At 73.8% G+C, this 57,671-nt stretch carries 48 protein-coding genes (2 of these 48 running past the window's edge); 12 read left to right on the forward strand and 36 right to left on the reverse strand.

The window, feature by feature from the left end; genetic code table 11:
- Window positions 1-751: the 5' portion of a GuaB1 family IMP dehydrogenase-related protein gene (locus CTE05_RS02730; protein WP_146844583.1), read on the reverse strand. Its footprint begins 704 nt before the window's first position; 751 of the gene's 1,455 nt are visible here — the first part of the coding sequence; it begins with the start codon at window positions 749-751; its stop codon lies beyond the left edge, outside the window.
- A gap of 178 nt (window positions 752-929) precedes the next feature.
- Here CTE05_RS02730 and dxs point away from each other — a divergent pair, with 178 nt between their 5' ends.
- The 3 genes from dxs (at window position 930) to pflA (ending at window position 6,072) form a co-directional block, all read left to right on the forward strand.
- Window positions 930-2,813 carry a 1-deoxy-D-xylulose-5-phosphate synthase gene (gene dxs / locus CTE05_RS02735; RefSeq protein WP_146844584.1) on the forward strand — a complete coding sequence of 628 codons (1,884 nt, stop codon included), beginning with the start codon at window positions 930-932 and terminating at the stop codon, window positions 2,811-2,813.
- A 117-nt stretch (window positions 2,814-2,930) separates the two neighbouring features.
- A complete protein-coding gene (gene pflB, locus CTE05_RS02740; RefSeq protein WP_146844585.1) occupies window positions 2,931-5,204 on the forward strand; it encodes a formate C-acetyltransferase in 2,274 nt (757 codons plus the stop codon).
- Window positions 5,205-5,211: 7 nt separating this feature from the next.
- On the forward strand, window positions 5,212-6,072 hold the full coding sequence (pflA, locus tag CTE05_RS02745; protein ID WP_146844586.1) for a pyruvate formate-lyase-activating protein: 861 nt from the start codon (window positions 5,212-5,214) through the stop codon (window positions 6,070-6,072).
- A gap of 3 nt (window positions 6,073-6,075) precedes the next feature.
- Here pflA and CTE05_RS02750 read toward each other — a convergent pair whose 3' ends face one another.
- From CTE05_RS02750 to CTE05_RS02780, 7 genes are all read right to left on the reverse strand, one after another.
- On the reverse strand, window positions 6,076-8,178 hold the full coding sequence (locus tag CTE05_RS02750; protein WP_146844587.1) for a 3-hydroxyacyl-CoA dehydrogenase NAD-binding domain-containing protein: 2,103 nt from the start codon (window positions 8,176-8,178) through the stop codon (window positions 6,076-6,078).
- A 5-nt stretch (window positions 8,179-8,183) separates the two neighbouring features.
- Window positions 8,184-9,428, reverse strand: coding sequence for a thiolase family protein (locus CTE05_RS02755; protein WP_146844588.1), 1,245 nt, complete (start codon window positions 9,426-9,428; stop codon window positions 8,184-8,186).
- A gap of 121 nt (window positions 9,429-9,549) precedes the next feature.
- Window positions 9,550-10,842 (reverse strand): HRDC domain-containing protein, encoded by a 1,293-nt coding sequence (locus CTE05_RS02760; protein ID WP_146844589.1) that lies wholly within the window; start codon window positions 10,840-10,842, stop codon window positions 9,550-9,552.
- A gap of 91 nt (window positions 10,843-10,933) precedes the next feature.
- Window positions 10,934-11,449, reverse strand: a complete 516-nt coding sequence (locus tag CTE05_RS02765; protein WP_246123219.1) for a response regulator transcription factor — start codon at window positions 11,447-11,449, stop codon at window positions 10,934-10,936.
- Window positions 11,450-11,520: 71 nt separating this feature from the next.
- Window positions 11,521-12,105: a DUF3000 domain-containing protein gene (locus tag CTE05_RS02770; RefSeq protein WP_146844590.1), complete on the reverse strand. Its 585-nt coding sequence runs from the start codon at window positions 12,103-12,105 to the stop codon at window positions 11,521-11,523.
- Window positions 12,106-12,218: 113 nt separating this feature from the next.
- Window positions 12,219-12,428, reverse strand: a complete 210-nt coding sequence (locus tag CTE05_RS02775; RefSeq protein WP_246123220.1) for a YbdD/YjiX family protein — start codon at window positions 12,426-12,428, stop codon at window positions 12,219-12,221.
- Window positions 12,425-14,677 carry a carbon starvation CstA family protein gene (locus tag CTE05_RS02780; protein ID WP_146844591.1) on the reverse strand — a complete coding sequence of 751 codons (2,253 nt, stop codon included), beginning with the start codon at window positions 14,675-14,677 and terminating at the stop codon, window positions 12,425-12,427. Before CTE05_RS02780 ends, CTE05_RS02775 begins: the two co-directional genes overlap by 4 nt.
- 267 nt (window positions 14,678-14,944) lie before the next feature.
- Here CTE05_RS02780 and gnd point away from each other — a divergent pair, with 267 nt between their 5' ends.
- Window positions 14,945-16,399: an NADP-dependent phosphogluconate dehydrogenase gene (gene gnd, locus CTE05_RS02785; protein ID WP_146844592.1), complete on the forward strand. Its 1,455-nt coding sequence runs from the start codon at window positions 14,945-14,947 to the stop codon at window positions 16,397-16,399.
- Entirely contained in the window at window positions 16,396-17,655 is a 1,260-nt protein-coding gene (locus CTE05_RS02790) for a carboxylate--amine ligase (protein WP_146844593.1), read from the forward strand. The genes gnd and CTE05_RS02790 overlap by 4 nt, the downstream gene beginning before the upstream one ends.
- Window positions 17,656-17,692: 37 nt before the next feature.
- Here the strand turns inward: CTE05_RS02790 and CTE05_RS02795 are convergent, their stop codons facing one another.
- Entirely contained in the window at window positions 17,693-18,817 is a 1,125-nt protein-coding gene (locus CTE05_RS02795) for a sensor histidine kinase (protein ID WP_186814711.1), read from the reverse strand.
- Window positions 18,814-19,473 carry a response regulator transcription factor gene (locus tag CTE05_RS02800; RefSeq protein ID WP_146844595.1) on the reverse strand — a complete coding sequence of 220 codons (660 nt, stop codon included), beginning with the start codon at window positions 19,471-19,473 and terminating at the stop codon, window positions 18,814-18,816. The genes CTE05_RS02795 and CTE05_RS02800 overlap by 4 nt, the downstream gene beginning before the upstream one ends.
- Before the next feature lie 158 nt (window positions 19,474-19,631).
- Between CTE05_RS02800 and CTE05_RS02805 the strand changes: the two genes are divergently transcribed.
- From CTE05_RS02805 to CTE05_RS02820, 4 genes are read left to right on the forward strand one after another with little or no spacing between them, the layout of a single operon-like run.
- Entirely contained in the window at window positions 19,632-20,213 is a 582-nt protein-coding gene (locus CTE05_RS02805) for a hypothetical protein (RefSeq protein WP_146844596.1), read from the forward strand.
- Window positions 20,210-21,244: a peptidoglycan-binding protein gene (locus CTE05_RS02810; protein WP_146844597.1), complete on the forward strand. Its 1,035-nt coding sequence runs from the start codon at window positions 20,210-20,212 to the stop codon at window positions 21,242-21,244. Before CTE05_RS02805 ends, CTE05_RS02810 begins: the two co-directional genes overlap by 4 nt.
- On the forward strand, window positions 21,241-21,933 hold the full coding sequence (locus tag CTE05_RS02815) for an ABC transporter ATP-binding protein (protein ID WP_146844598.1): 693 nt from the start codon (window positions 21,241-21,243) through the stop codon (window positions 21,931-21,933). Before CTE05_RS02810 ends, CTE05_RS02815 begins: the two co-directional genes overlap by 4 nt.
- On the forward strand, window positions 21,930-23,165 hold the full coding sequence (locus tag CTE05_RS02820) for an ABC transporter permease (protein WP_146844599.1): 1,236 nt from the start codon (window positions 21,930-21,932) through the stop codon (window positions 23,163-23,165). Before CTE05_RS02815 ends, CTE05_RS02820 begins: the two co-directional genes overlap by 4 nt.
- Window positions 23,166-23,213: 48 nt before the next feature.
- On the opposite strand, the gene CTE05_RS02825 is transcribed toward CTE05_RS02820, so the two are convergent.
- From CTE05_RS02825 to CTE05_RS02855, 8 genes are read right to left on the reverse strand one after another with little or no spacing between them, the layout of a single operon-like run.
- Window positions 23,214-23,699, reverse strand: coding sequence for a hypothetical protein (locus CTE05_RS02825; protein WP_146844600.1), 486 nt, complete (start codon window positions 23,697-23,699; stop codon window positions 23,214-23,216).
- Window positions 23,696-24,490 carry a dihydrofolate reductase family protein gene (locus CTE05_RS02830; protein WP_146844601.1) on the reverse strand — a complete coding sequence of 265 codons (795 nt, stop codon included), beginning with the start codon at window positions 24,488-24,490 and terminating at the stop codon, window positions 23,696-23,698. Before CTE05_RS02830 ends, CTE05_RS02825 begins: the two co-directional genes overlap by 4 nt.
- Window positions 24,491-24,500: 10 nt before the next feature.
- Window positions 24,501-25,697 (reverse strand): uroporphyrinogen-III C-methyltransferase, encoded by a 1,197-nt coding sequence (gene cobA, locus CTE05_RS02835; protein WP_146844602.1) that lies wholly within the window; start codon window positions 25,695-25,697, stop codon window positions 24,501-24,503.
- A complete protein-coding gene (locus CTE05_RS02840; RefSeq protein WP_146844603.1) occupies window positions 25,694-27,133 on the reverse strand; it encodes a sulfate adenylyltransferase subunit 1 in 1,440 nt (479 codons plus the stop codon). Before CTE05_RS02840 ends, cobA begins: the two co-directional genes overlap by 4 nt.
- Window positions 27,133-28,041, reverse strand: coding sequence for a sulfate adenylyltransferase subunit CysD (gene cysD / locus CTE05_RS02845; protein ID WP_186814712.1), 909 nt, complete (start codon window positions 28,039-28,041; stop codon window positions 27,133-27,135). Before cysD ends, CTE05_RS02840 begins: the two co-directional genes overlap by 1 nt.
- Window positions 28,038-28,739, reverse strand: a complete 702-nt coding sequence (locus CTE05_RS02850; RefSeq protein WP_146844605.1) for a phosphoadenylyl-sulfate reductase — start codon at window positions 28,737-28,739, stop codon at window positions 28,038-28,040. Before CTE05_RS02850 ends, cysD begins: the two co-directional genes overlap by 4 nt.
- The gene (locus tag CTE05_RS20125; RefSeq protein ID WP_186814713.1) at window positions 28,736-28,894 is read right to left on the reverse strand and encodes a hypothetical protein; all 159 of its coding nucleotides are present in this window, start codon (window positions 28,892-28,894) and stop codon (window positions 28,736-28,738) included. The genes CTE05_RS02850 and CTE05_RS20125 overlap by 4 nt, the downstream gene beginning before the upstream one ends.
- Window positions 28,891-30,549 (reverse strand): nitrite/sulfite reductase, encoded by a 1,659-nt coding sequence (locus tag CTE05_RS02855; protein WP_146844606.1) that lies wholly within the window; start codon window positions 30,547-30,549, stop codon window positions 28,891-28,893. Before CTE05_RS02855 ends, CTE05_RS20125 begins: the two co-directional genes overlap by 4 nt.
- 351 nt (window positions 30,550-30,900) lie before the next feature.
- On the opposite strand from CTE05_RS02855, the gene zapE reads away from it, so the two are divergent.
- Window positions 30,901-31,914 carry a cell division protein ZapE gene (gene zapE, locus CTE05_RS02860; protein ID WP_246123221.1) on the forward strand — a complete coding sequence of 338 codons (1,014 nt, stop codon included), beginning with the start codon at window positions 30,901-30,903 and terminating at the stop codon, window positions 31,912-31,914.
- A 4-nt stretch (window positions 31,915-31,918) separates the two neighbouring features.
- Here the strand turns inward: zapE and treZ are convergent, their stop codons facing one another.
- The 3 genes from treZ to glgX are packed head-to-tail and all read right to left on the reverse strand — an operon-like array spanning window position 31,919 to window position 38,468.
- Window positions 31,919-33,706, reverse strand: coding sequence for a malto-oligosyltrehalose trehalohydrolase (treZ, locus tag CTE05_RS02865; RefSeq protein ID WP_146844608.1), 1,788 nt, complete (start codon window positions 33,704-33,706; stop codon window positions 31,919-31,921).
- A 2-nt stretch (window positions 33,707-33,708) separates the two neighbouring features.
- The gene (treY, locus tag CTE05_RS02870; RefSeq protein ID WP_146844609.1) at window positions 33,709-36,219 is read right to left on the reverse strand and encodes a malto-oligosyltrehalose synthase; all 2,511 of its coding nucleotides are present in this window, start codon (window positions 36,217-36,219) and stop codon (window positions 33,709-33,711) included.
- The gene (gene glgX / locus CTE05_RS02875; RefSeq protein ID WP_146844610.1) at window positions 36,216-38,468 is read right to left on the reverse strand and encodes a glycogen debranching protein GlgX; all 2,253 of its coding nucleotides are present in this window, start codon (window positions 38,466-38,468) and stop codon (window positions 36,216-36,218) included. The genes treY and glgX overlap by 4 nt, the downstream gene beginning before the upstream one ends.
- Window positions 38,469-38,614: 146 nt before the next feature.
- Here glgX and CTE05_RS02880 point away from each other — a divergent pair, with 146 nt between their 5' ends.
- Window positions 38,615-39,844, forward strand: a complete 1,230-nt coding sequence (locus tag CTE05_RS02880; RefSeq protein ID WP_146844611.1) for an NAD(P)/FAD-dependent oxidoreductase — start codon at window positions 38,615-38,617, stop codon at window positions 39,842-39,844.
- Here CTE05_RS02880 and CTE05_RS02885 read toward each other — a convergent pair.
- From CTE05_RS02885 to CTE05_RS20130, 3 genes are read right to left on the reverse strand one after another with little or no spacing between them, the layout of a single operon-like run.
- Window positions 39,841-40,929, reverse strand: a complete 1,089-nt coding sequence (locus tag CTE05_RS02885; RefSeq protein WP_246123222.1) for a carboxylate-amine ligase — start codon at window positions 40,927-40,929, stop codon at window positions 39,841-39,843. The genes CTE05_RS02880 and CTE05_RS02885 overlap by 4 nt on opposite strands.
- Before the next feature lie 41 nt (window positions 40,930-40,970).
- Window positions 40,971-42,812: a hypothetical protein gene (locus tag CTE05_RS02890; protein WP_146844612.1), complete on the reverse strand. Its 1,842-nt coding sequence runs from the start codon at window positions 42,810-42,812 to the stop codon at window positions 40,971-40,973.
- Entirely contained in the window at window positions 42,809-43,468 is a 660-nt protein-coding gene (locus CTE05_RS20130; protein ID WP_186814714.1) for a hypothetical protein, read from the reverse strand. Before CTE05_RS20130 ends, CTE05_RS02890 begins: the two co-directional genes overlap by 4 nt.
- Before the next feature lie 596 nt (window positions 43,469-44,064).
- On the opposite strand from CTE05_RS20130, the gene CTE05_RS02905 reads away from it, so the two are divergent.
- A complete protein-coding gene (locus CTE05_RS02905; RefSeq protein WP_146844615.1) occupies window positions 44,065-46,713 on the forward strand; it encodes an AfsR/SARP family transcriptional regulator in 2,649 nt (882 codons plus the stop codon).
- Here the strand turns inward: CTE05_RS02905 and CTE05_RS02910 are convergent.
- The 12 genes in view from CTE05_RS02910 to CTE05_RS02965 are tightly spaced (at most 18 nt apart) and all read right to left on the reverse strand, a layout consistent with a single transcriptional unit that may run on beyond the window.
- Window positions 46,667-47,218 (reverse strand): phage tail protein, encoded by a 552-nt coding sequence (locus CTE05_RS02910; protein ID WP_146844616.1) that lies wholly within the window; start codon window positions 47,216-47,218, stop codon window positions 46,667-46,669. The two genes, CTE05_RS02905 and CTE05_RS02910, sit on opposite strands and share 47 nt — an antisense overlap.
- Window positions 47,215-49,182 carry a putative baseplate assembly protein gene (locus CTE05_RS02915; protein WP_146844617.1) on the reverse strand — a complete coding sequence of 656 codons (1,968 nt, stop codon included), beginning with the start codon at window positions 49,180-49,182 and terminating at the stop codon, window positions 47,215-47,217. The genes CTE05_RS02910 and CTE05_RS02915 overlap by 4 nt, the downstream gene beginning before the upstream one ends.
- Window positions 49,179-49,598 (reverse strand): GPW/gp25 family protein, encoded by a 420-nt coding sequence (locus CTE05_RS02920; RefSeq protein WP_056584557.1) that lies wholly within the window; start codon window positions 49,596-49,598, stop codon window positions 49,179-49,181. The genes CTE05_RS02915 and CTE05_RS02920 overlap by 4 nt, the downstream gene beginning before the upstream one ends.
- A gap of 10 nt (window positions 49,599-49,608) precedes the next feature.
- Window positions 49,609-50,001, reverse strand: coding sequence for a PAAR domain-containing protein (locus tag CTE05_RS02925; RefSeq protein WP_146844618.1), 393 nt, complete (start codon window positions 49,999-50,001; stop codon window positions 49,609-49,611).
- A gap of 18 nt (window positions 50,002-50,019) precedes the next feature.
- A complete protein-coding gene (locus CTE05_RS02930) occupies window positions 50,020-51,738 on the reverse strand; it encodes a VgrG-related protein (protein WP_146844619.1) in 1,719 nt (572 codons plus the stop codon).
- Window positions 51,735-52,415: a CIS tube protein gene (locus CTE05_RS02935; RefSeq protein ID WP_146844620.1), complete on the reverse strand. Its 681-nt coding sequence runs from the start codon at window positions 52,413-52,415 to the stop codon at window positions 51,735-51,737. Before CTE05_RS02935 ends, CTE05_RS02930 begins: the two co-directional genes overlap by 4 nt.
- Window positions 52,412-52,846 (reverse strand): phage tail protein, encoded by a 435-nt coding sequence (locus tag CTE05_RS02940; protein ID WP_146844621.1) that lies wholly within the window; start codon window positions 52,844-52,846, stop codon window positions 52,412-52,414. The genes CTE05_RS02935 and CTE05_RS02940 overlap by 4 nt, the downstream gene beginning before the upstream one ends.
- 13 nt (window positions 52,847-52,859) lie before the next feature.
- Window positions 52,860-55,376, reverse strand: coding sequence for a hypothetical protein (locus CTE05_RS02945; protein WP_146844622.1), 2,517 nt, complete (start codon window positions 55,374-55,376; stop codon window positions 52,860-52,862).
- Window positions 55,373-55,591: a hypothetical protein gene (locus CTE05_RS02950; protein ID WP_146844623.1), complete on the reverse strand. Its 219-nt coding sequence runs from the start codon at window positions 55,589-55,591 to the stop codon at window positions 55,373-55,375. The genes CTE05_RS02945 and CTE05_RS02950 overlap by 4 nt, the downstream gene beginning before the upstream one ends.
- A complete protein-coding gene (locus CTE05_RS02955; RefSeq protein WP_146844624.1) occupies window positions 55,528-55,926 on the reverse strand; it encodes a hypothetical protein in 399 nt (132 codons plus the stop codon). The genes CTE05_RS02950 and CTE05_RS02955 overlap by 64 nt, the downstream gene beginning before the upstream one ends.
- A gap of 7 nt (window positions 55,927-55,933) precedes the next feature.
- On the reverse strand, window positions 55,934-56,374 hold the full coding sequence (locus tag CTE05_RS02960) for a phage tail protein (RefSeq protein ID WP_146844625.1): 441 nt from the start codon (window positions 56,372-56,374) through the stop codon (window positions 55,934-55,936).
- 16 nt (window positions 56,375-56,390) lie between these two features.
- Window positions 56,391-57,671, reverse strand: partial view of a phage tail sheath family protein gene (locus tag CTE05_RS02965; RefSeq protein WP_246123223.1) — the 3' portion only. Its footprint extends 285 nt past the window's final position; only the last 1,281 of its 1,566 coding nucleotides appear in the window; its start codon lies off the right edge, out of view; it ends in the stop codon at window positions 56,391-56,393.

Consider the following 57,671-nt stretch of genomic DNA (forward strand, 5'->3'; position numbering starts at 1 on the left):
CGACGACGAGCACGTCCACCCCGGCCTCCAGCAGCTCGAGCGCCTTCTGCTTGACGTCACCGTTGATCCCGACGGCCGCGGCGACGCGCAGGCGCCCCTGGGCGTCGACGGCGGGCTGGTAGATCGACGAGCGCAGCGCGCCCACCTGCGTGAGCACGCCCACCAGCTCCCCGTCGCGGACCACGGGGGAGAACTTGCGCCGGGAGCCGTGCAGCTTCTCGAATGCTGCCTCCAGCCCGCGCAGGCCACCCTGCTCGACGATCGCGAGGTCCACGGTCGTCGGGTGGGCGCTCATGACGGCCTCGACCTGCGTGAAGCGGTCGACGCCCTGGCAGTCCGCCTCGGTGACGACGCCGACGGGCCGGCCGCCGTCCACGACGACCGCGGCGCCGTGCGCGCGCTTGCCGATGAGGGTCAGCGCGGTGTGCACCGTGTCGTGCGGGCTGACGACCACCGCGGACTCGACGACGGTGTGCCGCGCCTTGACCGAGGAGACGACCTCGGCGACGACGTCCGTCGGGACGTCCTGCGGCAGGACGGTGATGCCGCCACGGCGGGCGACCGTCTCGGCCATGCGGCGGCCGGCGACGGCCGTCATGTTGGCGACGACGACGGGGACGGTGGTGCCGGTGCCGTCGACCGCGGTGAGGTCGACGTCGAAGCGGGAGGTGACCTCGGAACGCGACGGGACGAGGAAGACGTCGCCGTACGTGAGGTCGGAGGTGGCCGCGTGGCCGGGCAGGAAGCGCATGGGTTTCCCCCTTTCCTGTCCATGGTAGTCGGTCCGGGAGCCGTCTTCACGGGGCCTCCACACGGCGCTGACCTGCGTCAGCGCGTGGGCACGGTCGGCTCGGCCTACAGTGTGGGCAAGCTTTCGGCGTCCGCACGGTGCGGCATCGTCGCCGTACACCGGAGGAGGAGGCACCACCATGGGTCAGCTGACGCGCATCAACTCCCCGCAGGACGTGCGCCGGCTCACCTCGCAGCAGGCCGACGACCTCGCCGCCGAGATCCGCACGTTCCTGGTCGAGCAGGTCTCCCGGACGGGTGGGCACCTCGGGCCGAACCTCGGGGTCGTCGAGCTGACCATCGCGATGCACCGGGTCTTCGAGTCGCCGCTCGACACCATGGTGTTCGACACCGGCCACCAGGCCTACGTGCACAAGCTGCTCACCGGCCGTCGCGACTTCTCGCAGCTGCGCAGCAAGGGCGGGCTGTCCGGGTACCCCAGCCGGACGGAGTCCGAGCACGACGTCGTCGAGAACTCGCACGCCTCCACCGCGCTCAGCTGGGCAGACGGCATCGCCAAGGCCAACGAGCTGCAGGGCCGGGGCGACCGGCACGTGGTCGCGGTGATCGGCGACGGGGCGCTCACGGGCGGGATGGCCTGGGAGGCGCTCAACAACATCGCCGCCGGGCAGGACCGTCGTCTGGTGGTCGTGGTCAACGACAACGGCCGCTCCTACGCGCCGACGATCGGGGGCCTGGCGCACCATCTGGACACGCTGCGCACCACGCGCGGCTACGAGAACGTCCTGTCCTGGGGGAAGCGCACGCTGCGCCGGTCCGGGGCGCCCGGCCGTGCGACGTACGACGCCCTGCACGGCATGAAGCGCGGGCTCAAGGACGTCCTGGTGCCGCAGGGCATGTTCGAGGACCTGGGCATCAAGTACGTCGGTCCGGTCGACGGGCACGACGTCCGCGCGGTCGAGAAGGCCCTGCGCAACGCCAAGTCGTTCGGCGGGCCCGTCATCGTGCACGTCATCACCGAGAAGGGCCGCGGGTACGTCCCGGCCGAGCAGGACGTCGCGGACCGGTTCCACGCGGTCGGCAAGATCCACCCCGAGACCGGGCTGCCCGTCGCGCCGTCGCGGTTCGAGTGGACCAGCGTGTTCGCCGACGAGCTCGTGCGCATCGGCCGCCGGCGCCCGGACGTCGTCGCCATCACCGCGGCGATGCTCCAGCCCGTCGGGCTCGCGCCGTTCGCGGCGGAGTTCCCGACGCGGGTCTTCGACGTCGGCATCGCCGAGCAGCACGCGGCGACGTCGGCGGCCGGGATGGCCTTCGGCGGGCTGCACCCCGTCGTGGCGGTGTACGCCACGTTCCTCAACCGGGCCTTCGACCAGGTCCTCATGGACGTCGCGCTGCACAAGGCCGGCGTCACCTTCGTCCTCGACCGGGCGGGGCTCACGGGCTCCGACGGTGCGAGCCACAACGGCATGTGGGACATGGCGATGCTCGGGGTCGTCCCCGGTCTGCGGCTGGCGGCTCCGCGCGACGAGGAGACGCTGCGCGACGCGCTGCGCACCGCGGTCGACGTCGACGACGCTCCCACGGTCGTCCGCTACCCGAAGGGCGCGCTCGTCGACCCGGTCCCCGCCATCGACCACCTCGACGGGGTGGACGTCCTCGCCCGGCACGACGGCCCGGCCGACGCGCAGCACGTGCTCGTCGTCGGCTACGGCGCGATGGCGCCGACCGCGCTCGAGACCGCGGAGCTGCTCGCCGCGCACGGTCTGCGCGTCACGGTCGTCGACCCGCGGTGGGTCATGCCCGTGTCCGCGGCGCTCACCAAGCTGGTGGGGGACCACGACCACGTGGTCACCATCGAGGACGGCGTCGTCGACGGGGGCCTCGGGTCGCTCGTGGCGCAGCGGGCCCGCGAGGCGGGCATCGGGACGCCCGTGCAGGCCGTCGGCATCCCGCGGGCGTTCCTCGACCACGCCACGCGCGAGCAGCTCGTGGTCGAGCTCCGGCTCGCGCCCGGCGACATCGCCCGGGACACGCTCGCCGCCCTGGGCCGGCCCGCCTGAGGGGCGGCCGCCGGCCGTCGGTCGGCCCTCCCTGGACTTAGGGCCTTTCGTCCCGAGACATGGGATCACTTCCTCCGTAGCGTCGAGTGCATCGACCACAGTCGGAGGAGCGCGCAGATGTCCACCAGCACCCTGTCCCGGAACGTCCCCACCGAGCCCGCCCTGCAGCCCGCGTGGCGCGGCTTCGCCCGAGGTGCCTGGACGGACGAGATCGACGTGCATGGCTTCATCCAGTGCAACTACACGCCGTACACCGGCGACGCCTCGTTCCTCGCCGGTCCCACGGCGCGCACGACGGCGATGTGGGCGCGGCTGACGGCGATGTTCCCGGCCGAGCGCGCCCGCGGGGTCCACGACGTCGACCCGCACACGCCGTCGACGATCACGTCGCACGAGCCCGGGTACATCGACCGGCACAACGAGCTCATCGTCGGTCTGCAGACGGACGCGCCCCTCAAGCGCGCGATCATGCCGAACGGTGGCTACCGGATGGTCGAGAAGGCCCTGGAGACCTACGGGTTCGCGCCCGACCCGGTCGTCGGCGAGATCTTCACCAAGTACCGCAAGACCCACAACGACGGCGTGTTCGACGTCTACCCGCCCGACGTCCGCGCGGCCCGTTCGGCGCACCTCATCACGGGGCTCCCGGACGCCTACGGGCGTGGCCGGATCATCGGCGACTACCGCCGCGTCGCCCTGTACGGCGTCGACGCGCTGATCGCCGCCAAGCGCAAGGACCGCGCCGAGCTGGACCGCGAGCGCTCCTCGGAGCACGTCATCCGCGACCGGGAGGAGCACGCGGAGCAGATCCGCGCGCTGGGCGAGCTGAAGGCCATGGCCGCGTCCTACGGCTACGACATCTCCGGTCCCGCGACGACCGCGAAGGAAGCGGTCCAGTGGCTCTACTTCGCCTACCTGGGCGCCGTGAAGGAGCAGAACGGTGCAGCCATGTCGCTGGGCCGCACCTCCACGTTCCTCGACGTGTACCTCCAGCGCGACCTGGCCGCGGGCCGGCTGACCGAGCAGGACGCCCAGGAGCTCATCGACGACCTGGTCATCAAGCTGCGGATCGTGCGGTTCCTGCGCACCCCCGAGTACGACGAGCTGTTCTCCGGTGACCCGACGTGGGTGACGGAGTCGATCGGCGGGATGGGCCAGGACGGCCGGACGCTGGTCACGAAGACCTCCTTCCGGTACCTGCAGACGCTCTACAACCTGGGACCGGCACCGGAGCCGAACCTCACCGTGTTCTGGACGGACCGGCTGCCGGACGGGTTCAAGCGCTTCTGCACGCAGGTGTCGATCGACACCTCGGCGCTGCAGTACGAGTCGGACGACCTGATCCGTGAGTCCTGGGGTGACGACGCCGCGATCGCCTGCTGCGTCTCGCCGATGCGCGTCGGCAAGCAGATGCAGTTCTTCGGCGCGCGGGTCAACCTGGCCAAGGCGCTGCTGTACGCGATCAACGGCGGTCGCGACGAGCTGACGGGTAAGCAGGTGGCGCCCGCCGCGCCTGCCGCCGTCGGTGGCGTGCTCGACTACGACGACGTCGTCGCCAAGTTCGACGTGATGCTCGACTGGCTCGCACAGACCTACGTCGACGCGCTCAACTGCGTGCACTTCATGCACGACAAGTACGCGTACGAGCGGCTTGAGATGGCGCTGCACGACCGCGAGGTGCTGCGGACGATGGCGTGCGGGATCGCCGGCCTGTCCGTCGTCGCCGACTCCCTCTCGGCCATCAAGTACGCCGCCGTCCGCCCGGTGCGCAACGCCGACGGCCTCGTCACCGAGTACACGGTCCAGGGCGACTTCCCGACCTACGGGAACGACGACGACCGGGCCGACGACATCGCGGTCTGGCTGGTCGAGACCTTCATGGCGAAGATCCGCCGCACCCCGACGTACCGCGACTCCATCCACACCCAGTCGGTGCTGACCATCACCTCGAACGTGGTCTACGGGAAGTCGACGGGCTCCACCCCCGACGGTCGCGTGGCGGGCCAGCCCTTCGCGCCGGGCGCCAACCCGATGAACGGCCGCGACTCGCACGGGATGCTCGCCTCGGCGCTGTCCGTGGCGAAGCTCCCGTACGCCGAGGCGATGGACGGGATCTCGCTGACGTCGTCGGTCGTCCCGACCGGGCTGGGACGCACGCGCGACGAGCAGGTGACCAACCTGGTCGGGCTGCTCGACGCGTACATGATGTCGTCGGGCTACCACCTGAACATCAACGTGCTGAACCGCGAGACGCTCGAGGACGCCATGGAGCACCCCGAGGAGTACCCGCAGCTGACCATCCGGGTGTCGGGCTACGCCGTGAACTTCGTGCGGCTCACCCGCGAGCAGCAGCTCGACGTGCTGTCCCGCACGTTCCACGGATCGGTCTGACGAGGCCATGACCACCCAGGTGCACGAGGCGCCGTGGCCGACCGTGCACCTGGGTCTGCCGCGGGCGAAGGCCGGCACCGCCGGGCTCTCCTCGGTCGAGCTCGACCACGCCGCGAAGATGGCGTCCGTGCGTGCGGGCGACCTCGGCTCCGTCCACTCCTGGGAGCTGGTGACCGCGGTGGACGGACCGGGCACGCGGCTGACGGTGTTCCTGGCCGGCTGCCCGTTGCAGTGCCTGTACTGCCACAACCCCGACACCATGCAGATGCGCCGGGGGACGGACGTGACGGCCGACGAGATCCTCGCGCGGGTCGCCCGGTACCGGACCGTGTTCGCGGCGACCGGTGGTGGCCTGACGATCTCGGGTGGCGAGCCCCTGATGCAGCCGGCGTTCGTCGCGCGGCTGCTGCGCGGGGCGAAGGCCATGGGCGTGCACACCACGGTGGACACGTCCGGGTTCCTGGGCAGCCAGTGCACCGACGCGATGCTCGCGGACGTCGACCTGGTGCTCCTCGACATCAAGTCCGGGCTGCCGGAGACCTACCGTCGCGTCACGGGTCGGGCCCTGCAGCCGACGCTGGACTTCGGGCAGCGCCTGCGCGCGAGCGGTACCCGCACGTGGGTGCGGTTCGTGCTCGTCCCCGGTCTGACCGACGCGCCCGAGAACGTCGAGGCGGTCGCGGGTCACGTCGCGGCCCTCGGTGACGTCGTCGAGCGCGTCGAGGTCCTCCCGTTCCACCAGATGGGCCGCGACAAGTGGGACGCCCTGGGGATGCAGTACGAGCTCACCGACACCCAGCCCCCGACCCCGGAGCTCGTCGAGCGCGTGCGCGCGACGTTCCGGGACCGAGGGCTGAGCGTCTACTGAGCGCTAGGCGGGCACGTTCGCGACGCCGTCGGGCAGGATCCGGCGGCCGAGCACGCGCTCGGAGTAGCCGGTGCGGTCCAGGTACGGCGTGAGCCCACCGAGGTGGAAGCCCCAGCCCGCGCCCAGGATCATGCACAGGTCGATCTGCTGCGGGGTGGCGACGACGCCCTCGGCGAGCATGTGCCCGACCTCGACCGTCAGGGCCGTGAGCACGCTGTCGAGCACGCCCGCCTCGTCCAGCGGGGTTCCCGTCGTCTCGGTGAACGCGGCCTGGATCGCGGGGTCGACCGGCTTCGGCAGACCCTTCGCCTTCGCGGGCAGGACCACCGTGGTGCCTTCCGCCACCAGCTTCTCGAGCCCGGGGGAGCGCGGGAACCGGTCGCCGAGCTCCTCGCGCAGGGACGTCAGCACGTGCAGGCCGACGGCCGGCCCGACGAGGTCGAACAGCTCGAACGGAGGCATCGGCAGGCCGAGCGGGCGTAGCGCACGGTCCGCGACCTCGACCGGCGTGCCCTTCTCCACCGCGTCGACGATCACGCCGAGCAGCAGGACGAGCAGCCGGTTGACGACGAAGCCCGGACGGTCCGCGACGAGGACGGCCGTCTTGCGCAGCTTGGCCGCGACGGCGAACCCGGTGGCGAGCGCCTCGAGCGACGTCTTCTCGGCCTGCACGACCTCCACCAGCGGCATCGCGGCCACGGGGTTGAAGAAGTGCAGCCCGACGACGCGCTCGGGGTGCTGCAGGTCGGCCGCCATCGCGGTGACGGACAGCGCGGAGGTGTTGGTCGCGAGGATCGTCGTCGGGGAGATGACGGTCTCCAGCTCGGCGAACACCTTCTTCTTCAGGTCGAGGATCTCGGTGACCGCCTCGATGACGAGGTCGCAGGCCGCGAACTCGGCGAGGTCGGTGGTGCCGTGGATCGACCCGATCAGGCGTGAGGCGGCCGACTCGCTCATGCGGCCCGTCGACGTGAGGCGGTCGACGGAGGACCGCACCGCGGCGAGGCCCTTGTCGACGCGCTCCTGGTCGAGGTCCCGCATGACGACGGGCACACCGAGGCGCTGCGCGAAGAGCATCGCGATCTGCGCGGCCATGAGCCCGGCACCGACGATGCCGACCCGGGTGACGGGCTGCGCGAGCGACCGGTCGGGGGCGCCGACGGGCTTCTTCCCGCCGGACACGAGCCCGAACGCGTACACCGACGCGCGCATCTCGTCGCTCATGATCAGGTCGGCGAGCGCCTCGTCCTCGGCCGCGAAGGCCTCCGCGCGGGACGCGGTCCGCGCGGCGGCGACCAGGTCCAGCGCACGGTAGGGCGCGGGCCGCGACCGGTGGATGACCGCGTCGAGGCGCTGGCGGGCCGCCGCGACGACACCGTCCCAGACCTCGGCGCTGTCGAGCTCGCGACGCGGCACGACGACCTCGCCGGTCACCACGCGGGCGGCCCAGCGGATCGACTCCTCGAGGAAGTCCGCCGGGTCCAGCACGACGTCCATGAGGCCGATCGTCGTGGCCTCGACCGCCGCGAACGGCTTGTTGGCCGCGGGGCGCGTGAGGATGACGTCGAGAGCCTTCTCGACACCGACCAGGCGCGGCACGATGTAGGCGCCGCCCCAGCCCGGTACCAGGCCCAGGCCGGTCTCGGGCAGCGCCAGCGCGCGGACGTCGGACGCCACCGTGCGGTAGTCGCAGTTCAACGCCAGCTCCAGACCGCCGCCCAGGGCGACGCCGTTGACGAACGCGAACGTCGGGACGCCCATGGTGTGCAGGAGCTCGTAGGCCCGGTGCCCGTTCTGGCCGAGCTGCAGAGCACCCTCGCGGCCCGGCACCGACCCGATCTGGGTGAGGTCCGCGCCGGCGGCGAGGTAGTAGGGCTTGCCGGTGACCGCGACCGCGACGATCTCGCCCGCCGCGGCCCGCGCCTGGAGCGCGGTGAGCGTCTCGGTCAGCTCGGCCATGCCGAGCGGACCGAGCGTGGTGGGCTTGGTGTGGTCGAGGCCGTTGTCGATCGTGACCAGCACCAGGGTGCCGGCGCCGCCGGGCAGGGTGACGTCGCGGGCGATGGCGTGGCTGACGCGCTCGGCGCGAGGAGTCTCGGTGCTCATGTCGCTCACTTGGTCTTCCCCTCGAAGGGCTCGTAGTCGGCGTGGTGCGGGTTCTCCCAGATGACGGTGCCGCCCTGGCCCAGGCCGACGCACATGGTGGTCAGGCCGAAGCGGACGTCCGGGTTCTCCTCGAACTGGCGGGCGAGCTGCGTCATCAGGCGCACGCCCGACGAGGCCAGCGGGTGACCCACCGCGATCGCACCGCCGTACTGGTTGACGCGGGGGTCGTCGTCGGCGATGCCGAACGCGTCGAGGAACGAGAGCACCTGGACCGCGAACGCCTCGTTGATCTCGAACAGGCCGATGTCCTCGATGGACAGGCCGGCCCGGTCGAGCGCCTTGACGGTGGCCGGGACCGGACCGATGCCCATGATCTCGGGCTCGACACCCGCATAGGCGAACGACACCAGGCGCATGCGCGTCGGCAGGCCCAGCTCGGCCGCGGTCTCCTCGGCGGCGAGCAGGCAGGACGCGGCGCCGTCGGTCAGGGGTGCGGCGGTGCCGGCGGTGACGCGGCCACCGGCGCGGAACGGCGTCGGCAGCTTCTGGATCGCCTCGACGGTGGTGCCGGGACGCGGGGGCTCGTCGGCGGTGGCCAGGCCCCAGCCGTTCTCCGGGTCACGCAGCGCCACGGGGACCAGGTCGGGGTCGATCTTGCCCGCGGCGAGCGCCGCGGCGTACTTGTCCTGGCTCGCGACGCCGTACGCGTCGGCGCGCTCGCGCGTCAGGGCCGGGAACTTGTCGTGCAGGTTCTCCGCCGTGACACCCATGTTCAGGGCGTCGTTGGCGACGAGCCGCTCGGACAGGAACCGCGGGTTCGGGTCCGCGTCGAAGCCCATCGGGTGGTGCCCCATGTGCTCGACGCCTCCGGCCAGGGCCACGTCCTGCGCTCCGAAGCCGATCGCGGCCGCCGTGCTCGTCACCGCGGTCATCGCACCGGCGCACATGCGGTCGATCGCGTACCCGGGGACGGACCGGGGGAGCCCGGCCAGCACGCCGACCGTGCGGCCGAGGGTCAGGCCCTGGTCGCCCTGCTGCGTGGTCGCCGCGATGGCGACCTCGTCGATGCGCTCGGGCGGCAGCTCCGGGTGCCGCCGCAGCAGCTCGCGGACGGTCTTGACCGACAGGTCGTCGGCGCGGGTGTGGGCGTACAGCCCGTCCTTGCGCGCGCGTCCGAACGGGGTGCGGACCCCGTCGACGAACACGACACGGCGGACCAGTGCTGCGGGGCGGGGGGATGCGGTGGGCATCGAGCCTCCAGGGCGGGACGGCGGTGTCCGACGAGCACGCGAGAGCGGGCCCGCGACGGCCGACGCTACCCGGGTCTCCCGGGCGGGGCCAGCCGCAAGTTACTCCAGAGTAACACCGGCGTCAGTCGCGCGGGAGGGCCTCGAACGCGTCCGCGAGGGGCTGTGCGACCAGACCGATCTGCCACGGCCGGGCGCCGCCGGCCCGGAGGAACCCGGAGATCCCCTCGACGTCCAGGGTCGCGGGTGGCGTCCAGCACAGGCGGCGGAGCAGGTCGGGCTGCAGGAGGTTCTCCGCCGGGACCTCGTGGGTGGCCGACAGGGCGACGACCACCTCGCGCGCAGCGACCAGGCGCGCAGCCGCTGCCGGGTCCTTCTCCGCCCACGCCCGGGGCGGCGGCGGTGCGTCGCTCTTGGGGCCGCGCACCGACGGCAGGTCGGCGTCCGGCGTGGCGAGGCCACGGTCGACCGCCGCCTGCCAGAGGGCTGCCCGACGGCGCGTGCCCTTCCCGGCGAACGCCGGGAGCGCCGTCAGCTCCGGGACGGAGCGTGGGAGGGCCTGCGCCGCGGCGACGATCGCGTGGTCGGGCAGCACGCGGCCGGGGGAGATGTCGCGGGTGCGCGCGTTCTGGTCGCGCGTGAGCCAGAGCTCGCGGACCACGGCCAGGCGCCGCGCGTCGCGGATGGCGTGCAGCCCCGAGACCCGGCGCCAGGGCTCGACCCGAGGAGGTGGCACCGGTGCGGTGCGGACGGCCTCGAACTCCTGCGCGGCCCACTCCGCCTTGCCCGCGACCGCCAGACGCTCGGCCAGCACCTCACGGAGCTCCACCAGCACCTCGACGTCGAGCGCGGCGTACCGCAGCCACTCGGACGGCAGCGGGCGCGTGGACCAGTCGACCGCGGAGTGCTCCTTGGCCAGCCCCAGCCCGAGAGCGTCCGCGACGACCGCGGCGAGCCCGACCCGGTCCAGGCCCAGCAGCCGGGCGCCGAGCTCGGTGTCGAACACCCGGCTCGGCCGCAGCCCTTGCTCCGCCAGCCCCGGCAGGTCCTGCGAGGCGGCGTGCAGGACCCACTCGACACCGACCAGCGCCTCGGACAGCGACGACAGGTCGGGCACCGCGATCGGGTCGATGAGGGCCGTCCCGGCGCCCTCGCGTCGCAGCTGCACCAGATAGGTCCGCTGGCCGTAGCGGTACCCGGAGGCGCGCTCGGCGTCCACGGCGACCGGACCGGTCCCGGCGCCGAACGCGGCGACGACGGCGGCCAGCGCCTCGGGGGTCTCGACGACCGCAGGGATGCCGTCGGCGGGCTCGGTGAGCATGGTGATCTGCGGGAGGTCGGCCTCGACGTCCGGATCAGGGGTCGGAGGCGGCACGGGCCCCTCGGCAGGGGCGCCGGTGGTCACCTCGGGTCGCATGAGGTCCACGGTAAGCGACGACGCGGACGCTTCCGTGCAGGCCGCGCTGGCGCTGAGGTACTTCCACCCCGAGGGCACCTGTACATGCAGGTCAGGCGAGCACGCCGCCCCGGATCGAGATGGCGACGAGCTCCGCGCGGTCACCCGTGCCGAGCTTGCGGGAGATCCGGGCGAGGTGGCTCTTCACCGTCAGGGCGGACAGGCCGAGGTCCTCGCCGATGAGGCGGTTGGTCCGTCCGTCGGCGACGAGCTTCAGGACGCTGATCTCCCGTGCGGTCAGGTCCGGCAGGGGCGGCGGCGGTGCCGCAGCCACGGCGGCGCGCTGCAGGCTCGGCGCGGTCGAGCCGGCGACGACGCCGCGCAGCCCGCCCTGGAGCAGGACGCCGAGCTCGGGGCGGCTGGCGCGGCGCGTGAGCACGACGACGCGCGGGGCGCCGCGACGGCGCAGGTTGCGCACCAGGGGAGCACCGTCACCGTCGGCGACCTCGGTCACGACGACGCACATCTGCTGGGCGGACGGCGGCGGCGTGCGCGAGCCGGGCACGGCGGGCCTGAGCTCGGGCCGTCGGGCCGGGGCCAGGTCGCGTCGCAGAGGCTCGATGGTCACGTGCCAGTCATCGGCATCGTGACCCGTTGACTTGAGCCGGTTCCTGTGAGCGGGCCCCCCCGAGCCTGTGATCAGCGCCGTGGCCCGAAGGCGATGACGCCGTCGGGCAGTGGTTCGAGGCCTGCGGCGGTGCACAACAGCGTGCCCCAGGCTTGGAGGTGACGACCCAGGTCCTCGTCCGACGCGGTCCACGAGGCGCGGATCTCCAGCTCGGTCTGCTCGGAGCGCCGCTCCAGAGCACCGAAGCTCTGCGACAGCACCCGGGTGACGGTGCCACCCGCGGCGTGCGTGTCGAGCCCCGACTCCTCGAGCGCGTCGGTGAACCACGTCCACGCCACCTCCGCGAGCAGAGGATCGGCGCCGACCTCGGCCTCGAGGGTCGCCCGCACCAGCGTGACCAGCCGGAACCGACCGTCCCACGCCTCCTGGCCCGCGGGGTCGTACAGGACGACGAACCGACCGGACGCGAGCTCGGCGGCGGCGACCGACCGACGGGCCGTCCACACCTCGGCGGTGAGCGCAGCGGAGAAGGGGGCGATGCGGGACGGGCCGGGCACCTCGTCGAGGACCACCTCGGGGCGGACGGTCACCCGGCGCAGCGAGCGCAGCGCATTGACGAACTCGACGGGGACGTCCTCCGGACCAGCGGGTGTCACGCTGTGGAGCGTACGGCGGAGGGACTCTGTACGCGTGTCCGGCACGCCGCCCGCGCGGCCTGATCCCGCGGCCGGGCGCACCGCGGGACGTCGTCGGGTGGACCGGAGCGCGCTCAGCAGCATCGCGCACCGGGGTGAGCGTCCTGCTCGGCGTGGCGCGCGCGCCAGTACGCCGCCTCCGAACCGGGGTCGGTGCCGGGGTGCACCCGCGCGACGTGCGCGGCGTAGCGGGCGTAGTCGTGGTCGCCGAGGAGCGTCGTCGTGTACCAGTGCACGGCACGGCCCGCCCGGACCAGCGCGCGCAGGGCTCGACGCGTCCTCACGATCCCGCTCCCGTCGTGGCGTGCTCTCGCTCGCGTGCGTCCCAGAGGGCCTGGACCTCGCGCTCGGCGGCCGTCGGGACCATGCCGCGCGGCGCGAACATGCGGGACGGCTCGTCCGGCTCCTCGGTGGTCGGCAGGCCGCCGGCACGCACGGACAGCACCATCACGACGACGCCGACCGCCACGACCACCAGCACCAGGACGGCGAAGATGATCGACAGCGTCCCCTGGATCGCGGTGTTGCGGATCACCGCGTCGATCGCCTCGGGGCTCGTCGCGACGCCGAACGTCTCCTCGCCCGCGGCCCTGGCGTCCTGGAACGCCCGGTGCTGCGCCCAGTACCCGATGCGCGGCTCGCTGGAGAAGATCTTCTGGTACGACGCGGTCATCGTCACGGCCAGGTCCCAGACGAGGGGCACGGCGGGGATCCACACCCAGCGGTAGAGCCTCTTCTTCACGACGACGACGGTCACGACCGTCAGCGCGATCGCGGCGAGCAGCTGGTTCGCGATCCCGAACAGCGGGAAGAGGGTGTTGATGCCGCCCAGCGGGTCGGTGACGCCCATGAGGAGGATCGCGCCCCACAGGGCGACGACCACCACCGAGCAGAACCGCGCCCCGACGCGCCACGACGGGTCGCGGAACTTGCGCAGGGGACCGCCGACGTTGCCGAGGCTGTCGGAGAGCATGAAGCGCGCGACGCGCGTGCCCGCATCGACGGTCGTGAGGATGAACAGCGCCTCGAACATGATCGCGAAGTGGTACCAGAAGGCCGCGAGCCCGGAGCCGCCGATGACCGAGCTGAGCACCTGCGACATGCCGAACGCCAGCGTCGGTGCCCCGCCGGTCCGGGACACGACCGACTCCTCGCCGACCGAGTCGGCGGCGCCCTGGATCTCCTCCGCAGTGATCGGTGGCCCGCTCAGGCCGAGCCCGTTGACGTACTCGGCCGCCGTCTCGGGGGTGCCCCCCGTCACGCCTGCCGGGGCGTTCATCGCGAAGTAGAGGTGCTGGTCGATGACCACGGCCGTGATGAGAGCCATCACGGCGACGAACGACTCGGTGAGCATCGCGCCGTACCCGATCGGCTTCGCCTGGCTCTCCTTCTCCAGCAGCTTCGGGGTGGTGCCCGACGCGATGAGCGAGTGGAACCCGGACAGGGCACCGCACGCGATCGTGATGAACAGGAACGGGAACAACGAGCCCGCGAACACGGGGCCGTCGCCGCGGAGCGCGAAGTCCGAGACGGCGGGCGCCTCCACCTGCGGCCGCGCGAGCACGATGCCGACGGCGAGCAGGATGATCGTCCCGACCTTCATGAAGGTCGACAGGTAGTCCCGCGGGGCCAGCAGCAGCCACACGGGCAGCACGGAGGCCGCGAAGCCGTACGCGGCCAGCCACCACGCGAGCGCGACGGGGCTCAGGGTGAACCAGTCCTGCCCCCACTTCGTCTCGGCGACCCAGCCGCCGGCGACGATCGCGAGCAGCAGGAGGGCGACGCCGATGACGGTGACCTCGGAGACGCGGCCGGGGCGCAGGAAACGCAGGTAGACGCCCATGAACAGTGCGATCGGGATCGTCATCGCGATCGAGAACACACCCCACGGGCTCTCCGCCAGCGCGTTGACCACGACGAGGGCGAGGACCGCGATGAGGATGATCATGATGACGAACACCGCGACGAGCGCCGCGACGCCGCCGAACCGGCCCAGCTCGTCGCGGGCCATCTGGCCGAGGCTGCGTCCGCGGCGTCGCGCGGAGAGCGTCAGCACCAGGTAGTCCTGGACGGCGCCCCCGAGGACGCAGCCGACGATGATCCAGATCGTGCCCGGCAGGTAGCCCATCTGCGCCGCCAGGACAGGGCCGACGAGCGGTCCGGCGCCGGCGATCGCGGCGAAGTGGTGCCCGAACAGGACCCGCCGGTCCGTCGGCATGAAGTCCTTGGCGTTGTCGTACCGCTCGGCCGGGGTGGCGCGGTCGTTGCGCGGGCGCACGATCTTCGCCTCGACGAGCCGTGCGTAGAACCGGTACCCGATGACGTAGGAGCACACGGCGGCGAACACGATCCACACGGCGTTGATCTGCTCGCCGCGGGCCAGCGCGACCACGGACCACGCCACCGCGCCGACGAGGGCCACGACCGTGAACCAGATGCGACGCGACGCGGGCATCGGTCCCCGCTCGACGACGGCGACGGGAGGGAGGTCCGGGTCCGTCCGGATCTGCTCGGTCTGCGTGCGTGCATCCATACCGGTCACGTTCGGCTCCCCTGCGACGTCGGCGTCGACCAGCACCGACGCTACGCGGGGCCGACGCCGTCGCAACCGCACAGCGGGACCGCCGTCTCGCCGTCCGGCACGCCGCCGCCCGCCTGTGCGCGCCGGACTAGGCTGGTCCGCGCACCCAGAACCCCCGGACGTCGCCACCCCCGACCTGCGCCTGCACGTGCCCCCACGATGCTCGCCGCCGTCGCGGGCGCGCACGAGCCGGGCCGTCGATCGAAGGAGCTCTCCCGCATGGTCGCCTCAGGAACCGCCACCGGAACCGCGCAGATCGGTGTCACCGGGCTGGCGGTGATGGGCCGCAACCTCGCCCGGAACTTTGCCCGCAACGGCTTCACGGTGGCGATCCACAACCGCTCCTACGCCAAGACCGAGTCGCTCGTGGCGGACCACGGCGACGAGGGCGTGTTCGTCCCGTCCGAGTCGGTCGAGGACTTCGTCGCGTCGCTGGCGCGGCCGCGCAAGGTCGTCGTGATGGTGAAGGCGGGCGGCCCCACGGACGCGGTCATCGACGAGCTGGTGCCCTTCCTGGAGGAGGGTGACATCGTCGTGGACGCGGGCAACGCGCACTTCCCGGACACGATCCGGCGCGAGGCGGCGCTGCGCGAGAAGGGCCTGCACTTCGTGGGCTCGGGCGTCTCCGGCGGCGAGGAGGGGGCGCTGCTCGGCCCGTCGATCATGCCCGGCGGGACCAAGGAGTCGTACGAGTCGCTCGGCCCGATCCTCGAGAAGATCTCGGCCAAGGTCGACGGTGTGCCGTGCTGCACCTACGTCGGCCCCGACGGCGCCGGCCACTTCGTGAAGATGGTGCACAACGGCATCGAGTACGCCGACATGCAGCTCATCGCCGAGGCGTACGACCTGCTGCGCCAGGGGCTGGGTGCCTCGGCGGCGGAGATCGGGCAGATCTTCGCGGACTGGAACACGGGCGACCTGGAGTCGTTCCTCATCGAGATCACCGCCGACGTCCTGCAGCACGTCGACGCCGAGACGGGGTCGGCGTTCGTCGACGTCGTGCTCGACCAGGCGGAGCAGAAGGGCACCGGGCGCTGGACCGTGCAGAACGGTCTCGACCTCGGCGTGCCGATCACCGGCATCGCGGAGGCCACGTTCGCCCGCGCGCTGTCCGGCTCCGTCCCGCAGCGCTCCGCCGCCGCGGGCGTGCTGCAGGCACGCACGACCGCGTGGGACGTCACGGACCGCGACGCGTTCATCGAGGACGTCCGGCTCGCGCTGTACGCGTCCAAGGTCGTCGCGTACTCGCAGGGCTTCGACCAGATCGCCGCGGCGTCCGCCGAGTTCGGCTGGGACATCGACCGTGGCGCCATGGCCCGGATCTGGCGGGGCGGCTGCATCATCCGCGCGCGCTTCCTCAACCGCATCACCGAGGCGTACGAGCGCGACGCGCACCTGCCGTTGCTCCTGGCCGACGAGTACTTCACCGGTGCGGTCGGCAACGGCGTCGAGGCGTGGCGCCGGATCGTCGCGGGTGCGGCGCTGCACGGCGTCCCCACACCGGCGTTCTCGTCGTCGCTCGCGTACTACGACGGTGTCCGTGCCGAGCGGCTGCCCGCCGCGCTGATCCAGGCGCAGCGCGACTTCTTCGGGGCGCACACCTACCGCCGCACCGACAAGGACGGCACCTTCCACACCACCTGGTCGGGCGACCGCTCCGAGCAGACCGCGTGAGCGAGGCGTCCTCGGCTGCAGCGGCGTCCGGACCGCTGCAGCCGGTCATCCTGGGCGCCGACATCGGCGTGTACGCCCTGGCCCGGTCGTTCCACGAGGCCTACGGCGTCACGTCCGTCGTCGTCGCCGGTGCCGCCCTCGGGCCGGTCGCCCACTCGCGCATCGTCCGGCACGAGATCGTCGACGACGGCCACGACCCCCGCCAGCTGGTGGACCGGCTGGTGGCGGTCGCGCAGTCGATGCCCGACCGGCGCCTGCTGCTCATGGCCAACTCCGACTGGCTGGTCCGGGTCGTCGTGCAGCACCGCGCCCTGCTGGAGCAGTACTACGTGGTCCCGTTCCTGTCCGAGCACCTGCTCGACCAGATCTCCGACAAGGCCACGTTCGCGCAGATCTGCGACGACCTCGGCATCTCGGTCCCGCGCACGCTCGTGCAGGAGTTCGGCTCCGCCGAGCCCTGGGAGGCCGTGGCGGTCGACCTGGAGTACCCGCTGATCGCGAAGGCGGCCAGCAGCGCCGACTACCAGGACGTCGAGTTCGAGGGCAAGAAGAAGGTCTTCGAGATCGCGACCCCCGAGGAGCTCGCGTGGCTCTGGGACGCGCTGCGGACCGCGGGGTACCGCGGCCGGTTCGTCGTCCAGGAGCTCGTGCCGGGCGACGACACGCAGATGCGGTCCATCACCGCCTACGTGGACACCCGCGGCGAGATCACGCTGCTGTGCTCGGCGCACGTGCTGCTCGAGGAGCACACGCCGTCCGGGCTCGGGAACCCGGCGGCGATGATCACCTACCGCGACGACCCCATGCTCGAGCAGGCACGGACGTTCCTCGCGTCGACCGGCTACCGCGGGTTCGCGAACTTCGACGTCAAGGTCGACCCGCGCTCGGGTGCGTTCCGGTTCTTCGAGGTCAACCCGCGCATCGGCCGGAACAACTACTACGTGACCGCCGCGGGGGCCAACCCGATGCGGTTCGTGGTCGAGGACGCCGTCGAGGGCCGCGCGGTCCCGCCCGTGGTCGTCGACAAGGAGATCCTCTACTCGGTGGTGCCCAACCGGCTCCTGCTGCGCTACGTGCGCGACCCGCAGCTCGCCGCGCGGGTCCGGCGGCTCATCACGGCGAACGCGGTGGCACGCCCGCTGGCCTATCGGACCGACCTGTCACCGCGTCGTCGCCTGTACGTGTGGATGGCGCTGGTCAACCAGGTGCGCAAGTTCCGGCGGTACTACCCGGAGGTCACCTCCACCGGGTTCTGACGGTCGGTGGTCGACCCGCGCGGCGCGTGCGGGTCGATCACTGCCTCGGGAGGCGGAGCTCCGCGACGAGACCGCCGCCGGCTCGCGGGGTCAGGACGAGCACGCCACCGTGGTGGTCCGCGACCGCCTGCACGACGGTCAGTCCCAGCCCGACGCCGCCGCCGGTCGCCGTCCGGTCGGCCGTGCCCCGCCGGAACGGGAGGACGAGCTCCGCGGCGGTCTCCGGTGGGACCGGCCGACCGGTGTTCTCGACGACCACCCGACCGACGTCCGGCTTGGCGGTCAGCCGGACCGTGACGTGGCCGTGCTCCACGTTGTGGTGCGCGGCGTTGTCCACGAGGTTCGCGACGGCGCGCGCCAGCAGGGCAGGTTCGCCGGGCACCGTCAGGTCGACGAGGTGCACGTCCCAGGCCAGCCCGTCGTCGGGGGTGCGGACCTGCTCCACGGCGTCGGCGACGACCGCCCGCAGGTCCACCTCGCTGGGCGGTCCCACCGCCTCGCCCGACTGGGCGCGAGCGAGGACGAGCAGGCCGTCGATGACCCGAGCCGCCCGCCGGCTCTGGTCGAGCGCGGTGGTCGCGGCCGTGCGCAGGTCGTCGGCCTCGCCGTCGGGGTCGGCGAGGGCGACCTCCAGGGCCGCGCGCTGGTTGGCCAGGGGAGTCCGCAGCTCGTGCGACATCGTGGCGACGAGCCGCCGTTCGGAGGTCACCGTGCTCTGCACCCGGCCGAGCAGCGCGTCGAACGTGTCGGCCAGCGCGCGCAGCTCGTCGCGCGGACCACCGAGCGCGATGCGCTCGTCGAGGGAGTCCGCCGAGATGCGCCGTGCGCGCTCCGTGATCGTGTGCACGGGGCGCAGGAGACGTCCCGCGACGACCCAGCCGATCCCCACGGACACCACCGTCACGAACGCCAGGGCGAGCCACGAGCTCTGGAGGAGCTCGCCCGACCCGTCCGTGCGCTCGTCCTCGCGGAGCTCGGGTGGCGCGGGCGGTGGACCGTCGTCGTCCGCGCCCGGCGTCACCTCGGTCGTCACGCTGCCGGAGCGCACCTCGCCGCCGGTGACCAGTCCGTAGACGAGCGTGAGCAGCACCGCACCGGACACGGCGATGATCACGGTGTAGGCGATGGTGAGCCGCCACCGGACGCTCAGCGACCGCCTCACACGACCACCCGGTAGCCGGCGCCACGGAGCGTCTCGACGAGCGGCGGGTCGCCGAGCTTGCGCCGGAGCCCGACCATCGTGACGCGGACCGCGTTGGTGAACGGGTCGGCGTTCTCGTCCCACACGCGTGCCAGGAGCTCCTCGGCGGACACGACGGCCCCCGCCGCCCGCACCAGCTCGACGAGGACGCCGTACTCCTTGAGCGTCAGGTCGACCGGGCGGTGGTCCCGCGTCACGGCCCGTCGCGCGACGTCGACCCGCAGCCCGGCGGCCTCGAGGACGGGGGGCTGGGCCGGGGCGGTGCGACGGGCCAGCGCCTGCACGCGGGCGAGGAGCTCGGCGAACGCGAACGGCTTGGCCAGGTAGTCGTCCGCGCCGAGCCCGAACCCGTCGACCTTCTCCTGCAGCCCACCGGCAGCGGTGAGCATGAGGATCCTCGCCGGCGACCCCGTCGCGAGCAGCGCGCGGCACACGTCGTCCCCGTGCACCACGGGCAGGTCACGGTCGAGCAGCACCACGTCGTACGGGTTGAGCGCCGCGAGCTCGAGGGCGACGCCGCCGTCGACGGCGACGTCGGCGGCGTAGCCGGCCCGGCGCAGGCCGCGGGCCAGGGCGTCGGCCATGACCTCTTCGTCCTCGACCACCAGAACCCGCACCGCACACCCCCGACCTGGACCGTCCGCGCAGCATCCGGCTCCTCGTGTTCAGCCAGCGTAAGGGCGCGGGCCGGCTGTCGGTCGGGACCGAACGCTGCCCGAACCGGCGGCGCGGTGGGCTGGACCGGTCAGCCCGACCCACGACGAGGAGAACCACCATGAACAGCCATCCCTCCACCCGTCGGCGCGCCGTGTCGGCACTCGCAGCCGCGTGCCTGCTCGGCGCCGTCGCCGCGTGCACGCCGGCCCGGGGCCCCGTGCTGCCCGGGACCGGAGGAACGACCTCCGGGGCCCCGTCGCCGTCCTCCTCCGTCCTCGCACCCGAGGACGCGATGCTCGCGTGGGCGCAGTGCATGCGCGAGCACGGCGTGGACGTCCCCGACCCGACGGACGGCCACTACCGCCTCGGCGACGCGGACGGTCTTGCGCCCGGGCAGGCCGAGGCCGCGGACGACGCGTGCGAACCGTGGCAACGGATGGCCGAGTCCGGGGCGGGCAGCACCCCGCTGAGCGCGGAGCAGAAGCAGTCGTTCCTCGACCACGCCCAGTGCATGCGGGACCGCGGCTGGGACATGCCCGACCCGACGTTCGACGGGGGACGGGTGGAGTCGGAGTTCCGACGCGGGTCGCAGGGCGCGCCCGCGCCGGACGACCCCCAGTTCGAGCAGGACATGCAGGAGTGCCTCGTCGAGGCGGGCGTCGAGGCGCCGGAGGGCTCGTCCGACGGGCAGGAGAAGTGACGACGCTGCGGCGCACCTGCGGCATGACCGTCGCGCTCGCCCTGTCTGCGGCCGCGTGCAGTGCCCCCTCGGGCGCCGCGGAGCCCTCCGCCTCGCCCGCGTGGACCACCCGGACGGTCGCCCGGACGGACCTGGTGTCGACGACGACCGCGAGCGGTGAGATCGGCCACGGGGCGACGGCGGACGTCGCGGCGCGGGTGGCCGGCACGGTGACGTGGCTCGCGCCGGTCGGCACGACGGTCGCGACGGGACAGCCCGTGCTCGCCATCGACGCCCGACCGGTCGTCCGGCTGCCGGGGACCGTCCCGGCGTGGCGGGACCTCGGTCCCTCCTCGCCCGACGGCGTCGACGTCCGCCAGCTCGAGCAGGCGCTCGCGGACCTGGGGCACACCGCCGGTCTGGACCTGACGGTCGACGCCGACTGGACGTCGGTCACGACCGCCGCCGTCCGACGGTGGCAGACGTCCCTGGGCGTCGCGGCGACGGGCACCGTGCGACTCGGCGACGTCCTGTTCACGGCGGAGGACGTGCGGGTCGGCGAGCACCTGGCCGACCTCGGAGCGCTCGTCGAGCCCGGCGCGCCGGTGCTCTCCGTCGGTGCGCCGCGCAGGCTCGTCACCGTCGCGCTGAGGACCAGCCAGGCCGCCCTCGCACCGGTCGGTGCGGCAGCGTCGCTCACGGTGCCCGACGGCACCTCGACGGACGGCACGGTCACCGCGACGACGGTCGTCACGGTCGACGAGCAGCCGCGGCTCCAGGTCACGATCGCACCGACGGGCTCCCTCCTCGACGGGCTGGCGGAGGGCACGCCCGTCGAGGTGGGCCTCGACCAGACCGTCGCGACGGACGTGCTGGTCGTGCCCGTCACCGCCCTGGTCGCCCTCGCCGACGGCGGGTACGGCCTGCAGAAGGTGCTGCCTGACGGCACCTCCCGGTACGTCACCGTGACGACCGGCGCGTTCGCCGGCACGTCCGTCGAGGTCTCCGGCGACGACGTCGCCGCGGGCGACGAGGTGGTGGTGAGCCCGTGAGCGTCCTCGACCTGGTCGACGTGACGAAGACGTACGGGAGCGGCGCGTCGGCACTGACGGTGCTGCACGGGATCGACCTCGCGGTGGAGTCGGGTGACTACCTGGCGGTCGTCGGGCCCTCGGGCTCGGGCAAGTCGACGTTGCTGCACCTCATGGGCGCGCTCGACCGGCCGACGACGGGCCGGGTGCGGCTGGCCGGTGACGACGTGACGGCGCTGCCCGACGCCACGCTCTCCCGCGTCCGCGCGGTCCGCCTGGGCTTCGTGTTCCAGCAGTTCTTCCTGCTCGACGGCCGGTCGGCCCTGGAGAACGTGGCCGACGGGCTGCTCTACCAGGGGGTGCGGCGGCCGGAACGGCTGCGGCGGGCGCGTGCCGCGCTCGACCGCGTGGGCCTCGCCGACCGGGTGCGGCACACCCCGACCGAGCTGTCCGGCGGCGAGTGCCAGCGCGTCGCGGTGGCCCGGGCGCTCGTGCACGGTCCGCAGATCCTGCTGGCCGACGAGCCGACCGGCAACCTCGACCAGGCGTCGGGGGCCGCGGTGCTCGACCTGTTCGACTCGTTGCACGCGGACGGCGCGACCATCGTCGTCGTCACGCACGACGAGCGGATCGCGGGCCGGCTCCCGCGGGTCGTCTCGATGCGCGACGGCCGCGTCGAGCACGACACGTGCCCGGGGGTGGCGGCATGACCCGGACGGAGGTCGGGCTCCCACCGGTCGTGCGGGCCGAGGAGCCCGTCGTCCGCCGCATGCCGGTCGCCGACCTGCTCCGGCTCAGCGCGCGGGGGCTCACGGTCCGTCCGGGGCGGACAGCCCTGTCCGCCCTCGGCATCGCCCTCGGGATCACGGCTCTCGTCGGGGTGCTCGGGCTGTCGGAGTCGTCCCGGGCCGACCTGCGCGCCCAGCTCGACGCGCTCGGCACCAACCTGCTCACGGTGGCTCCCGGGCAGGGGCTCCTGGGCGACGAGGGCACGCTGCCGGACACGTCGGTCGCGATGATCGCCCGGATCCCCACCGTCACCGCCGCGTCGGCGGTCCGCGCCGTCGAGGCGACCGTGCGCCGGTCGGACAAGGTCCCGGAGAGCAGGACCAGCGGCATCTCCGTCGTCGCGGCCGACCTCGACCTGCTCGACGCGGTGGCGGCGACCGTGCGGGAGGGGCGATGGCTCGACGCGGCGACGCAGCGCTACCCCGCGGTCGTGCTCGGGTCGACGGCCGCGCGACGGCTCGGCATCGGTCCGCTCTCCGCGGGCGTCGACGTGTCCGTCGGGGGCCGTCCGTTCACGGTCGTGGGGATCCTCGAGCCGGTGGCCCTCGCGCCCGAGCTGGACGAGGACGCGCTCGTGGGCACGACCGTCGCGCACACGCTCGTCGACGGCGACCTCCCGCCGTCCGCCGTGTACGTGCGCGTCGAGGCGGACCAGGTCGTCGCCACGCGGGCGGTGCTGGGCCGGACGGCGCACCCGGCCGCACCCGACGAGGTGCGCGTGTCCCGACCGTCCGACGCCCTGGCTGCCGGGGCCGCCGCCGATCGGGCGTTCACGCTGCTCGCGGTCGGGCTCGGAGCTGTCGCGCTGCTCGTCGGCGGGGTGGGCATCGCGAACGTCATGGTCGTCGCGGTGCTGGAACGACGTCGCGAGATCGGCGTGCGCCGGGCGCTCGGTGCGCCGCGGAGCTCGATCGGCGTGCAGTTCCTCCTGGAGGCGGTGCTGCTGTCCCTCGTCGGGGGAGCCGCGGGTGTCGTGCTTGGCGTCGCCGTGACCTGGGTGTTCGCCGCCGGCCAGGGGTGGGCCGTGATCGTCCCGTGGGTGCCCGTGGCGGTCGGGCTCGGGTGCGCGCTCGTCGTCGGGTCGGTCGTCGGTCTGTACCCGGCGCTGCGTGCCGCGCGCGTGCCACCGACGGAGGCGTTGCGGGCGGTGTGAGCGGGGACGCGACGGGCGGCACCGGAGGGTGCCGCCCGTCGTCGTCGGTCAGCCGAGCTCGCTCGTGCCCGCGTACAGGTGCAGCACGGGGACCTGGAGCTCCTCGCGTGCCCGGGAGGCCCAGTCGCGGTGGAACGTGTCCTCGACCGCGTGCGGGTAGGTGACCACGGCGACCTCGACCACGTCCCCGTCCGTGACGGCGGCCTTGAGGGCGGGCAGCGGGTCGTCCTCGACCACCGTCCCGGTGGCCTCGCGCCCCGCGGCGACGAACGCGGCGATGCTGCCGGCCAGCTGCTCGGCGGCGGTGGCCTTCGCCTCGTGCGCCGAGGGCTCCTTGCCGAGCGCGCGGTGCCACGCCTCCTTGAGCTCGCCCATGCTGAGGCTGTCGATGATCGTCGAGACGAGCGGGCGGTCCGTGTCCGCCGGGACGAGCACGCGGTACGCGTACGTCTCGCCCTCGTGCAGGGCGAGCAGCTTCTCGACGTCGGCGCTGGCGAGGGTGTCCTCCGTGAGGACGATGATCGTGTCGGTCACGCGCCGAGCCTAGCCACCTGCCAGCGGCCCAGCAGCACGCCGTCCGCGTGGAGCAGGTGCGAGAGGGTCAGGGCACGGGCGGGCGCGAACCACGTGGGCAGGTGCGCGATGCGCCCCGCGGGCCCGCCGACGAGCTGCGGGCTCCACGTCAGGCAGAGCTCGTCGACGAGGTCCGCGTCGACGAGCTGGGCGAGCAGGGTCGGGCCACCTTCGGCCAGGACGTGCACCAGCCCGCGGTCGGCGAGCGCGGCGACGACGGCACGGGGGTCGACCGCACCCGGTGTCCCGCCGTCGGCGACGATCACGCGGTCGTCCCCGAGGCGTGCGCGCAACGTGCCGAGCGACGCGGCGGACGCGGTGGTGAGGACGAGCGGGGGACGGTCGGTGTCGAGCAGGGAGCCGGGGAGCTCACCGCTGGCGGTGACCACGGCGAGCTCGAGCGCGTCGCGACGACCGAGCGCCGCGCGTGCCGCCCGGAGCTCGGCGGGGACGTCGAGCGGCGTGTAGCGCTCCGCGCGCACCGTGCCTGCGCCGACCAGGACCACGTCCGCCAGGGCGCGCAGCACGCGGAAGACGCGGAGGTCGGCGGGCCCGTTGATGGAGCCGCTGACCCGGGTGGCTCCCGTGGCGGCGCCGTCGACGGTGCTGACCATGTTGGCGCGCACGTGGACCCCGGTCGCTGGGTCGGTCGCGAACAGGCCGATCAGCTCGGCCTCGTCGGCACGTGGCGCGAGCAGGCGCGTGGGCGCGTCGGCGGGGAGCAGGACGTCGAGCGCGGGCAGGTCGGGCACGTCGGCCAACCTAGGCCAGGACGTCCGCCAGGGCGGCGACGTCGCCGATCACGACGACCGCCGGGTTGCCGACGCCACGCTCCCGGGCGAGGTGCGCGATGTCCGCGAGGGTCCCGACGGTGGTGCGCTGCCCGGGGAGGGTGCCGTTCTCGATGATCGCGACCGGCGTGCCCGGGTCCTTCCCGTGCGCCAGGAGCGCCCGGGTGTGCGACGGCAGCTGCGCGACGCCCATGAGCAGCACCAGCGTGCCGTCGAGCCGCGCGAGCGTCTCCCAGTCGGGTGCCTGGTCGTGCGCGGACAGGATGGTGAGCTGGCGGGCGAGCCCGCGGTGCGTGACGGGGATGCCCGCGGCCGCGGGCACCGCCAGCGCGCTGGTCACGCCCGGCACGACCTCGACCGGGACACCCGCGGACACGCACGCGAGAACCTCCTCGCCGCCGCGGCCGAGCACGTACGGGTCGCCGCCCTTGAGCCGCACCACGCGGTGGCCGGCCCGGGCGCGCTCGACGAGCACGGCGTTGATCTCGGTCTGGGTCAGCGTGTGCGCGTGGGGGGACTTGCCCGCCTCGATGATCTCGACCGCAGGGTCCAGCTCCGCGAGGAGCGTGCGGGGGGCGAGCCGGTCGACGACGACCACGTCGGCCTCGGCCAGCGCCCGGCGACCGCGCGTGGTGATGAGCCCGGGGTCGCCCGGACCGCCGCCGACGAGCGTGACCCGCCCGGTGCTCGGCCGGTGGTGGCGCAGCGGGAGCTCGCCCGTGTCGAGCAGGAGCGCGACCGCGTTGCGCAGGGCGACGGCCCGGCGGGGGTCGCCGCCGGTGCCGACGGCGACCGTGACGTCGCCGGAGCGCGCGACGGCCGGGGTCCAGGCGGTCGAGGCGCTCGCGTCGTCGGCCCGCACGCACCACAGCCGCACCGACTCGGCGTCGGCGGCGACCGCGTCGTCGACCGTCCGGTCACCCGTCGCGGTGTGCACGAGCCAGGCGCCGTCGAGGTCGGTGGTCAGGTAGTCGCGCGACCGCCAGGTCACGCGGCCGGCGGCGACGTGGTCCGCGAGGTCCTCGCACAGTGCCGGGGCGACGACGAGGACGTCCGCACCGTCCTCGACCAGCCGGGCGACCCGCCGGGCCGCGACGGGGCCGCCCCCGACGACGACGACGCGCCGGCCGGTGAGGTCGAGGAACAGCGCGTGCTGCGGGGAGGTCATATGCCCGCCCCGGCGAACCAGTCGTCGTCGTCCTGGGCGCTCGGCGTCGGTGCGAGCCGGTCGAGCAGGGTCGCGCCGATCATCCCGGCGGCCAGCGTGGTGCCGTCCGCGGGGTCGACCAGCAGGAACCCGCCGGTCCGGCGGTGGGTGGCGTACTCGTCGAGCACGATCGGCTCGGCCAACCGGATCTTGACCCGGCCGATCGCGTTGAGCGTGAGCGCGCGCGGTGGGATGTCCGAGGACGTGTCGGTGGCGTCGACCGCGTGCAGGGTGTCCACGCCGTCCCACGCCTCGACCGTGAGGGTGTCGACGTCGAGCCGGGCGTTGACCTCGCGCAGCAGCGCACGGACGGTGCGGGTGCCGACGCGGACCAGGAGGCGGGCACCCAGGACGCTGCGCTTCTCGGCCAGCCAGCAGACCGTGCCCTCCAGGTCGGAGCCGACCTCGACGGTCGACGCGGTGGGAACCAGGACGTCGCCGCGCGCCACGTCGACGTCGTCCGCGAGCCGCAGCGTGACCGACTGCGGGGCGTGCGCCTCGGTCAGCGGACCGTCGAACGTGTCGATGCCGACGACGGTGCTGCGCTTGCCCGACGGGAGCACGGTGACCTCGTCCCCGACGGACACGACGCCGGACGCGACCCGGCCCGCGTAGCCGCGGTAGTCGGGGTGCTCCGCCGTGCGGGGGCGGATGACGACCTGCACGGGGAAGCGGAACGGCTCGGACAGGGCGTCGCGGCCCACCGGGACCGACTCGAGGTGCTCGAGCAGCGTCGGGCCGTCGTACCAGGACGTCCGGGTGGAGCGGTCGACCACGTTGTCGCCGGTCAGGGCGGACAGCGGGACGGCCGTGACGTCGGGGATGCCGAGGCTCAGCGCGTAGGCGGTGAACTCGTCGGCGATGGCCCGGAACGTGGCCTCGTCGAAGTCGACCAGGTCCATCTTGTTCACGGCGAGCACGACGTGCGGGACGCGCAGGAGGGCGGTGATCGTGGCGTGCCGACGGGTCTGCTCCAGCACGCCCTTGCGGGCGTCGACGAGCACGATCGCGAGCTCGGCCGTGGATGCGCCGGTGACCATGTTGCGCGTGTACTGCACGTGCCCCGGGGTGTCGGCCAGCACGAACGCGCGCGTCGCGGTCGAGAAGTAGCGGTACGCCACGTCGATCGTGATGCCCTGCTCGCGCTCGGCGCGCAGACCGTCGGTGAGCAGCGCCAGGTCGACCTCGCCGCCGCCGCGGGCGAGCGTGGCGGCCTCGACCGCGCTGAGCTGGTCGGCCAGCACCGACTTCGTGTCGTAGAGCAGCCGACCGATGAGGGTGCTCTTCCCGTCGTCGACGGATCCGGCCGTGGCCAGGCGCAGGAGGTCCCGCGTCGCGTGCTCGGTCACGTGCTGCGTCTCCTCGGTCGGTTCCAGGATGGTCGGGGCGGCGCCCATCAGAAGTACCCCTCGCGCTTGCGGTCCTCCATGGCGGCCTCGGACGCGCGGTCGTCGGCGCGGGTGGCGCCCCGCTCGGTGAGCCGGCTGGCGCCGACCTCGGCGATGACCTCGGGGATCGTGGCGGCCGTCGACTCCACGGCGCCCGTGCAGCTCATGTCGCCGACGGTGCGGTACCGGACCGTGCGGACCTCGAGCGTCTCGTTCGCCCGCGGGCCGCCCCAGCCTCCCGGCGCCAGCCACATGCCGTCGCGCAGGAAGACCTCGCGCTGGTGGGAGTAGTAGATCGCCGGGAGCTCGATCTGCTCGCGCTCGATGTAGCGCCACACGTCCAGCTCGGTCCAGTTGGACAGCGGGAAGACGCGCACGTGCTCACCCGGCTTGTGGCGACCGTTGTAGAGGTCCCACAGCTCGGGGCGCTGCCGGCGCGGGTCCCACTGGCCGAACTCGTCGCGCAGCGAGAACACCCGCTCCTTGGCGCGGGCCTTCTCCTCGTCGCGACGACCGCCGCCGAACACCGCGTCGAACCTGTTCGCCGTGATGCCGTCGAGCAGCGGGACGGTCTGCAGCGGGTTGCGTGACCCGTCGGCGCGCTCGGCGACGCGGCCGTCGTCGATGGCGTCCTGCACGCTGGCCACGACGAGCCGCAGGTTGTGCTCGGCCACCACCCGGTCGCGGTACTCGATGACCTCCGGGAAGTTGTGCCCGGTGTCGACGTGCATGAGGGCGAACGGCACCGGAGCCGGCCAGAACGCCTTGCGCGCCAGGTGCAGCATGACGATCGAGTCCTTGCCGCCGCTGAACAGCAGCACCGGACGCTCGAACTCGCCGGCCACCTCGCGCATGACGTGGATGCCCTCGGACTCCAGGGCGTCCAGCTGCGTGAGCGTCGTCGTCGAGCCCGTCATGTGTGCAACCCGCATTCGATCTTGGAGGTACCGGACCAGCGACCCGCGCGCGGGTCCTCACCGGGGGCGACGGCCCGCGTGCAGGGGGCGCACCCGATGGACGCGTAGCCCGCCTGGCGCAGCGGGTTGAGCACCACGTGGTGCTCGGCGACGTAGGCGTCCACGTCGTCCTGCGTCCACGCCGCCAGGGGGTTGAGCTTGACCTTGCCGCGCTTGGCGTCCCAGCCGACCACCGTGATGTCGGTGCGGGTCGGGGCGTCCTCGCGGCGCATGCCGGTGACCCATGCCGTGTACGGGGCCAGGCCGCGCTCGAGCGGCTCGACCTTGCGCAGCGCGCAGCACAGGTTCGGGTCCCGGTCGTGGAGCTTCTCGCCGTGCTCGGCGTCCTGCTCGGCGACCGTGCGCAGCGGCAGGATCGTGCGCAGCGAGATGTTCGTGAAGTCGGCGTAGTAGTCGCGCGTGCCCAGCGTCTCGGCGAAGTGGTAGCCGGTGTCGAGGAAGATCACGTCGATCCCGGGCACGGCCTCGGCCGCGATGTGCACCAGCACCTCGTCGCCCATCGAGGACGCGAGCACCAGGTCGGTGCCGAACGTCTGCGCCGCCCAGCGCAGGATCTCCGCGGGGTGGGCACCCTCGAGGTCGCGGCCGGCCTGCTCCGCGAGCTCCTGCAGGTCCGTCGTGCTGAGGGCGCCGCTCATGATCGCGCCACCAGCCCGACGAACCTCAGGCCGAACGCGCGCGTGCACGAGCGGCACTCCCACTGGCCGTGGGTCTCCCCGTTCGGCCACAGGTCCTCGCTCGCGCAGAACGGGCAGTAGTAGGGGACCGCTCGCTCGGAGCCGCTGGTGCTCATCGCAGGTCCTCCTCGTCCGCCCGCTGGGCCCACTGCGCGAACAGCTCGCCGTCGAGGCGCTGCTCGTCGAACCTGCGCGTGACGCGCTCGATGTAGTCGGGCAGCTCCTCAGCCGGGACGCGCAGACCGCGCAGCGTCTTGCCGAGCCCGCTGGTCAGGCCGAGCCCGCCGCCGAGGTGCACCTGGTAGCCGTCCTCGCCGCCGGCCAGCGCGCCCTTGAGGCCGATGTCGGCGGTCTGGATGCGGGCGCACGAGTTGGGGCAGCCGTTGAGGTTGATGGTGATCGGCTGGTCGAACGTGGGCAGCCGCTTCTCCAGCTCGCCGATCACGTGCGTGGCGCGGGCCTTGGTCTCGACGATCGCGAGCTTGCAGAACTCGATCCCGGTGCACGCCATGGTGCCGCGACGGAACGTGCTCGCCGCCCGGACCGGCAGGCCCAGCGCCTCCAGGCCCTCGACCAGCGGGTCCACCTTCTCGGGGGCGACGTCGAGCACGACGATCTTCTGCTCGACCGTCAGCCGGACCTTGTCGGACCCGGCGGCCTCGACCAGGTCGGCGAGCTGCTGCAGGAGCTCGCCCGAGATGCGACCGACCGTGGGCGCCATGCCGACGTAGAAGTTGCCGTCGTTCTGCGGGTGCACGCCGACGTGGTCACGACGGCCACCGGGCGGCGGCGGAGGCTCGGGGCCGTCCTCCAGCGCGAACCCGAGGTACTCGCCCTCGAGCACCTGCCGGAACAGCTCGGGTCCCCAGTCGGCGACCAGGAACTTCAGGCGCGCACGCGTCCGGAGTCGGCGGTAGCCGTAGTCGCGGAAGATGCTCACGACGCCGACCCAGACGTCCGGGACCTGCTCCAGCGTGACGAACGCACCGAGGCGGACGCCGAGCTTCGGGTTGGTGGACAGGCCACCGCCGACCCACAGGTCGAAGCCAGGGCCGAGCGTGGGGTGCACCACGCCGACGAACGCGACGTCGTTGATCTCGTGCGCGACGTCGTGGTGCGGCGAGCCGCTGATCGCGGTCTTGAACTTGCGGGGCAGGTTCGAGAACCGCGGGTCGCCGATGTAGTTGTCGACGATCGCGCGCACGGCAGGGGTGCCGTCGATGATCTCGTCGGCCGCGACGCCGGCGACGGGGGAGCCGAGGACGACGCGCGGGCAGTCGCCGCACGCCTCCTGGGTGCTCAGCCCGACGGCCTCGAGCCGGCGCCAGATCTCCGGGACGTCCTCGACGCGGATCCAGTGCAGCTGGATGTTCTGCCGGTCCGTGACGTCGGCGGTGCCGCGGCCGAACTCGACCGAGATGTCCGCGACGGTGCGCAGCTGCTGCAGGCTCAGGGCGCCCCCGTCGCAGCGCACGCGGAGCATGAAGAACTCGTCGTCCAGCTCGTGCGGCTCCAGCGTCGCGGTCTTGCCGCCGTCGATGCCGGGCTTGCGCTGCGTGTAGAGCCCCCACCAGCGCATCCGTCCGCGCAGGTCCTCGGGCGCGATGCTCGCGAAGCCCTCACGGGAGTAGACGTCCTCGATCCGCTGCCGGACGTTGAGCGCGTCGTCCTGCTGCTTGAACAGCTCGTTGCCGTTCAGCGGTTCCTTCTGGTCGAACGCCCACTGGCCCTCTGCGCGAGCAGCGGGCGGGGCGATCCTGGTCTGCGCCATAGGGCGTTATCTCCGGGAGAACGTGGACGTGCGCCTGCACCCACCGCTCAGGGGGAAGCGGTTCTCGGGACGCAGACCGCGCGCCCGAGGGACGAGGGGGCGGTCAGTTGCTCCGCGGACAGCAGCACACGCACAGGTCCGCGGCGGCGGTGCACATGCACCGACACGAGAGGCGGAACCCGGGGGCGATCACCTGAAGAGGTTGTCACGCGTACGCCGAACGCGGGAGAGGGCGTCCGGATCATGAGATGTCCAGGTCGACATGTGGGACGAGTGTCCATGACGCGGTAAGAGCGACCATCTCTGTAGGGATTCCGGGGTCGTCGTGCGCGCGACGTAGGCTGCTCGATCGTGACACCTGCCAGCCTCACGCAGCGGCGTCCCGTCGTGCCACCGGACCGCCTGCTCGCCGAGCTGGTCCCGCCCCGCCACTTCGCCGACGAGTCCTTCGCCACCTACCGGCCCGACCCTGCGCACCCGTCCCAGGCCGCCGCGGTGGCCCGGCTGTCGGCCGCGGCCGAGCAGATCCGGCGCGGCGGGCAGAGGTCGTTCTGGAAGCGCGGCAAGGCCGCCCCCGTCGCGGTGTACCTCGACGGCGGGTTCGGCGTCGGCAAGACCCACCTGCTCACCTCGCTCGCCCACGCCGTCGGCGTCGAGGACACGGCCTACGGGACGTTCGTGGAGTACACCAACCTCGTCGGGGCCCTCGGCTTCCTGCCGACCGTCGAGGCCCTCGCCACCCGCCGCCTCGTCTGCATCGACGAGTTCGAGCTCGACGACCCGGGCGACACCGTCCTCATGTCCCGCCTCCTGCGCGAGCTCGCCGACCGCGGCGTCGCCCTCGCCGCCACGTCGAACACCCTGCCCGGGTCGCTGGGTGAGGGGCGGTTCGCGGCCGAGGACTTCCTGCGCGAGATCCAGGCGCTCGCCGCCCGGTTCGAGGTCCTGCGGGTCGACGGTGACGACTACCGGCACCGGTCGGTCGTCACCGACGCCGACGGGCTCGACGACGACGAGGTCCGCGCCGCGGCCGGTCGGCGGTCGGACGCGACCCTGGACGACTTCGCCGACCTGCTGGCCCACCTCGCGACCGTCCACCCCAGCCGCTACGGCGCGCTGCTCGACGGCGTCGGCCTCGTGGCCCTGACCGGCGTGCACGCCGTCCCGACGCAGGACGTGGCGCTGCGGCTCGTCGTGCTGGTCGACCGGCTCTACGACCGCGACGTGCCCGTGCTGCTCGGCGGTGCCGGGGAGCGGGAGCTGTTCTCCGCCGAGATGCTCGCGGGCGGCTACCGCAAGAAGTACTACCGCGCGCTGTCCCGCCTGGGCTCGCTTGCCGCGGACGGCGCCGCGCTCGTCGGCTGACCCGTCAGGCGAGGACGACGACCGAGCGCGGGGCGGTGGTGACGAGGGCACCGCCGGGGGTCGGCTCGACGCTCGCGGGGTCCCACGCCGCCAGCACGTCGACCGCGCCGTCGGTGTGCACCGGCACGGCGGCCGGCTCGCCGGACAGGTTGACCACCACGCGCGCCGAGCCGCGGTGCAGCACCAGCCAGCCGTCCCACGGCACGTCCTCCTGCTCGCGCTCGGACGCGCCGCCCCACACCAGGTCCGTCGCGGACAGGTCGCCGGACGCGAGGTCGGGGACCCCGCGGCGCAGGGCGATCAGGGACCGGTACCAGTCGCGCAGGCGGGCGTGCTCGGGGTGCGCCGGGTCGTCGAGCTCGGTGCGGTCGAGGATGCTCGCGCGGAACGTCGCGGGATCCTGCGGGTCGGGCACCTCGATGTCGCCGCCGTACAGGGCGTCCCACCCGTGGCCGCCGAACTCACGCCGCCGGCCGTCGCGGACGGCGGCCGCCAGGTCCGGCTCGGGGTGGTCGGTGAAGAACTGCCACGGCGTCCGCGCGCCCCACTCCTCGCCCATGAACAGCATCGGGCTGAAGGGGGAGAGCAGGACGACGGCCGCCTCGACGGCCACCCGGCCGGGATCGAGCCGCGTCGACGGGCGGTCACCGAGCGCACGGTTGCCGACCTGGTCGTGCGTCGATGCCGCAGCGACGAAGCGGTGGCCGTCGGTGCCGGGTGGCACGGGTCGCCCCCAGTCGCGCCCACGGAACGACGAGAAGCCGCCGTCGTGCACGAACACGCTGGTCAGGGCCTTGCGCAGTACCTCGGGCGAGCCGAAGTCGCCGTAGTAGCCGTGCCGTTCGCCGGTGACCAGGGCGTGGATCGCGTGGTGGACGTCGTCGTCCCACTGCGCGGTCATGCCCCAGCCGCCCTCGGCCGTCGGCGTCACCGAGACGGGGTCGTTGAGGTCGGACTCCGCGACGAGGGACAGCGGGCGCCCGAGCTCGTCGGCCAGGGCGGCCACCTCGTCGGAGAGCTGGGCCAGGACGTGCCGGTCGGAGAAGTCGATGAGGGCGTGCACGGCGTCGAGCCGCAGAGCGTCGACGTGGAAGTCGCGGAACCAGCGCAGCGCGCTGTCGCACAGCCACCTGCGGACCTCGGCGGACTCGGGCCCGTCGAGGTTGATCGCGGAGCCCCACGGTGTCTGGTGCGCGTCGGTGAAGTACGGGCCGAACTCGCCCAGGTAGTTGCCGGACGGGCCCATGTGGTTGTGCACGACGTCCAGGCAGACGCCCAGGCCGCGCGCGTGGGCGGCGTCGACGAACGCCTGGAGGCCCGCCGGTCCGCCGTAGGGCTCGTGCACCGCGAAGGTGCCGACGCCGTCGTAGCCCCAGCCGTGCACCCCGCTGAACGGTGCCACGGGCAGGAGCTCGACCAGGTCGACGCCGAGCGAGACGAGCTCGTCGAGGTGCTCGATCGCGGACGTCAGCGTGCCCTCGTCGCTGAACGTCCCGACGTGCAGCTCGTACGTCACGTGCCCGCGCACGTCGACGCCGGACCAGCCCTCGTCCGACCACGGGAACGTCGTGGGGTCGTAGACGCGGCTGGCGCCGTGCACGCCGTGCGGCTGCCACGCGCTGCGCGGGTCGGGCCGCGGCGGGCCGCCGTCGACCGAGAACGCGTAGTCGGTGCCGTGCGCCAGGTCGACGTCGCCGACCCACCACTCGTCCTCGACGGTCAGCGGCCGGTGCTCGTCGCCGATCACCACGTCGACGCGTCCGGCGGTCGGCGCCCAGACGCGGGGGAGCACCCTCAGCCCTCCGCTCGGACGAGCAGGGCGACGGGCAGCCGGTCCAGCAGCGGTCCGACGTCGACGACCCCTCCCGTCACCGGCCGGTCGGTGAGCACGTCGTGCCAGTCACCGTCCGGGAGCGCGACCGTGTGGTCCGCCCAGCCGCCGAGGCGGTCCACCGCGGCCGCGAGCCGGGTCGCGACGACCGCCACGCGTGCGTGGCCCTCCACCGTCCGGGCGTAGGTGAGCGAGTGCCCCGAGGAGTGCGCGAGCGGCAGGAACCCGCTGTCCGGACCGACGAACGCCTCCGGCGCCGAGCGGCGCAGACGCAGCGCGCGCGAGGTGACCAGCAGCTTCTCGTCGGCCAGGTCACGCGGTCCGGCGCCGTCGTCGAGGCGCGCCAGGCGGGCGACGAGCGGTTCCAGCGGGACCGGTCGGCGGTTGTCGGGGTCGACGAGCACGGGGTTCGGCACCTCGCTGCCCTGGTAGACGTCCGGGATGCCGGGCAGGGTCAGCTGGACGAGCTTCGTGCCCAGGGTCGCGGCACGGACCGCCGCGCGGGTGCGCAGCTCCCAGCCGGAGAAGAGCTCGGACACCGTGGGGTCGACCAGGGCCTGCCGCGCGGCGTCGAGCACCGCGCTCTCGTACGGCTCGTCGGGTGCCGTCCAGGTGGTCCGGTTCTTCGCCTCGCGGATCGCCTTCGTCAGGTACTCCACGAGGCGGTCCTCGGCGATCGGGCCCTCGTCGGTCCACGTGCCGGCCAGGGTCTGCCACAGCAGGTACTCGGTGCGTCCGTCGAGCAGCGCGCTGCGGTACGGCGCCGAGGCCGCGCGCAGGTCGTCGACGAGGGCGGACCACTCGCGCGGCAGCTCGCTGAGCACCCCGAGCCGGGCCCGGGTGTCCTCGCCGCGCTTGGTGTCGTGCGTGGACAGCGTCGTCATGCCCAGGGGTGCCGAGACCTGCACCTGCGCCGCCCACGCCGACAGGTCCGTGGGCGTGAGCGCGAACTGCTCGGGCGCGCCGCCGACCTCGCACAGTCCCGTCAGGTGGGTCCAGCGGTAGAACGCGGTGTCCTCGACGCCCTTGGCCATCACGGCACCGCACGTCTGCTGGAACCGCACGATGAGCTCGTCACGACGTGCACCGCGCGTGCGCCCGGCGCTGCCGACCTCCCGGCCGAGCAGGAGGTCCACGACGACGTCCATGGTCGCGCCGCGCTCCGCGGAGAGACGCGCCCGGGCGTGGGTCGCGGCCGTCTGCATGACCTCGAGCGACTCGGGGTGCACGGGCTCGCCGGGCACCACGTACGCGCGGTAGCGGTCGAACGCCACGAGCAGCTCGATCAGGCAGTCCTCGAGCGCGCGCCACGTGTGGTCGCGCAGGCGCAGGTCGTCGCGGCAGATGTCCGCCGCCAGCGACGTCAGCCGGTGCACCTCCGCGTACAGCGGGCCGTCGACGATCTCCCGCTTGGCCTGCTCCGCCATCGCCGGGAACGCGTCGGAGGTGTCGCCCGTGAGCCGGTGCATGACGGCCCCGAGGACCGCGGCGCCGCCCGGGTCGACGAACGTCTCCTGGATCCGCCACAGCGCCTCGTAGCCGGTGCTCCCGGCCGTCTCCCAGTCGGGCGGGAGCGTCTCGGTGCCCTCGAGGATCTTCTCGACGACCACCCAGGCGCCACCGCTCGCCTCGCGCAGCCGCGCCAGGTACCCCGCCGGGTCGGCGAGACCGTCCGGGTGGTCGATGCGCAGACCGTCGATCGTGCCGTCGGCCAGCAGCGACAGGACGAGCGCGTGCGTCGCGTCGAACACGACCGGGTCCTCGACGCGGATCGCGAGCAGGGTGCCGACGTCGAAGAACCGCCGGTAGTTGAGCTCCTCGTCGGCCACGCGCCAGTACGCGAGCCGGTAGTGCTGGCGCTCCACGAGCTCCGCGAGCGCGAGCGACTCGGTGCCCGGCCGCACCGGGAAGACGTGGTCGTGGTAGCGCAGGACCGTGCGCGTGCCCTCGCCAGGGATCTCGACCTCGTCCAGCGCCAGCTCGTCGCGGCCCAGCACGGCGCCGATGCGGTCGCCGAGCACCGGCATGAGGACCGCGCCGTCGCCCGCGGACCAGTCCACGTCGAACCAGGCCGCGTACGGCGAGTCGGACCCCTCCGCCAGCACCGACCACAGGGCACGGTTGTGCCAGACGGGCGTGGGGACGGCCATGTGGTTGGGCACGATGTCGAGGACCAGCCCGAGGCCTGCGTCGTGCGCCACGGTCGCGAGCCGGCGCAGGGCGGGCAGCCCGCCGAGCTCGGGGGCGATCTCGTCGTGGTCGACGACGTCGTACCCGTGGGTCGACCCCGGGGCCGCGCGCAGGATCGGCGAGAGGTACACGTGCGTGACGCCCAGCGACGCCAGGTACGGCACGCGCGCCGCCGCGTCGTCGAGCGTCAGGTCCGCGCCGAGCTGCAGCCGGTACGTGGAGCCGGGCACGGGCCGGCCCGCCGTCGGCAGCCGGCGGGTCGGGGTCGGACGGGTCTCGCTCATGCGCTGGGGCGCGGCTTGGTGGTGCGTCGCCTCGGCTTGTCGTCGGCCGGTTCCCCGTGCCCCCGGCTCTTCGTCTGCTTCGCGGCCTCGCTCGCCGCGGCCGCGACCGCGCCGATGCCCGACGACGTCGGCGACGGAAGGATCGAGGGTCGGGTGAACACGATGATCGACTTCTCCCGCATCTCCAGGGTGCTGCCCGCCTGGACCGTCGTCCCGGCCTCGATCTGCGAGTCCGTGTCCACGACCGCGGTCCACTCGTCACCGAACCGGCTCTGGGGGAGCGTGAACGTGGCGGGGTCCGGCTGCCCGTTGAACAGCACGAGGAAGCTGTCGTCGACGATCTCCTGGCCGCGCAGGTCCGGCTCGGGGATCGCGTCCCCGTTGAGGAACACCATGACGGCACGCGCGTGGTCGGCAGCCCACGCCTCCTCCCGCATGTGGTGACCGTCGGGTGCGAGCCACGCCAGGTCCAGGAGGTCGGAGTCGTCCGACCGGTCGGGCTCGCCGGCGAAGAACCGACGGCGCCGGAACACGGGGTGGTCCTGACGGAGCCGCACGAGCCGGCGCGTGAACTCCAGGAGGTCGGTCTTGTCCTCGTCGAGGTCCCAGTCGACCCAGGAGATCGGGCCGTCCTGGCAGTAGACGTTGTTGTTGCCCGACTGGGTGCGGCCCAGCTCGTCGCCGTGGGCGATCATCGGCACGCCCTGGGAGAGCAGCAGGGTGGTGAGGAAGTTCCGGCGCTGGCGTGCGCGCAGCGCGTTGATCGCGGGGTCGTCGGTCGGGCCCTCGACGCCGCAGTTCCAGGACCGGTTGTGGCTCTCGCCGTCCTTGTTGTCCTCGCCGTTGGCCTCGTTGTGCTTCTCGTTGTACGAGACGAGGTCGTTGAGCGTGAAGCCGTCGTGCGCGGTGACGAAGTTCAGGCTCGCGATCGGTCGCCGGCCGGTGTGCTCGTACAGGTCCGACGAGCCTGTGAGCCGGCTCGCGAACTCGCCGAGCGTCGACGGCTCGCCGCGCCAGAAGTCCCGCACCGTGTCGCGGTACTTGCCGTTCCACTCCGACCACAGCGGGGGGAACCCGCCCACCTGGTAGCCGCCGTCGCCGACGTCCCACGGCTCGGCGATGAGCTTGACCTGCGAGACGATCGGGTCCTGGTGCACGAGGTCGAAGAAGGCCGACAGCCGGTCCACCTCGTGGAACTGACGGGCCAGCGTGGCGGCCAGGTCGAAGCGGAACCCGTCGACGTGCATCTCGGTGACCCAGTAGCGCAGCGAGTCCATGATCAGCTGGAGCACGTGCGGCGACCGCATGAGCAGCGAGTTGCCGGTGCCCGTGGTGTCGAAGTAGTGCGCCTGGTCGTCGTCGACGAGCCGGTAGTAGTTCGCGTTGTCGAGGCCGCGGAAGCTCAGTGTCGGACCGAGGTGGTTGCCCTCGGCCGTGTGGTTGTAGACGACGTCGAGGATGACCTCGATGTCGGCGGCGTGGAGCTCCTTGACCATCGCCTTGAACTCCTGCACCTGCTGCCCGGCGTGCTGGAACGCGGCGTAGCGGTTGTGCGGCGCGAAGAACCCGATGGTGTTGTAGCCCCAGTAGTTGGACAGCCCCTTCTCGACGAGCGAGGGGTCGTTGACGAACTGGTGGACCGGCATGAGCTCGACCGCCGTGACGCCCAGCGACGTGAGGTGCTCGATGACCGCGGGGTGGGCCAGCCCGGCGTACGTGCCACGCAGCTCCTCCGGCACGGCGGGGTGCTGCATCGTCAGGCCGCGCACGTGAGCCTCGTAGATGACCGACTCGTGGTACTCGTGCTGCGGCGGGCGGTCGTGGCCCCAGTCGAAGTACGGGTTGATGACCACCGACGTCATCGTGTGCGCGGCCGAGTCCTCGTCGTTGCGCTGCGTCGGGTCGTCGAAGTCGTACGAGTACAGCGACGGGTGGCCGTCGATCTGCCCGTCGATCGCCTTCGCGTACGGGTCGAGCAGGAGCTTGTTCGGGTTGCAGCGGTGGCCCTGTGCCGGGTCGTACGGCCCGTGCACGCGGTAGCCGTACCGCTGTCCGGGGGTGATCGCCGGCAGGTACCCGTGCCAGACGAACGCGTCGACCTCGGTGAGGTCCGTCCTGGTCTCGGTGCCGTCGTCGGCGATCAGGCAGAGCTCGACTCGTTCGGCCACCTCGGAGAACAGGGCGAAGTTCGTCCCGGTCCCGTCGTAGGTGGCACCCAGGGGGTAGGGGCGTCCCGGCCACATCAGCATGGGCCCAGGGTGCCAGTCGGGCGTCCATCCGGCGCGGGGTGCGAGCCTGCGGCCGGGGTGGACTTCGCCACACCGCCCCCCATTGCGCCCGGGCCCGCGACCTGGTGCGCTTGCCGTCGGCGGTCCGATGAGGGCAGGGGAGTGACGTGAGCGGTCAGGTCGTGGTCGTGGGTGCCGGGCTGGCGGGGGCCAAGACTGTCGAGGGGTTGCGGCAGCGGGGGTACGACGGGGGGATCGTCCTGCTCGGCACCGAGACGGACCGCCCGTACGAGCGCCCGCCGCTGTCGAAGGGCTACCTGCAGGGCAGCGACGAGCGCGACGGCGCGTTCGTGCACCCGGCCGACTGGTACGCGACCCACGACGTCGACCTCCGGCTCGGGACGACCGCCCGGTCGATCGACCTGGGCGCGCGGGACGTCGTCGACGGCTCCGGGACCCGGACGGGCTGGGACCACCTCGTGCTCGCCACGGGCTCGGAGCCGCGCCGGCTCGACGTCCCCGGAGCGGGTCTGGACGGAGTCGTCCAGCTGCGCACGCTCGACGACAGCGACCGCCTGCGCACCCTGCTGACGGCCGGCAAGCGCGTGGTCGTGGTCGGGGGCGGCTGGATCGGGCTCGAGGTCACCGCCGCGGCCCGCGCCGCCGGCTGCGAGGTGAGCGTGCTGGTGCGCGACCCGCTCCCGTTGCTCGCCGTGCTCGGTCCGGAGCTCGCCGCGATGTTCGCGGACCTGCACCGGGAGAACGGGGTCGACCTGCGCACGCGGACCGAGATCTCCGAGATCGTGGCCTCGGGCGACGGGACCCACGTGGGTGCGGTCGAGCTCGCCGACGGGACGCTGATCGACGCCGACCTCGTCGTCGTCGGGATCGGGGCCGCCCCCCGCGTCGACCTCGCGAAGGCTGCGGGGCTGCACGTCGAGAACGGTGTCGTCGTCGACGCGCACCTGCGCTCGACCAACCCGCACGTGCTCGCGGTCGGTGACATCGCCCGCGCGCACCACCCGCTCCTGGGCACGCACGTCCGGGTCGAGCACTGGGCGAACGCCCTGAACCAGCCGGCGACCGCGGCGGCGACGATCGTGGGTGCCGACGAGCCGTACGACAAGCTGCCCTACTTCTTCACCGACCAGTTCGACCTCGGCATGGAGTACGTCGGGTACGTGGGCGTCCACGGGTACGACGAGGTCGTCGTCCGCGGGGACCTGCAGGGCCGGGAGCTCGTCGCGTTCTGGCGGCGTGAGGGACGCGTGCTGGCGGCGATGAACGTCAACGTATGGGACGTCGTCGACGACGTGCAGGCCCTGATTCGCTCGGGTGCCGTGGTCGACCACCACCGCCTGGCCGACCCGGAGGTCCCCCTGGCGGACCTCCTCTAGCTGGACAGGGTCCTGTCCACCGCGCGGCGGACCACCTCGTCGTCGTCGGCGCCCTCGGCCCGCCAGCCCATCTGCTGGATCGCGCCGTTGCCTCGGCGCAGCACCGTCGCGACGTGCCGCTCCACCCACTCCAGGTCACCGGCCTCGGCCAGGGCGGGGCGGACGTGCTCGACCAGCTGGGCGACGACCTCCGCGGCAGGGAGGGGCTTGCCGGTCAGCGGGCTGACCAGGTCGCCGGTCAGGCCCGACCGCGCCGCCCGCCAGGTCGCGGCGCGCAGCAGCTCGGTGCGGGGCTGCGAGACCGGGTCGCCCAGGGCGGACTCGGCCAGGCCGCGGACGAGCGCGGCCTGCAGCGCGGCGTCCTCCGCGTCGAGGCAGACGTCGGCGACGCGCACCTCGACCGTGGGGTACCGCGACGACAGCCGGGCGTCGAAGTAGACCATCCCCTCGTCGAGGATCGCGCCGGTGCCGAGCAGCTCGTCGATGACGGCGTGGTAGCCGGCCGGGTCGCCGAACGGCGCCGTCGGTCCCGCCGTCGGCCAGCGGCCCCACACCTGCGAACGGTACGACGCGTACCCCGTGGAGGTGCCCTGCCACGACGGGCTGTTGCCGGACAGCGCGAGCAGGACGGCGTTCCACGGCCGGAGATGGTCGAGGATGCGGACGCCCTCCTCCTCGCTGTCGATCGAGACGTGGACGTGGCAGCCGCACGTCAGCTGGTCCCGCGCGGTCGCACCGAACTCGGCGCGGATCGTGTGCGCGCGGCGGTCCGGCAGGACGCTGGACTCGACGACCTGCGGCGCGGTGGCCAGCGCGGCGATCCGGGCGCCCGCCTGACGCGCGACCTCGTCGGTGCGGGACCGTCCGGCGCGGATCTCCGTCACCAGCTCCGCGAGGTCGGCGCGCGGCGGGGTCGACGTCTCGATCTGCTCCTGCTTGAACTCCTTCTCGAGGTTCCCGCCGGGCTCGTCGTCGTCGGCCCGTCCGGTCGTCGACGCGTGCCGGAGCACCGTCGTCGCCACCGGCTGGGGCCGCCCCTCGGGCGTGACCAGCAGGAACTCCTCCTCGACACCCAGGGTTCGCACGGGAACAGTCTGCGGGCGCGGGCGCGACCGCGCGCGGCGACTCAGGGGACCGGCAGCCCGGGCGCTCCCCGCTGCAGCAGCAGCACCTCGTTGAACGCCACGTGCCGGACCTCGGGCGGGTCCGAGGTCTCGTGCACGCTGACGACGACGACGCGCACCTCCGTGACGTCGGTCGCGTCGATGTCGAACGGCTGCAGGTCGGGCGAGTCCGTCAGGGCGAAGGTCTGGCACTGGTCCGCGCCGTCGCCCCAGCTCACGTCCACCTGGTGCGGCAGGTCCTGCGTCGCCCGGTCCGGGCTGGACTCCGGCATGCCCGCGCTGAACGCGACCCGGTCCACGTCGGAGGGCTCCGGCAGGGTCAGGACCAGCGCGTCCGTGCCCCCCGGGCGGCGGCACGTCGGCCCGGCGTCCGTGGGTGGCGTCCAGACGCCGGCCCACGCGCGGCCGGTCGTCCCGTCGACCGCGAACGACGGGTCGAAGCCGGGCTCGGGTGCGGTCGCCGGATCCGTCGCGGCGGTGACACCCTCGATCGCGCTGTACCCGCGCGGGTCCAGCGCGACGAGCTGCTCGACCACCTGGGCCTCGATCTGGGAGGTGCTCGGCAGCACGAAGACCGCCGTGAGACCGAGCGCAGCGAGCACCGCCGTGACCTCGGCGAGGTGCACCTGCGCCGACCGGGCCTGGTCGTAGCGCGCGCGGACCCCGTTGTTCGCGGCCCGCATCCGGTGCCAGAACCCCCGGCCCCGGCGGAACACCCCGAGCCAACGCCGGTACCACGGTTCGCGCGGCGGCTCGGGCTCGACGTCCGGTGGTGCTGCGCGGACCAGGGTCGCACCGCACCGGCAGAACCGGCGGGACACCGCGATCGCACGGCCGCACGACGGGCACCGCGTCGCGTCCTCGAACGTCTGCCAGGCGTCGGCGGGCGTGGGCTGGTCGGGTGCGGGCGGGCGGTCGTCCGCCGTCCCCGCGTAGGCGCCCGCCTCGGTGGGCAGCACCGCGTCGAACGCGTTCGGCGGCGTCGGCGTGCCGGAGGGGTGCTCCGGGTCCGTCGGCGCGCGCGGGGCGATCCGTGCCTCACCCGCGGCGACCCGCACGCCGATCGTGCGCTCCGGAGCCTCCCGGGCGGGTGTGCGCTCGGACGTCTCGTTCGGGGTCAGGACGACCGGGACCGGTCGCACGTTCGTCGGCGGTCGGCGGGTCGGTGGCGAGGCTGGGTCCGTGGGCGGGGCGGGTCGGGCGGGCGCCGTGGCGGGTTCGGACGTGGCCTGGGCGGGTGCGGAGCCGTCGGGCTGCACCGGGGCGGTGTCGCGACCGGTGGTGGCCCGCACGGGCGGGCTCGTCGGCGGGGAGGTGACGTCGGGTGTGGTCCTGGCGTCGGCGGGCGCGGGCGGGGGGACGACGGGTGCGGCGCGACCCGACGGTGCAGCAGGGACCGCGACGGGGGTCACCGGGGTGCGTGCACCGGGCCCGCCCGCGGTCCGGACGGTGATCGGTGCGGGCGGTCGGGGGGCGCCGGGTGCGACGGCCGCAGGCCCTTGTGGCGACGCGGGCGGCGCCGTGGGCGTCAGCGGCTGCCGACCTGCGGGTCCGGGGGCGGCCGGACGGGCGGGTCCTGGCGGCGGCGTGGTGACCGGGCGGTCGGGCTCGGCCGGCGGTGCGGGCGCGGTGGCGACCGGCCGGTCGGGCCCGGGCACCGCCGCCGGCGCCGGTGGGTCCTGCTCGTCGTCGGCCCTCGCGGCGGCTTCGGCGTCCTCCGGGGCCAGCGCCGGGGCGGGGGACGGAGCCGGAGCCGCCGCCGACCACCCCAGGTACGTCCGGCACGTCTCGCACAGGAGCGTGCCGTCGGGGTTCTCGTGGTGGCACCGCGCGCAGACGATCACGGGACCTCCCCGACGGGCTGCAGGCTCGCGGCGAGCTCCAGGTCGAGCCGGTACGGGTCGACGCCGACCGCGGAGTCCGAGCCCAGCAGGTCGAGCTCACCGGGATCCGGCAGGCCGACCAGCAGCGCGACGGCGTCCACCTGGCTGCCCGACGCGTCGACCGCGAGGACCAGCAGCGGCTCCCCGGGTGGGTCGCCGGCGGAGCCGGCGACGATCCCGAGCACCGTGCCCGCCGCGACGGCCTCCTCGTCGTCCACGACCCACGCGACGCTCGGCCCGCCCAGCAGGACCAGCGCGCTGCCGTCCGGGGCGCGCAGCTCCACCGCGCCGGCCGCGACCTGCGCGGGTGCCCTCCGGACCGTTCCCTCCGTCACGGCGAACACGGGTGCTGCCGGGGTGGCGAGGAGGGCCGCCATCAGGGGGTCGGAGGGGTGCGGCCGGGGGAGCGCACCGCCGGGGACGGGCTGGAAGCGGCGCCCGACGACGACCGGTGCGACGGGCGCGACCGCGGGAGCATCCCGGACGCGTGCCGGTCGTGAGGTGAGGTCGGGGGCGACCGGGTGTGCAGGCTGCTGCGGGGCCGGTCGGGCGCCGACGGACCCGGATCGTGCGGCGGGCGGGGCGGCCGGGCGGAGCTCGACGGCGTGCTCCTCCACCGCGCGCTCGTGTGCTCGTCCGCGCTCTGCGGGGGCGGGCTTCTCGACCGCCGGCTCCGGTGTCCGCTCGCGCGGTGCCCGAGCTTCCTGGATGGGCGTCGTCGGCCCGGCCTGGAACGGCACGTCGGCGGGCGCGAGCAGGTCCGCCAGCTCGTCGTCGAGTGCAGGGTCGGGCGCGTCGGCGGACCCGCCCCCAGGTTCCGTGACCGTACGACCTCACCCCCCGTGCTCCGACGTCGGATTTACACCCTTTCGGATGAATCGCCCGACGGCTAGGGTCAGCGTACGCGACGGTCTTGCGGGGGCAGAGTGACGACGTCGAGCCAGGTGTCTGTGTCGGGTGCGCAGGGGCACCCGACCGTGCTGCGTTCGCGTACCCGGCGCCCGGCGCCTCGCGGGCTCGCCCGGGAGAGGCTGCTCGACCCGGTCCTCGGCCCGTCGGCACCGTCGCTGGTCAGCGTCGTGGCGGCAGCCGGGTGCGGCAAGACGACCTTCCTCTCGCACGTCGCCGCGCGGGAGACCGCTCCGGTCGCCTGGCTCACGCTCGACGGGGCCCTCGGCAGTGCCGCCGCCGTCCTCGCGCACCTGCAGCTCGCGTGCGCCGACCTGGTCCCGTCCGTCGCCGAGCGAGCGCCTGGGAGTCCACGGAGGACGCGCTCGCGACGCTCGAGCGGGTGCTCGACGGGCCCGCCCTGCTCGTCCTGGACGAGCTGCAGTCGATCGACGGGACGGCGGCCGCGGGCGTCGTGGAACGCCTGCTGCTGCACCAGCCCGTGCACCTGCGTGTCGCGCTGGGCTCCCGGACGGTGACGTCGACCGCCCTCACCCGGCACCTCGCGGGGACCGCGACGGTGCTGGGCGCCGAGGACCTGCGGTTCCGGACGTGGGAGGTCGAGGAGCTGTTCCGGACCTGCCACGGCACCCGGCTGCGGGCCGAGGAGGTGGCGGACCTCGCGCACCGGACGGGCGGGTGGGCGGCCGGGCTGGAGCTGTTCCACCTGGCGACGCACGGGCGTCCACCGTCGAGCCGCGCGCGGCTGCTGGGCGTCGGGGGCGGTCAGCTGTCCAGCGACTACCTGGCTCGGCACGTGCTCGACCAGGTGCCGGTGCCGCTGCGCGACTTCCTCGTCCGGACGGCCGTCCTGGCGACGCTCACGGCGGCCCGGTGCGACGAGCTGCTCGGCACGACGGACTCCGCGGCGCTGCTCGAGCAGGCCCACCGGCTCGGGCTGCTCAACGCCGTGGCCGACGCGGAGTCCACGGTGTACTGCTGCCACGAGGTCATGCGTGCGCACCTGCTCGACGTGCTCGTCGGACGGGACGGCGGCGCCCGGGCCCGGGAGCTGCACCAGCGCGGCGCCCAGCTGGCGCTGCGCGAGGGGGACTTCGACGCGGCGCTGCGCTCGTCGTGCCGCGCGCACGACTGGGACGCGGCGCAACGCGTCCTCGCGATCGGCGGGGGCGAGCTGGCGGAGCGGCCCGGTTCGTGGATCGACGAGCTGCCGGCGTCCATCCGTGACACCGACCCGTGGGTCGCGCTCGCGCTCGCGCGCCGGCTCGTCGTCGACGGTGCGCTCGAGCAGGCGCTCGAGGCGTACCGGCTGGCGGGCAGCCGCGTCGAGACCGCGACCGGGCGGGCGCTCGCCGCCCACGAGCTGCGGATGGTGCAGAGCTGGCTGAACCCGCCGCTGGGGGTCGTCTCCGACTGGGTGGCGCTGACCCGCGACGCGTTCGTCGCGCCGCGACGCCAGCTCGCGGAGCCGCGGCCGGTGGACGCGGCGCGGCGCCTCGCCCGCGCGGTCGCCCAGCTGACCTCGGGCGACCTCGCGTCTGCGGCGCGGGAGTTCTCCGCGGTCTCGGAGCTGCCGACCCTCCCGTCGGCCCTCGAGGCGGTCGCGCTGCTCGGGGAGGCCGCGAGCCTGTCCCTGTCGTTCCGCTCGGAGGCGGCCGAGAGCCGCGAGCGTGCGGCCGTCGCCGCGAAGATGCTCGGCGCTCCCGCCCTCGAGCGGCTCGCCGACGGGCTCGACCTGGCGTGCCGCCCCGAGACCGCCCGGGAGGCCCTGACCCACCTGCGGGACCGGTGCGCCGCGATCGGGGACCGGTGGGGCGCTGCGCTGCTCGGGCTGTTCGGGGCGCTCGCGGGTCTGCCGTGCGGGAGGCTGACCGCCGACGAGCACACCGGGCTCGCGGCCGAGCTGACGGAGCTCGGGGCGCCGGCGCTCGCCACGTGGTGCACGACGATGGCCGCCGTCGAGGACGCGCGTGCGGGGCGCCGGGACGAGGGTGCGACCGCCGACGTCGAGCGCGCCGCGGCGGGGGTCGGGCCGCTCCCGCACACCCTCGCCCTGCTGGCTGCCGGCACCGCGCAGGGCCGGGTCCGCGCGACGCGGCTCGCCCGCACCTGCGGCGCGACGACCTGGACGACGCTCGTCCTGCGCGGCCTGCGCACCACCCCCTCGACCGCGGCCGCGGGGACACCGGTCGCGCTCGAGGTCCGCTGCATCGGCGGGTTCACGGTGCTCCGCGACGGCGTGCCGGTGCCGCTCGACGCCCTGCGACCCCAGCACCAGGCGCTGCTGCGGGCCCTCGCCCTGCACGCCCCGCTGCCCGTGCACCGCGAGCGACTCGTGGAGTGGTTCTGGGAGGGCCGGGACCCGGAGCGTGCGCAGCACAACCTCCAGGTCGCGATCAGCGCGCTGCGCGGGCTGCTCGACCCGGCGACGGCCACCCCGGCCACGTCCGTGCTGCGGCGGACCGGCGGCGGCTACGCGCTGCACCTCGACGCGGCCGACCGGCACGACGTGCGGCGCGTCGAGCGGAACCTCGCAGCAGGACGGGCCGCGCTCGAGCGCGGCGACGTCGAGAACGGCCGGCGCAGCCTCGCGGCGGGGGTCCGGGAGCTCACGGCGGACCTCCTGCCCGACGACGGCCCCGCCGAGTGGGTCACCGCCGAGCGGGACGAGGTGCGCGGCGCGGTGGTGCACGCGTGCCAGTCGCTGGCGGACCTGTACGCGAGCTCCGGCGACGGGTCCGCCGCGATCCAGGTGATGCGCCACGCGCTCGCTCTCGACCGCTACCAGGACGGCTCGTGGCGACGCCTCATCGACGCGCTCACCGCGGACGGCCAGCCCGCCGCGGCGGCGACCGCCCGCCGGGAGTACGCGCAGGTCCTCGCCGAGCTCGACGTCCCCGTGCCCGTCACGCCGGTGCTCGCCGGACCGTCGCCGGCACGTGCGCGGGCCTGAGGTCGTCCACGACGAACCGCACGAGGTCCAGCACGGCGTCCGGGTCGGGCTCGTCGGCCGAGATCCGCACGTCGACCTCGAGCAGCGGCGCCGACCGGCCCGGGAACGCCCCCTGCGGCCGCTTGCTCCACGACACGCCACCGGAGTCGCGCACGTCCGGGTCCAGACCGGTGCACGCCCGGACCGCCGCGGTCACCCCGTCGAGCGTCCCCCGTCCGACGAGCGCGCGCCGCAGGTCCCCGAGATGGGCACGCAGGTGCTCGGCGTCCCGGCGTGCCGCGATCGCGGGGGACAGCCACGACGCCACCCAGCGGACGAAGTCGTCCGGCGCGTACCGCGGGTCGAGGTAGGCGTCGAGGTCGTCCAGGGTGGCTCCCACCGAGCCGATGACGTCGTCGAACGCGGCGACCAGCCCGGTCGTGAAGTCGCTGCCGAGGAACGCCTCGGGCAGACCCTCGACCAGCGACGTCGCCGGTGGTGCGAGGCCACCCGTCGCGCCCCTCATGCCGCACCGCCCTGCACCACGATGCTGTGCTCGACGCTCAGCACGACGTGCGTGTCGCCGAGGTCGACCCGGTCCTGCGGTGCCGAGATGGACCGGTCCAACGGGTTCGCCCGGAACAGGACCACGTCCTCGACGTAGTCGAGCCCCGGCACGCGGCCGAGGACCCCGTGCACCTCGCCCGGCTGCACCGGCCGACCCAGCGGCCACCCGGTGCCGTCCGGACCGCCCGCCAACGGGTGGAAGTAGCGGTAGAGCGCCGCCAGCGCATCCCGCTCCACCTGGGCGGGATCCGCCTCCGGGCGAGCCCGCACCCGGGCGTCGACCCGGATCCCGACGTAGCTGGGTGGCTCGACGCTCAGGCGCACCCCGACCACGCGCGTCGCGTCGAGCGCGGCCAGGACGCGCTCGCGGGCACCGTCGGGGAGCTGGAGGTCGCGCAGGGAGATGCGCCCGTCCTGCCCGGGCGCGCCGGGGATCGCGAGGATGCGGACCGCGCCGGCGTCCGGCCCGTCCGTGACGGGCACGCAGTGCACGCGGGCCAGCTCGGGAGCGGCCTCGTGCACGACGGCGACGTAGTCCTCGACCGTGACCGCGCGGCCGCGACCCCGCAGCTCGAGCGGGCCGCGCGTGCGGGCGTTGTCGACGCTCTCCCCGTCCACGCCACCCGCGGCGGCGCGGCGGTTGTAGACGGCGGCGACGTAGGGGATGGACGAGCGCAGCACCGAGACCGTGCGCGCGGCGACGTTCCCCCGGGCGCCCCCGCCGGTGCGGTAGCCGCGCACCCGCAGGGCGGCGCCCCGCGCAGGGATCGCGCCGAACCGCCGCTCCGTCCCGTCCTCGAGCCGCACCGACGGGCCGAAGCGGACCTCCCCGGTGGTCGGGTCCACGGTGATGTGCCGGTCGGTCGGTGAGCTGGCCGCGAAGTCGTCGACGGCGGTCCACTCCTCCCACGTGGGCGGCCCGATGCCGTCCTCCGGCGGGACGCCGACCTCGACCACGAGCGGGTCCTCGCGGTCCAGGACGACCGGGGGATAGGCGAGGTGCAGGACCTGGCCCGCCGTGCCGTCGGACGTGCCGAGCTCCTCCTCGCGCACCTGCTCGGCGTTGGTCGCCTCGACGTCGCCGCCGATCGTCGCGGCCGTCACGGACACCAGCAGGGGCGACGAGCGGTACTGCCGGGGGGCCTTGACGACCCGGCAACGGATCCAGGCCGCCTCGACGCCCGCGACCACCGACTCGTCGTGACCGTCGGGGACGTGCAGCTCGATCGCCCCCGAGACGTTCAGGCCCAGCGTGTCGTCGCGCTCGACCTCGCACGTCTCCCACCCCGACGGGGTCCAGGCCTCCCAGACCAGCGGCGGCCGGCGGGGGTCGATGCCGTAGCCGCCCAGCGAGCAGACGGCCTGGACGAGCAGCAGCGACGACCGGGCCGGCTGGTCCAGCCCCAGGTAGAGCGCGTCGTCCACGACGGGGGTCGCGCTGAACGCGGGGAACCCGTCGCCGAGCCCGAGCGCGCCGGTGCGGTCGGCGGTGTCGCCGTCGGCGGAGATGGTCAGCACGGTGCGCGACGCCGACGGCGGGATGTCGAGCCCGTGCAGCGTGGTGAACCCGAGGGACTCCTGCGAGATGGACCTGCGCGTGGAGACGGTCGTGCCGGCGGGGATGTGCACGACGTCGTCGTGGTGCGACGACAGCCGGAACGAGATCTCGGTCCGGGCGGCGTGCGGGGGGAACAGCCGGACCCCGACGAGCTCGAGGAACTTCACGTACAGCCGGTCCGGGACCCGGTTCACGCGGTACAGCAGGATGTCCGTCATCCAGGCGAACGTCTCGATGAGGGTGATGCCGGGGTCGGAGACGTTGTGGTTGGTCCACTCCGGGCAGCGCAGCTGCAGGTTCCGCTTCGCCTCGTCGACGAGCTCCTGGAACGTGCGGTCGTCCAGGCGGGGCGTGGGCAGCGTCATGCGCGCACCTCGGACCGGTCGGCGGGGATCACGTAGAAGGGGAAGACGAGGTTGCGGCGGTCGTTGGTGGACCGCACGGTGTAGCCGATGTCGATCCAGAGCGTCGACGGGTCGTCGGCGTCGGTGGTGATGTCGACCTGCTCGACGGTCACGCGCGGCTCCCAGCGGGCCAGCGCGCTCTGCACCTCCGCGGCGATGAGGCCGGCGGTCGTGGCGTCGCCCGACGCGAACACGAACTGGCGCAGCCGCGCGCCGAACTCCGGTCGCATGGGGCGTTCGCCGGGGTTGGTCGCGAGCACCAGGTACATGGCCTGCTCGAGCTCGGTGGTGCCGCGCACCAGGGCGACCGCACCGGTCTGGTCGGTCGTCAGGGGCCAGTGCCAGCCGGCTCCGACGAAGCTGTTCGCGTCGCTCATCGGTCCTCCCTCACGACCCGACCAGGACGGTGGTCCCGGTGCCGACGACCGCGGCGGTCGGGGCGATGCAGGCCGTCACGGTGCAGCCCGTGTACGCCGCGGCCTTCCCGTCGAACTGCACGGTGCTGCTGCCGACGACGACCTTGGCCTCCTGCGTGGTGGGCACGAGCTTCGGGTCGCTCGGGTGCAGCCCGACGTGCGGCGGCACGTTGTACCCGCTGCTGTCCTTGACCGCGGCCGGCTTACCGCCGATGAGGACCGTCGTCGACAGCCCCATCGTCAGCGGGGCGGAGACCGGCAGCGGTGCGGGCGCGGGCATCGGCGCACCGACCGGCGACGGGACGAGGTGCCCGACGCACATGCCCATCACCTTGTCGCCCATGACGACTGCAGGAGATCCCACAGCAGCGCCCTCCTCGTCCTAGTTGAGCTTGATCGTCGAACCCTTGATGGTCACCGTGCTGCTGCTCTCGAGCGTCAGTCCCGAGGAGCCCTTGATCGTCGCGGAGCCCTGTGCCTCGACCTTGAGGTCGCCCTGCGTGGTCACCTCGGCGTTGCCCTTCGCGTCCACCTTCACGTCGCCCTCGGCGGTGATGGTGATCGACCCGTCCGACGTGGCCAGCACGACGCTCGCCTTGTCGTCGCCCGTGCGCAGCTCGAGGGTCTCCTCACCGGCCTTGTCGGACATGAGCAGCTCGTGCCCGCTGCGGCTGCGCCACACCCGGGTGGCGACGGCTCCGTCCGAGCCGACGGCGTCGTCCTTGGGTGGTGCGTCGACGCCGTTGTAGAGGCCGCCCAGCACGTACGGGCGGCGGCTGTCGCCGTGCTCGAAGCCGACCAGCACCTCGTCGTCCACCTCGGGCAGCAGCTGCAGCCCGCGGTCCGCGCCGGCGCCGAGCTGCAGGACCCGGACCCAGTCGGTCTCGTAGTCCTCGTCCAGCCAGGGGAACGTCACCTTGACCCGGCAGCGCTTCTCCGGGTCCGTCGCGTTGGTGACCAGCGCGACGACGAGCCCGCCCGGACCCGTCCGGCTCTGGCCGCCGCCGCGCACCAGCCCCAGCACGGAACGGTCGTGCGAGCCGCTGGCCGTGAAGTACGTGCGGTAGCTGCGGTCGTCCCACACGTGCTTCGCGCGGGTCAGCGTCACCTTGCCGTCGAACCGGCCGCCCGTCTGGCCCAGGCTCACCGCCGCACCCGCGACGAGGTGCGGGTCGCCGTCCGCCACCCCCTCGGCGAACACGTTGGTGCTCCCCAGGTGCTCGGCGCGCGCCGCGGCGACGGCGTCGCACTCCGCCTGCTGGCCGAGCGGGAGGTCGACCGTCACGCCGCGGGGGCTGCCGAAGAGCTCCGCGACCGACGCGGGCGTGTCCCGCAGGCTCGCCGTGCCCGTCCGGGCGTCGGTGGTGGCGACGAGGGCCTGCTTGGTCGACGTGTCCCAGCCGCGGACCTCCACCTGGGACACCTGCTGCGCGGCGGTCACCCGGACGGTCAGGCGCTGCAGGTTCTTGCCGGGGACGAGCTGGAGCCGGTCGGCCGAGTCGTACGCGCCGGGCGCCGGGGCGTCCGTCGCCGGCGTCGGCGACCGGAAGTGCAGCGTCGAGCCGATCACGACGACGACGCAGCCGACCTCCCGGCCCCGCCGCTCGAGGAACTCGATGTGGGTCTCGTTGACCTGCGAGACGTGCTCGTGCAGCACCGCGGTCGTCGCGATGTCGCCCGCCGTCAGCCCGACGTCCCGGGCGATCTGCTTCGCGATGTCACCGTCGGTCATGTTCTGGAAGCTCGTCGTGTGCAGCCCGTTGTACAGGCCGTACGAGCGGTCGTACGCCGTGACGGTGGTGAAGCCGCCCCGGTCGTCGTACTCGAAGCCGATCGCGTACACCACACCGTCGAACAGCGTGTCACCCGAGTTCTCGCCGACGCGGCCCGCCGTGATGGTCAGCTCGGCGGCGAGGTCCAGGTCGCTGTCCGCGAGCAGCTCGCGCGTCGGGTCGTCGATCACCAGCCGGCACGAGTCGGGGCCGTCGGCGTCCGTGTCGACGACGGTCGTGCGCAGCGCGGCGACGATCCGCTCGGACAGCTCGGCCCCGGCGACCTTGACCACGGGCCGCGCGCCGACGCTCGTGGCGACCGGGCTCATCGCACACCCGCCGCGAGCTCGGACACGTCGGGCAGGAGCAGCTCGCGGCCGGGCCGCAGCCGCGTCGGGTCGTCGATGCCGTTCAGCTCCGCGATGGCCCGCCACGCGCCCGCGTCACCGAACGTGGAGTGCGCGACCGAGTGCAGGCTCTCCTCGCGGCGCAGCACGTGCCTGCGGCGCGACGACTCCGAGCCCGACGTCGGGTTGGTGCCCTTGGGCTCCTCGGCGGCCGACTTCAGCGTCAGGTCGATCGTCGCGCGCAGCGGCAGCCCGTTGCGGTCGAACATCTCGCAGGTCACCTTGAGGTTCTCCAGGTAGCCGACGAGCGTCGTCTCCTTGTTGATCGACAGGACCCCCCACGTGAAGATCAGCTTGGGCGGGCCGCTGCCCGGCTGCGTCACGTCGGCGACCGTCGTCCACGAGACCAGCTGGTCGATCTCGGGCTGGATCCCCGTCGTGCTGCCCTTGCCGACCTGGTCGAGGAACACCTGCAGCGTCATCGACGTCGGTCCCGCACCCGTGAACTGCACGGGCGGGTCGTTGGCCTGGTTCGGGCTGCGGTTGTACTGGACGGCGCGCGTGAAGCTGATGGTCGTCGGGTTGAAGTGGAAGACGAGCTTCTTGCTGGTGTCGTCCTTCTCGGCCAGGACCGCCAGCGCCCGCTCCGCGCCGGTCACGACTCCTGCCAACCGTCGTGGGCGAACTCGAAGACCTCGGTGGCCACCTTGCCGCCCTCGGCCGCGAAGCTCGGACCCTTGTAGCTCACGGGCCACACGCCCTGGAACTCCCACGTGATCACGGTGACGCGGTTGTCGTTCATCGCCATGATCGCGGCGGTGTGCGCCTTGGTCGCCTGCCCCTTGGCGACCTCGCGGAACCACTCACCGAGCGCGCGCGTGCGCATCTCCACGGGTCGGGTCAGCTTGATCGTGCCGTAGGACAGGCGGCCGGGCAGGCGGTGCACGAAGCCGTTCTCGCCGCCCTCCGCGTACGTCTTGACCTCGTACTGCGCGCTCAGCCCGTCGATCGCGGTGAACGAGCCGATGTCGTGGCCGTCGATGGTCACGTCGAACCGCATGGTGTTGACGGGGTTGGTGTCGTTGGGCATCGCGGTCACCTCCTCATGCGTCCGGCCAGGTGCCGCGACGCTCGCGCTCGAGCATCAGGTCGGTGCGCAGCTTCAGCTCCAGGCGTTCCCAGAGCTCGTCCGCCAGCGCACCCAGGTCCTGCGCCGGTGGGGCCGCCGGCCCTGCGGCGACGACCTCGGCAGGCTGCTGCTGCGGCTCGGGCGCCCGCTCCGCCACGGCCGTCCCGGCACGTGCGACCTGCGGGGACGGGCTCTGCCCTCCCGGCGCGGCGAACCGGACCTCCGTCGGGTCGACGCGACGGGCGATCCCCGCCGCGACGGCGACCGCGCCCGCGTCGAGCGGGTCGGCCGGGGTGTCTGCGGACGGCGCGGGGACGGGCGAGCGGTGCAGGGTGTGGTCGGCGGCCACGCGTCCGGTCGACGCCGCGGGCGCGCCGACGGCCTCCGGGGCGGCGGGGGGCCAGCCCAGCCCGAGCGGGACGCGGGCGGCGGTGCGGACCGGAGCGCGCCGGACCTCCTCCGGCTGCGGTGCCGCGTCCGGGAGAACGCGTGCGACGGTCGCGCCAGGGACAGGTCGTGCGTCGGGTGCGGGGAGCCGGTGGGTGGTCGTCGGCCCCGGCGACGGGGCGGACGCGATCGTGGGCTGCTCCCGGCCGACGTCCGCGGCGACCGCGCGGGGCACGGCAGGCCCGGGCACGGTCGACGTCGCCGCCCGGGCGACGTCGGGCGTGCGCACCGGCGGGGCCACGGACAGGGTGCGTAGGGGGACGGGCGTCGTGGGGCGCTGCGCTGCCGGGGCGTCGGCGGGCCGGGGAACGGCCCGCGCGACCGGGGCGGTGCCGTCGGACGCGGTACGTGCGACGGGGGGCGTCGACGCGGCAGGGCGTCCGGACGGGGAGGCCGGGCTCGCGTCGCCCGGTGCCGCGCCGGCTCGCCCTGGTGCGGCCTGCCGCGCGACGGGCGCCGACGTCGGTCCTGCCGGGCGGTCCGGTCGCGGGGCCGTCGTGTCGGACGACCGAGGGACCTCGACCGCCGACGCTCCGGGCGCGGCGGCCAGCCGCCGGACCCGGGTCACCGGTGGGGAGGCCGAGCGGTCTGCGATGATCGGCACGGGAGCTCGTGCCACCGAGCCCTCTGCCGTCGACCGACGCGACGACGGCGGACCGGGGACGGCGCTGCTCGGTGCGGCCGTCGTCGACCGCGCGACCGCGGCAGAGCCGGTGACCGACCGGACCGTGTGCTCCGCACCGCCGGCGGTGGACCGCGCGACCGGGGCGGGCCTCTCGGCCGACGAGACCGTGTGCGCGTCGGCGCCGGTGGTCGACCGTGCGACCGGTGCCGATCCCGCCGCGTGCCGGTGCCCGCCCGCCGCGGACCGGGCGTCCGGTGCCGTCCCCGCCGCGTGCTGGTGCCCGCGCGCCGCAGACCGGGCGACTGGTGCCGATCCCGCCACCGGCGGACCCGCGTGCTCGTCCCCACCGGCCGCCGGCCGGCCGGCCGGCGATCCGGGGGGCACAGGGTGCACGACGGCTCGGGTCACCTTCTCGGCGGGGGCGGGAGCGACCGGAGACGCCGCGGACCCGGGCGTCGGGTCGACGGCGCGGTGCACCGGCGGCTGCAGCCCGGCGCGGACGGGTCGCCCGGGGGCGCGGGACGCGGTCGGCGTCCGGAGGACCGGCTGGGCACCGGCCGGGGTCGGCGCTGCGGGTGGGGGCGGAACGGGCGTGGGGGTGCGCGCCACGAGCGGCGCGGGCGCCACGGTCGGCGCGTCGGGCGCTTCCGTGGCGCGGTGGATGTCAGCCGGCGACGCGGTGGACGGCACCGGGGGGTCCGCCGCTGTGCGAGCGACGGCCGCCACGGGGCTCGTCGGCGGTGGTCCGGCGGGAGGCGGTGCCGACGCGTGTGGCGCACGCCGGACCGGGACGGAGGACGAGCGGGCGACCGACGGCGTCGGGCCCGACGCGAGCGGTGCTGGGGGTGCCGGGGGTGCCGAGGTGCGCGGGGCGACCGACCGTGCCGCCTGCCGGGTCGGCGAGGGCGGCGACGACGGTGCTGCGGACGACCGCGCGGCAGGCCCGCTCGTCGAACGGGCCGGCGCGGTGCTGCCCTCGGACGGCGTGCGAGCCACGACCGGCAGGACCGGGGGCGCCACGAACAGGTCGGACGAGGCGGCCGGCCCGTCCGTCGACCGCGCCACCACGGGCTCCTCCACCGCGGCGGCCGCCCGTCGACGGCGACCCACGAACCCGCGCCGGGGGGCGGGGGTGGGGTGCGGAGCTGCGACCGCGGGCACCGCGACGTGCGACACGAGCCCGTCGGCGTGCCCGCCCGGGTGCCGAGCAAGGGCGTGCTCGGGTGCCCGCAGCACCACGGGAGAGTCCTGCCGGGTCCCCAGCCCCCGGCTGAAGTCCGCGCTGCGCGCGACGGGCTGCAGCGAGAGCGCCCGGGGGACCAGCGGCGGCATCGCGTCCCAGCGCGGCAGCGGTGGTGCCGGCGGTGCGGGGGGAGCGGCGGGGGCGGCTGCCCGCGCGGCGAACGGCCAACGCCTCACTGCTCCTCCTCCACCTCGTCGACGATCCGGTGCGCGTACGCCAGGAAGTGGGCCCGGTCGGGGTGCTCCAGGTCGAGGAGCGTGTCGAGGGGCCAGTGCAGGACGGCTGCCAGGTACGCGACCTCGTCCAGCAGGTCAGCGGTCGCGTACGTCAGGATTCCCCCGGCGGACCACCCGCCAGGTCGACGGCGAACTCCTCGTGGCAGGAGGGGCACGTCACCGACGCGGTCGTGTGCCCCTCGGAGTTGATCCGGCGGTAGAGGTCCTGCAGGAACGCGAGGTCGGGCGTGAAGAGGTTCTCCACGACGGAGGGCGTGATCGACGTGACGTCTCCGAGGTGCGTGATCGTGCGCGCCAGCAGCAGCACCGTCAGGTACGCCTCGTTGTCGCGCACGCGCGGGTCGCGCAGCGGGACGATCTCGTCGCGCGCCCGGGCCAGGCGCATCGCGCCCGACCGGTGCACCCGACCCTCGTCGTCCTCGTAGCCGATGGGCAGCTCGAAGCTGAACTCGGTCTGGAGGGCCGCGGGGGCCGGCGTCGTCGTGCTCACGCGAGCCTCACGCCACCGCGAGGCCCTCGTGGACGAGCGTGACCTCTTCCACCGTGACCTCGGAGCCACCCGCCTGCAGCGAGCCGATGCTGATCTTCGACGGCCAGGCGTTGGTGATGTTGAAGCGCATCTTCTCGCCGCGCTCGTAGTCGTAGAGCACGATCGCGGCACCCCTGCGGGCCTTGTCGATCTTGCCCTCCTGGACCTCCTTGACCCAGGTCCACCACCCCTTGTCCGTGGTCATGCCGCGCTTGAGCGTGATGTCGCTGAACTTCTGCGCCGCGGGCAGCTTCTTCATCACCGGGATGCCCTTGGGCTTGTTCTCCTGGTGCTCGATCACGGAGACCTCGATGCTCAGGCCCGAGACCTCCTTGAACTGGGCGAGCGTGATCCCGTCGACCTCGATCTGCCAGGCGTAGTTCGCGAGTGCGTCCTCACCGATGGGCATGGTGATCGTCCTTCCTCTACTCCTGGACCGCGCCGCCGGTCGGCAGCTGGCTCACGCGGAACACGACGAACTCGGCCGGCTTCACGGGTGCGATGCCGATCTCGATGACCACGTACCCGGCGTCCACGACGTCCGGCGGGTTCGTCTCCTCGTCGCACTTGACGTAGAACGCCTGGTCGGGGGTCGCGCCGAAGAGGGCGCCGTCACGCCAGAGCCCCATGAGGAACCCGTTGACCGTGCGCTTGATCCGCTGCCACAGGTCCAGGTCGTTCGGCTCGAACACCGCCCACTGGGTCCCGCGCAGCACCGACGACTCGATGTAGTTGAAGAGCCGGCGGACGTTGATGTACCGCCAGGTCGTGTCGTCGGACAGCGTCCGCGCACCCCACACCGTGATGCCCCGGCCCGGGAACGCCCGGATCACGTTGATGCCCGCGGGGTTGAGGTCGTCGTGCTCGACGCGCGTGATGTTCAGCTCGACGTCCAGCGCACCGGCGACGACCTCGTTGGCCGGTGCCTTGTGCACGCCGCGGGTGTCGTCGTTGCGGCCCCAGATGCCCGCGAGCGCACCGCTCGGCGGGAACAGCCGCGCCCGCCCGGCCAGCGGGTCCCAGAAGGACAGCCACGGCCAGTACGTCGTCGCGTACGCCGACGAGAACCGCGTCTTCTCCTTGACCCACTCGAGCACCTGCTGGGCGTTCAGGCCCCGCGGCGTGTCGAGGATGGCGACCCGGTCCTTCTGCTGCTCGCAGTGCGTGATGAGCGCACCCTGCACGGCCTTGAACCCGTCGGCGTCGATCTGGCCCGCCTCATAGGCCGCCACGAGGTCCGGGACCGCGACGATCGTCACGTCGTCCAGCGCCTCCAGCCCGGCGATGCCGGACCGGGCGGTGACGTCCCCGAGGTAGTCGTCCGGGGTGAGCCGGGCCGGCAGGGACGCCCCACCGGAGAGCACCAGCTGACCGGCCGTCGGCACCCGCTCCACGATCGAGGAGCCACCGATCTCGCTGATCCGCACGAGCGTCGACTCCGCGAGCGCGTTCACCACGTTGTTGCCGCCTTTGCGCGGGGTCACCCCCTCGTACCGCTCGACGGTGTCGCCGCGCTGCACGACGAGCGTGAAGACCTCCTCGGCCGGCGGTGCCTGCTCGCCCTCCGGCGGCGGCTCCTGCTCGTGCTTCGGCTCGACGGTGACCGTGATCGTGTCCCCGGCGCCGCCGGGCTCCTTCGCCTCGATGCGGTAGACGCCCTGCCCGGCCTTGAGCGCACTGGTGAGCTCGGCGCTCGCGCGGGCGCC

Origin of the sequence: Cellulomonas terrae (assembly GCF_007990265.1) — a bacterium.
In the GTDB taxonomy this organism is placed as follows: Bacteria; Actinomycetota; Actinomycetes; order Actinomycetales; family Cellulomonadaceae; genus Cellulomonas; species Cellulomonas terrae.

What these genes read in the sequence shown, in the direction of transcription:
- CTE05_RS02915 (WP_146844617.1), bottom strand. Translation starts at nt 49,182, where the DNA reads ATGACGCTGCCCACGCCCCGCCTGGACGACCGCACGTTCCAGGAGCTC.
- cobA (WP_146844602.1), bottom strand. Translation starts at nt 25,697, where the DNA reads ATGACCTCCCCGCAGCACGCGCTGTTCCTCGACCTCACCGGCCGGCGC.
- CTE05_RS02780 (WP_146844591.1), bottom strand. Translation starts at nt 14,677, where the DNA reads ATGGATGCACGCACGCAGACCGAGCAGATCCGGACGGACCCGGACCTC.
- CTE05_RS02960 (WP_146844625.1), bottom strand. Translation starts at nt 56,374, where the DNA reads ATGCCCATCGGTGAGGACGCACTCGCGAACTACGCCTGGCAGATCGAG.
- CTE05_RS02920 (WP_056584557.1), bottom strand. Translation starts at nt 49,598, where the DNA reads ATGAGCGACGCGAACAGCTTCGTCGGAGCCGGCTGGCACTGGCCCCTG.
- cysD (WP_186814712.1), bottom strand. Translation starts at nt 28,041, where the DNA reads ATGACGGGCTCGACGACGACGCTCACGCAGCTGGACGCCCTGGAGTCC.
- CTE05_RS02760 (WP_146844589.1), bottom strand. Translation starts at nt 10,842, where the DNA reads ATGCGACCCGAGGTGACCACCGGCGCCCCTGCCGAGGGGCCCGTGCCG.
- glgX (WP_146844610.1), bottom strand. Translation starts at nt 38,468, where the DNA reads ATGCTGATGTGGCCGGGACGCCCCTACCCCCTGGGTGCCACCTACGAC.
- pflB (WP_146844585.1), top strand. Translation starts at nt 2,931, where the DNA reads ATGTCCACCAGCACCCTGTCCCGGAACGTCCCCACCGAGCCCGCCCTG.
- CTE05_RS02840 (WP_146844603.1), bottom strand. Translation starts at nt 27,133, where the DNA reads ATGGGCGCCGCCCCGACCATCCTGGAACCGACCGAGGAGACGCAGCAC.
- treY (WP_146844609.1), bottom strand. Translation starts at nt 36,219, where the DNA reads ATGAGCGAGACCCGTCCGACCCCGACCCGCCGGCTGCCGACGGCGGGC.
- CTE05_RS02805 (WP_146844596.1), top strand. Translation starts at nt 19,632, where the DNA reads ATGAACAGCCATCCCTCCACCCGTCGGCGCGCCGTGTCGGCACTCGCA.
- CTE05_RS02750 (WP_146844587.1), bottom strand. Translation starts at nt 8,178, where the DNA reads ATGAGCACCGAGACTCCTCGCGCCGAGCGCGTCAGCCACGCCATCGCC.
- dxs (WP_146844584.1), top strand. Translation starts at nt 930, where the DNA reads ATGGGTCAGCTGACGCGCATCAACTCCCCGCAGGACGTGCGCCGGCTC.
- CTE05_RS02910 (WP_146844616.1), bottom strand. Translation starts at nt 47,218, where the DNA reads ATGAGGGGCGCGACGGGTGGCCTCGCACCACCGGCGACGTCGCTGGTC.
- CTE05_RS02755 (WP_146844588.1), bottom strand. Translation starts at nt 9,428, where the DNA reads ATGCCCACCGCATCCCCCCGCCCCGCAGCACTGGTCCGCCGTGTCGTG.
- gnd (WP_146844592.1), top strand. Translation starts at nt 14,945, where the DNA reads ATGGTCGCCTCAGGAACCGCCACCGGAACCGCGCAGATCGGTGTCACC.
- CTE05_RS02930 (WP_146844619.1), bottom strand. Translation starts at nt 51,738, where the DNA reads ATGAGCCCGGTCGCCACGAGCGTCGGCGCGCGGCCCGTGGTCAAGGTC.
- pflA (WP_146844586.1), top strand. Translation starts at nt 5,212, where the DNA reads ATGACCACCCAGGTGCACGAGGCGCCGTGGCCGACCGTGCACCTGGGT.
- CTE05_RS02855 (WP_146844606.1), bottom strand. Translation starts at nt 30,549, where the DNA reads ATGGCGCAGACCAGGATCGCCCCGCCCGCTGCTCGCGCAGAGGGCCAG.
- CTE05_RS02850 (WP_146844605.1), bottom strand. Translation starts at nt 28,739, where the DNA reads ATGAGCGGCGCCCTCAGCACGACGGACCTGCAGGAGCTCGCGGAGCAG.
- CTE05_RS02820 (WP_146844599.1), top strand. Translation starts at nt 21,930, where the DNA reads ATGACCCGGACGGAGGTCGGGCTCCCACCGGTCGTGCGGGCCGAGGAG.
- CTE05_RS02940 (WP_146844621.1), bottom strand. Translation starts at nt 52,846, where the DNA reads ATGCCCAACGACACCAACCCCGTCAACACCATGCGGTTCGACGTGACC.
- CTE05_RS20125 (WP_186814713.1), bottom strand. Translation starts at nt 28,894, where the DNA reads ATGAGCACCAGCGGCTCCGAGCGAGCGGTCCCCTACTACTGCCCGTTC.